Source organism: Brevibacillus borstelensis (assembly GCF_036700025.1).
Classification (GTDB): Bacteria; Bacillota; Bacilli; order Brevibacillales; family Brevibacillaceae; genus Brevibacillus; species Brevibacillus borstelensis.
Window position 1 is genome coordinate 4,110,432 of the sequence record NZ_CP144922.1, and the last position, 57,671, is coordinate 4,168,102.

Annotated in this window: 50 protein-coding genes, 1 pseudogene and 1 riboswitch (2 of these 52 cut by a window edge); of the genes and pseudogenes, 19 read left to right on the forward strand and 32 right to left on the reverse strand. The window is 52.2% G+C overall.

Features of this window, described 5'->3' with window-relative positions:
* The 4 genes from V5G20_RS19800 to istB all read left to right on the forward strand — a co-directional run.
* Positions 1-83: the 3' portion of a hypothetical protein gene (locus V5G20_RS19800; RefSeq protein ID WP_003387731.1), read on the forward strand. It extends 196 nt beyond the left edge of the window; only the last 83 of its 279 coding nucleotides appear in the window; the start codon falls outside the window, past its left edge; its stop codon occupies positions 81-83.
* 175 nt (positions 84-258) lie between these two features.
* A complete protein-coding gene (locus tag V5G20_RS19805; protein ID WP_003387732.1) occupies positions 259-618 on the forward strand; it encodes a hypothetical protein in 360 nt (119 codons plus the stop codon).
* A 185-nt stretch (positions 619-803) separates the two neighbouring features.
* Entirely contained in the window at positions 804-2,312 is a 1,509-nt protein-coding gene (gene istA, locus V5G20_RS19810; RefSeq protein ID WP_251256056.1) for an IS21 family transposase, read from the forward strand.
* Positions 2,309-3,052 carry an IS21-like element helper ATPase IstB gene (istB, locus tag V5G20_RS19815; RefSeq protein ID WP_025846873.1) on the forward strand — a complete coding sequence of 248 codons (744 nt, stop codon included), beginning with the start codon at positions 2,309-2,311 and terminating at the stop codon, positions 3,050-3,052. The genes istA and istB overlap by 4 nt, the downstream gene beginning before the upstream one ends.
* 467 nt (positions 3,053-3,519) lie before the next feature.
* Here istB and V5G20_RS19820 read toward each other — a convergent pair whose 3' ends face one another.
* Complete coding sequence (locus tag V5G20_RS19820; protein ID WP_025845625.1) at positions 3,520-4,740, reverse strand: IS256 family transposase; 1,221 nt, start codon at positions 4,738-4,740, stop codon at positions 3,520-3,522.
* A 45-nt stretch (positions 4,741-4,785) separates the two neighbouring features.
* On the opposite strand from V5G20_RS19820, the gene V5G20_RS19825 reads away from it, so the two are divergent.
* The 3 genes from V5G20_RS19825 (at position 4,786) to V5G20_RS19830 (ending at position 5,685) form a co-directional block, all read left to right on the forward strand.
* Entirely contained in the window at positions 4,786-5,019 is a 234-nt protein-coding gene (locus V5G20_RS19825; RefSeq protein WP_338461899.1) for a hypothetical protein, read from the forward strand.
* Positions 5,020-5,126: 107 nt separating this feature from the next.
* A complete protein-coding gene (locus tag V5G20_RS27160; RefSeq protein ID WP_422388005.1) occupies positions 5,127-5,345 on the forward strand; it encodes a DUF4183 domain-containing protein in 219 nt (72 codons plus the stop codon).
* Positions 5,346-5,400: 55 nt separating this feature from the next.
* Positions 5,401-5,685 carry a DUF4183 domain-containing protein gene (locus tag V5G20_RS19830; protein WP_003387735.1) on the forward strand — a complete coding sequence of 95 codons (285 nt, stop codon included), beginning with the start codon at positions 5,401-5,403 and terminating at the stop codon, positions 5,683-5,685.
* Between the two features lie 907 nt (positions 5,686-6,592).
* On the opposite strand, the gene V5G20_RS19835 is transcribed toward V5G20_RS19830, so the two are convergent.
* The 6 genes from V5G20_RS19835 to V5G20_RS19860 form a co-directional block, all read right to left on the reverse strand.
* Complete coding sequence (locus V5G20_RS19835; RefSeq protein WP_003387736.1) at positions 6,593-6,814, reverse strand: helix-turn-helix domain-containing protein; 222 nt, start codon at positions 6,812-6,814, stop codon at positions 6,593-6,595.
* 176 nt (positions 6,815-6,990) lie between these two features.
* The gene (locus tag V5G20_RS19840) at positions 6,991-7,917 is read right to left on the reverse strand and encodes an ABC transporter permease (RefSeq protein WP_003387737.1); all 927 of its coding nucleotides are present in this window, start codon (positions 7,915-7,917) and stop codon (positions 6,991-6,993) included.
* Between the two features lie 30 nt (positions 7,918-7,947).
* Entirely contained in the window at positions 7,948-8,811 is an 864-nt protein-coding gene (locus V5G20_RS19845; RefSeq protein ID WP_024984218.1) for an ABC transporter permease subunit, read from the reverse strand.
* 165 nt (positions 8,812-8,976) lie between these two features.
* Positions 8,977-9,435 carry a chemotaxis protein CheX gene (locus V5G20_RS19850; RefSeq protein ID WP_003387739.1) on the reverse strand — a complete coding sequence of 153 codons (459 nt, stop codon included), beginning with the start codon at positions 9,433-9,435 and terminating at the stop codon, positions 8,977-8,979.
* Positions 9,436-9,525: 90 nt separating this feature from the next.
* Positions 9,526-9,909, reverse strand: coding sequence for a hypothetical protein (locus V5G20_RS19855; RefSeq protein WP_024984219.1), 384 nt, complete (start codon positions 9,907-9,909; stop codon positions 9,526-9,528).
* Positions 9,910-9,975: 66 nt separating this feature from the next.
* On the reverse strand, positions 9,976-13,740 hold the full coding sequence (locus V5G20_RS19860; protein WP_338461903.1) for a S8 family serine peptidase: 3,765 nt from the start codon (positions 13,738-13,740) through the stop codon (positions 9,976-9,978).
* A gap of 174 nt (positions 13,741-13,914) precedes the next feature.
* Here V5G20_RS19860 and V5G20_RS19865 point away from each other — a divergent pair.
* A pseudogene (locus V5G20_RS19865) lies at positions 13,915-15,518 on the forward strand (MDR family MFS transporter).
* Positions 15,519-15,632: 114 nt separating this feature from the next.
* Here the strand turns inward: V5G20_RS19865 and V5G20_RS19870 are convergent.
* The 4 genes from V5G20_RS19870 to V5G20_RS19885 all read right to left on the reverse strand — a co-directional run bounded on the left by V5G20_RS19870 (position 15,633) and on the right by V5G20_RS19885 (position 20,310).
* On the reverse strand, positions 15,633-17,024 hold the full coding sequence (locus tag V5G20_RS19870; protein WP_122958129.1) for a hypothetical protein: 1,392 nt from the start codon (positions 17,022-17,024) through the stop codon (positions 15,633-15,635).
* Between the two features lie 127 nt (positions 17,025-17,151).
* Positions 17,152-17,901, reverse strand: coding sequence for a succinate dehydrogenase iron-sulfur subunit (sdhB, locus tag V5G20_RS19875; RefSeq protein ID WP_003387745.1), 750 nt, complete (start codon positions 17,899-17,901; stop codon positions 17,152-17,154).
* Positions 17,902-17,919: 18 nt separating this feature from the next.
* Positions 17,920-19,680 carry a succinate dehydrogenase flavoprotein subunit gene (gene sdhA, locus V5G20_RS19880; RefSeq protein ID WP_003387746.1) on the reverse strand — a complete coding sequence of 587 codons (1,761 nt, stop codon included), beginning with the start codon at positions 19,678-19,680 and terminating at the stop codon, positions 17,920-17,922.
* Positions 19,681-19,698: 18 nt separating this feature from the next.
* Positions 19,699-20,310 carry a succinate dehydrogenase cytochrome b558 subunit gene (locus V5G20_RS19885; protein WP_003387747.1) on the reverse strand — a complete coding sequence of 204 codons (612 nt, stop codon included), beginning with the start codon at positions 20,308-20,310 and terminating at the stop codon, positions 19,699-19,701.
* Positions 20,311-20,711: 401 nt separating this feature from the next.
* Between V5G20_RS19885 and V5G20_RS19890 the strand changes: the two genes are divergently transcribed.
* Complete coding sequence (locus tag V5G20_RS19890; protein WP_003387748.1) at positions 20,712-21,158, forward strand: DUF2507 domain-containing protein; 447 nt, start codon at positions 20,712-20,714, stop codon at positions 21,156-21,158.
* Positions 21,159-21,339: 181 nt separating this feature from the next.
* Here V5G20_RS19890 and V5G20_RS19895 read toward each other — a convergent pair whose 3' ends face one another.
* The 12 genes from V5G20_RS19895 to V5G20_RS19950 all read right to left on the reverse strand — a co-directional run bounded on the left by V5G20_RS19895 (position 21,340) and on the right by V5G20_RS19950 (position 34,831).
* Positions 21,340-22,581 carry an aspartate kinase gene (locus V5G20_RS19895; RefSeq protein ID WP_338461907.1) on the reverse strand — a complete coding sequence of 414 codons (1,242 nt, stop codon included), beginning with the start codon at positions 22,579-22,581 and terminating at the stop codon, positions 21,340-21,342.
* A 223-nt stretch (positions 22,582-22,804) separates the two neighbouring features.
* Positions 22,805-22,992: riboswitch (Lysine riboswitch) on the reverse strand.
* Positions 22,993-23,086: 94 nt separating this feature from the next.
* A complete protein-coding gene (uvrC, locus tag V5G20_RS19900; protein WP_003387750.1) occupies positions 23,087-24,862 on the reverse strand; it encodes an excinuclease ABC subunit UvrC in 1,776 nt (591 codons plus the stop codon).
* A 33-nt stretch (positions 24,863-24,895) separates the two neighbouring features.
* Complete coding sequence (locus V5G20_RS19905; protein WP_285844057.1) at positions 24,896-25,156, reverse strand: DUF2164 domain-containing protein; 261 nt, start codon at positions 25,154-25,156, stop codon at positions 24,896-24,898.
* 322 nt (positions 25,157-25,478) lie between these two features.
* On the reverse strand, positions 25,479-25,796 hold the full coding sequence (gene trxA / locus V5G20_RS19910; RefSeq protein WP_003387752.1) for a thioredoxin: 318 nt from the start codon (positions 25,794-25,796) through the stop codon (positions 25,479-25,481).
* A 217-nt stretch (positions 25,797-26,013) separates the two neighbouring features.
* Positions 26,014-26,973, reverse strand: a complete 960-nt coding sequence (locus V5G20_RS19915) for an electron transfer flavoprotein subunit alpha/FixB family protein (RefSeq protein ID WP_031932323.1) — start codon at positions 26,971-26,973, stop codon at positions 26,014-26,016.
* 19 nt (positions 26,974-26,992) lie between these two features.
* Positions 26,993-27,760 (reverse strand): electron transfer flavoprotein subunit beta/FixA family protein, encoded by a 768-nt coding sequence (locus V5G20_RS19920; protein WP_003387754.1) that lies wholly within the window; start codon positions 27,758-27,760, stop codon positions 26,993-26,995.
* 121 nt (positions 27,761-27,881) lie between these two features.
* Entirely contained in the window at positions 27,882-28,655 is a 774-nt protein-coding gene (locus V5G20_RS19925; RefSeq protein ID WP_039069955.1) for an enoyl-CoA hydratase, read from the reverse strand.
* A gap of 116 nt (positions 28,656-28,771) precedes the next feature.
* Complete coding sequence (locus V5G20_RS19930) at positions 28,772-29,359, reverse strand: TetR/AcrR family transcriptional regulator (RefSeq protein WP_024984375.1); 588 nt, start codon at positions 29,357-29,359, stop codon at positions 28,772-28,774.
* A gap of 129 nt (positions 29,360-29,488) precedes the next feature.
* Positions 29,489-31,189: an AMP-binding protein gene (locus tag V5G20_RS19935; RefSeq protein WP_035989340.1), complete on the reverse strand. Its 1,701-nt coding sequence runs from the start codon at positions 31,187-31,189 to the stop codon at positions 29,489-29,491.
* 215 nt (positions 31,190-31,404) lie between these two features.
* On the reverse strand, positions 31,405-32,400 hold the full coding sequence (locus V5G20_RS19940; RefSeq protein ID WP_003387760.1) for an LCP family protein: 996 nt from the start codon (positions 32,398-32,400) through the stop codon (positions 31,405-31,407).
* Positions 32,401-32,628: 228 nt separating this feature from the next.
* The gene (locus V5G20_RS19945) at positions 32,629-33,804 is read right to left on the reverse strand and encodes a thiolase family protein (RefSeq protein WP_024984379.1); all 1,176 of its coding nucleotides are present in this window, start codon (positions 33,802-33,804) and stop codon (positions 32,629-32,631) included.
* Positions 33,805-33,907: 103 nt separating this feature from the next.
* Entirely contained in the window at positions 33,908-34,831 is a 924-nt protein-coding gene (locus V5G20_RS19950) for a 50S ribosomal protein L11 methyltransferase (RefSeq protein WP_003387763.1), read from the reverse strand.
* 321 nt (positions 34,832-35,152) lie between these two features.
* Between V5G20_RS19950 and csaB the strand changes: the two genes are divergently transcribed.
* The 3 genes from csaB (at position 35,153) to V5G20_RS19965 (ending at position 38,257) form a co-directional block, all read left to right on the forward strand.
* Positions 35,153-36,253, forward strand: a complete 1,101-nt coding sequence (gene csaB / locus V5G20_RS19955; protein ID WP_122958126.1) for a polysaccharide pyruvyl transferase CsaB — start codon at positions 35,153-35,155, stop codon at positions 36,251-36,253.
* A 71-nt stretch (positions 36,254-36,324) separates the two neighbouring features.
* Entirely contained in the window at positions 36,325-37,176 is an 852-nt protein-coding gene (locus V5G20_RS19960) for a class I SAM-dependent methyltransferase (RefSeq protein ID WP_024984383.1), read from the forward strand.
* Positions 37,177-37,381: 205 nt separating this feature from the next.
* The gene (locus V5G20_RS19965; protein WP_338461920.1) at positions 37,382-38,257 is read left to right on the forward strand and encodes an AraC family transcriptional regulator; all 876 of its coding nucleotides are present in this window, start codon (positions 37,382-37,384) and stop codon (positions 38,255-38,257) included.
* 123 nt (positions 38,258-38,380) lie between these two features.
* Here V5G20_RS19965 and V5G20_RS19970 read toward each other — a convergent pair whose 3' ends face one another.
* On the reverse strand, positions 38,381-40,009 hold the full coding sequence (locus tag V5G20_RS19970) for a putative polysaccharide biosynthesis protein (protein ID WP_371862570.1): 1,629 nt from the start codon (positions 40,007-40,009) through the stop codon (positions 38,381-38,383).
* Between the two features lie 169 nt (positions 40,010-40,178).
* On the opposite strand from V5G20_RS19970, the gene V5G20_RS19975 reads away from it, so the two are divergent.
* The gene (locus V5G20_RS19975) at positions 40,179-41,561 is read left to right on the forward strand and encodes a phenylacetate--CoA ligase family protein (protein ID WP_311067659.1); all 1,383 of its coding nucleotides are present in this window, start codon (positions 40,179-40,181) and stop codon (positions 41,559-41,561) included.
* Here the strand turns inward: V5G20_RS19975 and murJ are convergent.
* Positions 41,536-43,065, reverse strand: a complete 1,530-nt coding sequence (gene murJ, locus V5G20_RS19980; protein WP_003387770.1) for a murein biosynthesis integral membrane protein MurJ — start codon at positions 43,063-43,065, stop codon at positions 41,536-41,538. The genes V5G20_RS19975 and murJ overlap by 26 nt on opposite strands.
* Positions 43,066-43,238: 173 nt before the next feature.
* On the opposite strand from murJ, the gene V5G20_RS19985 reads away from it, so the two are divergent.
* Genes V5G20_RS19985 through V5G20_RS19995 form a run of 3 tightly spaced genes read left to right on the forward strand, consistent with a single transcriptional unit; the run spans position 43,239 to position 46,948 of the window.
* Positions 43,239-44,504: an O-antigen ligase family protein gene (locus V5G20_RS19985; RefSeq protein WP_003387771.1), complete on the forward strand. Its 1,266-nt coding sequence runs from the start codon at positions 43,239-43,241 to the stop codon at positions 44,502-44,504.
* A 10-nt stretch (positions 44,505-44,514) separates the two neighbouring features.
* Positions 44,515-46,146 (forward strand): hypothetical protein, encoded by a 1,632-nt coding sequence (locus V5G20_RS19990; protein ID WP_003387772.1) that lies wholly within the window; start codon positions 44,515-44,517, stop codon positions 46,144-46,146.
* Complete coding sequence (locus V5G20_RS19995; RefSeq protein ID WP_003387773.1) at positions 46,139-46,948, forward strand: hypothetical protein; 810 nt, start codon at positions 46,139-46,141, stop codon at positions 46,946-46,948. Before V5G20_RS19990 ends, V5G20_RS19995 begins: the two co-directional genes overlap by 8 nt.
* Before the next feature lie 153 nt (positions 46,949-47,101).
* Here the strand turns inward: V5G20_RS19995 and V5G20_RS20000 are convergent, their stop codons facing one another.
* On the reverse strand, positions 47,102-48,268 hold the full coding sequence (locus V5G20_RS20000; protein ID WP_238986203.1) for an MFS transporter: 1,167 nt from the start codon (positions 48,266-48,268) through the stop codon (positions 47,102-47,104).
* A 148-nt stretch (positions 48,269-48,416) separates the two neighbouring features.
* Positions 48,417-49,787 (reverse strand): glycosyltransferase family 4 protein, encoded by a 1,371-nt coding sequence (locus V5G20_RS20005; protein ID WP_338461926.1) that lies wholly within the window; start codon positions 49,785-49,787, stop codon positions 48,417-48,419.
* Positions 49,788-49,982: 195 nt separating this feature from the next.
* Here V5G20_RS20005 and V5G20_RS20010 point away from each other — a divergent pair, with 195 nt between their 5' ends.
* Complete coding sequence (locus V5G20_RS20010) at positions 49,983-51,122, forward strand: glycosyltransferase (RefSeq protein ID WP_003387776.1); 1,140 nt, start codon at positions 49,983-49,985, stop codon at positions 51,120-51,122.
* A 354-nt stretch (positions 51,123-51,476) separates the two neighbouring features.
* Positions 51,477-52,304 carry a M55 family metallopeptidase gene (locus V5G20_RS20015; protein WP_024984389.1) on the forward strand — a complete coding sequence of 276 codons (828 nt, stop codon included), beginning with the start codon at positions 51,477-51,479 and terminating at the stop codon, positions 52,302-52,304.
* A 96-nt stretch (positions 52,305-52,400) separates the two neighbouring features.
* Here V5G20_RS20015 and V5G20_RS20020 read toward each other — a convergent pair whose 3' ends face one another.
* The 4 genes from V5G20_RS20020 to V5G20_RS20035 form a co-directional block, all read right to left on the reverse strand.
* Positions 52,401-53,699: a nucleotide sugar dehydrogenase gene (locus tag V5G20_RS20020; RefSeq protein WP_338461929.1), complete on the reverse strand. Its 1,299-nt coding sequence runs from the start codon at positions 53,697-53,699 to the stop codon at positions 52,401-52,403.
* Positions 53,700-53,910: 211 nt separating this feature from the next.
* Positions 53,911-54,216: a 2Fe-2S iron-sulfur cluster-binding protein gene (locus V5G20_RS20025; protein WP_031932313.1), complete on the reverse strand. Its 306-nt coding sequence runs from the start codon at positions 54,214-54,216 to the stop codon at positions 53,911-53,913.
* Between the two features lie 15 nt (positions 54,217-54,231).
* Entirely contained in the window at positions 54,232-54,642 is a 411-nt protein-coding gene (locus V5G20_RS20030; protein ID WP_003387782.1) for a DUF350 domain-containing protein, read from the reverse strand.
* Between the two features lie 65 nt (positions 54,643-54,707).
* Complete coding sequence (locus V5G20_RS20035) at positions 54,708-57,065, reverse strand: endonuclease MutS2 (protein WP_338461933.1); 2,358 nt, start codon at positions 57,063-57,065, stop codon at positions 54,708-54,710.
* Positions 57,066-57,222: 157 nt separating this feature from the next.
* On the opposite strand from V5G20_RS20035, the gene V5G20_RS20040 reads away from it, so the two are divergent.
* Positions 57,223-57,597 (forward strand): phage holin family protein, encoded by a 375-nt coding sequence (locus tag V5G20_RS20040; RefSeq protein ID WP_003387784.1) that lies wholly within the window; start codon positions 57,223-57,225, stop codon positions 57,595-57,597.
* Positions 57,598-57,645: 48 nt separating this feature from the next.
* Here the strand turns inward: V5G20_RS20040 and larB are convergent, their stop codons facing one another.
* Positions 57,646-57,671 carry the final stretch of a nickel pincer cofactor biosynthesis protein LarB gene (larB, locus tag V5G20_RS20045; RefSeq protein WP_003387785.1) on the reverse strand. Its footprint extends 724 nt past the window's final position, so 26 of the gene's 750 nt are visible here — the last part of the coding sequence; its start codon lies off the right edge, out of view — the gene reads right to left on this strand; the stop codon is at positions 57,646-57,648.

Consider the following 57,671-nt stretch of genomic DNA (forward strand, 5'->3'; position numbering starts at 1 on the left):
CAGGGTTCCCGACAAGAATTTCCATACAAACTCGCGGAGCAGCCAGAGGATCATTTATCTATCAACAAAACCAACAAAAATAACGAAGCGAATGCAGGATCTGCTGAATAAGCAGATTTTTCTTTTTGCCTCTTGTCATGAGTCGTTTTTCGCCCGTCGGTCAAGAGCCAATTATAAGACGTGCGTGAGAACAGTCCACCCCCCTGCTTGCATCCGAGCATAGTTTACAGAAGTTCAAAATTAGGGAGGAATGGAACAATGCCTCAGACCCAACTTCGTCTGCCAAGACTAACACTTTTTGATGATGAAAACTATCGTGGAAGGAGCAGAGTTTTCCGCGGCAACGTAGCAATCCGCAATGTGGAAAGAATCTTTGATGAACCGGAAAGTTTACGATTTCGTTCAAATGGCAGAGGTGCAACTTTAGTTTTATTCTCAAGAAATAATTTTAAAGGTGCTTTTCGAATCATTCGCGTCAGCAGAAGTATAGCTGATGTCGAAAGAATCATCGGATTCGATTTCGAAGCCAACTCCATCATCATGACAAGCAGACGATTGACACTGCAACAAGTATTAAATATTCGGAGAACCGGAAAACTCCCGAGTGGAATTTTTTAATAGTGGATCATGTAAAACGGTCTATTTAGCATAAGGCGATCTATTAATACCGCTCTGTTATGTGTGAATGCTAATCTAATAATTGACCACCTAGTGGTACATCGCTCATAAAAAAGTTGACCACCTGAGCACCTCTTTCCTGTATCTTGTAGTTGTCTAGACAACAAGATATAGGAGGAAAGGAAATGCTTCAGATGGCTAATTATGAGTTTATCAGGAAACAACACTTTCTGCTAGGGAAGTCGATTCGTCAAATTTCTCGCGAAACTGGCTACTCGCGTCAAGTGATACGAAAAGCCTTGACATCAACGGAAATCCCTGTATACCAGCTTTCAAAACCGAAGCCGAAGCCAGTCATTGATTTTGTCAAGCCCATCATCTTGGAATGGCTGCGTCAAGATGAACAGGCTCCCCCGAAGCAGCGTCATACTGCCAAACGTATTTACCAGAGACTCGTTGACGAACATGGATTCACCGGCGGTGAATCTACTGTACGACGCTACGTCAGAGAGTTGCGGGTTTCTCCTCCTAAAGCATTTGTCCCTCTTGATTTCCCGCCAGGGCGATTTGCCCAATTTGACTGGGGTGAGGTTACGGTTCATTTACAAGGGAAACAAGTGAAGGTTCAAGTCTTTTGTATGCGTTGCACATACAGCAGAAAGATTTTCATCAAGACATTTGCTCATCAGAAGCAAGAGGCTCTTCTCCAAGGTCATGTAGATGCTTTTGAATTTTTCGGTGCTGTTCCCCAAGTCATCACATACGACAACCTGACAACAGCCGTTAAGAAGGTATTGGAAGGCAAAAATCGCGAGGAACAAGAGCGATTTATTCAGCTACGTGCCCACTACCTGTTTGAAAGCTATTTCTGTGATCCGGGAAAAGGGCATCAAAAAGGCCAAGTGGAAAACCTCGTACAGTTTGCCCAGAGGCAATTTTTTGCACCTGTTCCTAGTGTTTCTTCTCTGGAGGAGCTAAATCAAATCCTCCTCGAAAAATGTATCTCTTACGAGAATACAACCGTTCCCCGGTCTTCCCTAACGGTTGGAGAAGCATTTGTTCAAGAGTTGCCCATCATGCTTCCATTGCCTCCACGGCCATTGGATTGTTTCCGTGTTGTACCCGTGAAAAGCAATACGCTATCCATGATCCACATTGAAAAAAATGCCTATTCCGTCCCGGTTTCCTATGCATCGACCCAACTTATTTGCCGAGTATTTGCTGAAAAAATTGAGGTGTATCACGGAAAAAGCCTGATTGCGACGCATGAGCGGTGCTTGGAAAAAGGAAAGGAGATTTTGCAATACGATCATTATCTGGATTTACTTCTTATTCGCCCAGGAGCAGTTCTTTATGCTAGACCATTGCATCAGGCAGGATTACCCGCCATTTACCAAAAGTTCTTGGACAAGTGCCGTAACCGACCAGGAGGGATGAAGGAGTTCGTTCGACTCTTGCTTTTGCACCGTGAATTCGATACTTCTCTCGTCGAAGAAGCACTGGGGGAGGCCTGCCAAAAAGGGATGTTCCAGTATGATGCCGTAAGGCAATTATTGTTTCAGCGAACATTGCCGGAACACCGTTTGCCCCAACTCTCGTTGGCGGAGGATAGCTCTGTTCCACGTATTCAGGTAAAGGCCCCAGATCTTAGCCAGTACAATCGTTTGTTACAGAAAAGGAGTGTGGTTCATTGAGTACGAGTTTCCTGCTTGAAACCTACGCGAAACGCCTTCGCTTACCTGCGATTAAACGTGTCTATAAGGAAATCGCCCATGATGCTGCTGAACGGCAAATTCCCTACGAGGAGTTCCTCTTAGCCCTACTAGAGCAAGAAGTTCAGCAAAGGGATGCTAACCAAATCGCGAGTCGCATCAAGCACGCCAAATTCCCTTCTATGAAAACGCTCGATCAATTTGAATTCTCGGCGATTCCGTCCCTCAATAAGCCCAAATTGCTTCAACTGGCTCGTTGTGAGTACATCGAAAAGGCAGAGAACATCATGTTTATCGGAAACTCTGGCACTGGCAAAACTCATCTCTCCATTGCACTCGGGAAGGAAGCTTGCCATCATGGCTATTCCGTTCAGTTTTGGACTGCCGCTAAAATATGTAACGAGCTTATGGAAGCTCAGTCCCAAAAGCGAATCCTCCAGCTAGAGAGGCAATGGTTGAAAACAGATTTGATTATTTTGGATGAAGTCGGGTTTGTCCCTCTGAGTCGGACCGGGGCGGAGTTATTATTCCAATTTTGTGCGGCCCGCTATGAGAAAGGAAGCATGATCATTACCAGTAATCTGGAATTTACGGAATGGACACAGATTTTCAAAGATGAGCAAATGACGTCAGCCCTGGTTGATCGGCTTACCCATCGTGCCCATATCTTTGCAATGAATGGAGACAGCTATCGCTTTAAGCAGAGCATTCAAAGATCGTGATCATGAAAAAGTTACCCACCCGACGGGTGGATTGATTTTTGCCATGGTGGTCAATTTTTTGATGAGCACGGTGGTCAACATTTTGATTGACATTCACAGTTATGAGTGAAGTGACCTATAAGATGGTCACTTTTTTTAAAGTTTCCATCAAGAGGGGCGCAGTCCAGTCTGCTGATGAAGCAGACTTTTCTATTGCCTATTTTTGGTTAAGTTGGTTCTCTTTGGCCCTATAAGTCTAACTACTTACGTTGCAAATTAACGTAGCATAAGTTAAGCCATGATGTGGAGGTGTCTGCATGCTATGCCGACGATCAAAAGGGGCTGAAAAAAGAAACAGGAAAAAAATAAAGTGCTTACGTCCTCGCAAGAAGAAGTGTCCGAAGAAAAAACAAAAAATTGTTTGGGTTAAATGTCCGCGTCCCAAGGGTCTGTCCAGTATTTTGTGTAAACCCTTTTGGAATAAAAAACTAGCGTAAGTATTGGCCGATCCGATCCGGGAAGAAAACGGAGAGCTGGAGGAGCATTTGCCCCCAGTTCTGCACTCGTCCAGTCCACTTCCTGGTGACGTCCATGGTAGCCAAATAGAGCATTTTGAGCAGGGCTTCATCGGTGGGGAAAATGCTCTTGCCCTTCGTCACCTTTCGGAGTTGCCGATGGTAACTCTCAATCATATTGGTCGTATAGATCAATTTACGAATCTCTGGTGGATACTTGAAAAAAGTAGCTAGCTCGTCCCAGTTGGTACGCCAAGAGCGAACGATGAGGGGATATTTGTTACCCCATGTTTCCTCAAAACGATCCAATTCCAGTAAGGCAGCCTCTTCTGTTGCCGCTTTGTAGATTGGCTTTAAATCCGCCGTCACTTTCTTAAGATCCTTGTAAGAAACATAACGGGTCGAGTTGCGGATTTGATGAATGATGCACTTTTGGATCTCCGTATTCGGATAGCAGGCAGAGATGGCCTGAGAGAAGCCCGTTAGGTTATCCACGCAGGTGATGAGAATGTCCTGAACCCCACGGTTCCGTAAGTCGTTCAGTACGCTCAGCCAGAACTTTGAGGATTCATTCTCTCCAATCCACATGCCTAATACGTCCTTGTTGCCGTCCAAATCAATGCCAATGACCATATAAGCCGCTTTGTTCACAATAGCACCGTCTTGCTTGACTTTGTAGTGAATGGCGTCCATAAATACAACCGCATAGATGCTTTGTAGCGGTCGGTTCTGCCATTCTTTGATGAGTGGCACGATCTTATTCGTCACATTGGAGATCATGGTAGGAGAAACGTCAATTCCATACAGATGGTTCAGATGGTCCTGAATATCCCGTGTGCTGACACCTTTGGCATACATGGCGATAATTTGGTCCTCAATGCCGGTAACGGTAGACTGATGCTTTTTCACGATAACGGGCTCAAATTCGCCATTACGGTCACGTGGCACCGCGATCTCCACCTCGCCGTATTCGCTTGTCACCGTCTTCTTTGTCTTCCCGTTACGGCTGTTTGTTGTTTTCTTTCGCTTCACATCGTGCTTTTCATAGCCGAGTTCCGTGTCAAGCTCCGCCTCTAGCATCGACTGCAGCGTTTCTGCAAACAGTTCCTTCAGTGCCGACTGCACATCGTCCATCGTCTTGAGGTTGTTTTCCTTCACAAACGCCTTCACTTGTTCCTTACTAAATCTCGCCATAGGTGTCATCCTCTCAAACCAACCTTTCTCTTATTGTAATAGGTTTTGAGAGTTTACACAGAATATTTTACAGTCCCCGTCCCAAAATTATTGTACGCGCTCCTGCTGGGCCTCCTGGGCCCCAAGGAACACAAGGACCCCAGGGATTCCGTGGACTTCCAGGACCTCAGGGACCTCAAGGACTTCAAGGACTTCCAGGACTTCCAGGACCTCAAGGACCTCAAGGACCTCAGGGACCTCAAGGACCTCAAGGACCTGGTGGATATGAAGGCACCATAACAATCCTTCCAGAAGTATACCGATATTTTTATATTGCACCCGAAGATATTCAATTGACCCGCACAGTTACAATTGCCGCAACCCATTTCACGGACAATCAGAGAAATTTGGCAACAAGTTTTAGAGGACTAAGTCCCAGCAGCTACATCAGCCTCTTCGTAAACGGGATTTTGCAAGAGTCCAGTTTGAGTGAGATCAGTGAAAATGAACTGACACTCCTTGGAACAGGAGACACTATTTATTCAGGAACTCCTATTATTCTTGAGATCGTTAAATTCTCTGCTATAATCACCCCTGAAAATGAGGAATTCAACGGAGTCGATTAGCACTTACAAACTTCCAAAATCTTGCATTTGCTAAAAGCGAAGGAGGTGATACCAGATGCCAATCGTAAAACCCTTTATTGCAGGCAGAAGGTTCTCAGGCACAGCAGGTGCGGGTACAGGAACGGGGGCTACGTTTTCCATTGCAGCAACCACTTTCACAGATGATACAGGTGCGGCGGCCACAGCATTCCCAGCTTCTTATTCCTACTACAATCTGTACATTAATGCCGTGATTCAAACTGCTGATACTTCCACTGCTACTACCACAGCGATAACGATCCCCGGCGGAGACGTATTGGATCCCGCAACACCGATTATTATTGAGTTTGTCGTTACGTAAGCCTTTTGCCAACAACATCGACATTCCATTTTTTTCATGAATGTCGGCATTGTTGTTTTTTTATCCTCAAAGAGCCGAAATGTATTGTTAACGCTCCTTATTCCTCCCCATAGTTTGCAACCATAACCACATTCATTTGAAATCAGACGTAAAAAATGACCGCTAAAGCTTACCTAAGGGTGGTTAATCGATTGTTCAACAGTGTATGTTGAAGCTCCATCAGTCAGGTAACTGCAGAACTAGTTGCCGAGAGCTCCATTGACTTCAGCCCATGAATGCAAAATTGTACGGTAATACCTTGCTTCCCATTTCTTGAGACGGAAACCGATCAGCATAAATAAAAAGAAAAAGGTTCATAAAGTACCCTTAAACTCCTTTACGGAGCATCTATACAGCTTAGAAATAATAAATTTCTTGGCAAACACGTTGTGCATAACAACCTTGTGGTTCAGCCGCAAAGGCAGCACCTGAGACAGACATAACCATCATGATTGCAAAAGAAATAGCCAATCATTATTTCATAGGTATCACCTCCTTAATAGTAGATTATGAAAAACAAGTTTACATACTTGCCATTTGTTTTAAAATTTTTGGTGTACGGGTGGCGAGCGTAACCAGATATGCTTCAGCCTTACTCATGCCTCGCTTCGCAGCGCCGAGAAGGAAGAACTCATTAGAACAAGCGCAATCGTACCAGAGACGGTAAAGTTGGGGCCGGATTTTCCAAAAAAGACCTTGATGTTTGAATGAATTTTGGCACCCCCCGTAACTTCTCTACCCAAAATTGATTCACCGGTCGTAGAGTGGCTAAACTCGGACGATGCAAAGCCTGTTCTCCTGAATTTGGGCAAAAAAAAATCCTCCCTTCCATCGCAAGGGAAGAAAAGGGAGGCTGGGTGGGCTGGGTTCAAATCTCTAACTCACCAAGTCGAACGAGTTCGACTACTGCTTGAGATCGACCTTTGACACCTAATTTTTGCATGACATTGCTGATGTGATTGCGTACGGTTTTTTCACTGATGAAGAGTTGTCCGGCAATCTCTTTTGTTGTCTTATCCTGGACCAAGAGTTCAAATACTTCTCTTTCTCGATTTGTCAACAACGGCTTGGTTTGGTCGCTCCCCTTCAATCGTGCCACCCCTCCTTGTGGGCTCTACAGGAACAAGGTTGAGGGATTACAGAGTCACCTTATCCTATGTAGGGGGGTGGGTGGTGGTGCCGGAATTACGGGGATTTTAGGCTTTTGCCTTACATCCTATTCAAAAAATGGGCGATGGGTTCCGCCGGGAAAGCCCCCTTTCCCAACTAAATAAACGGTGTCCGTTGATACGTTTCCTGAAACCGGTCGCGAAGCCCCTTTGCCAGGAGCGAAAAGGAACCGATGGCAATGATAAAAGCAGCCAGCGGGATCATAAAAATCCAGGCGTTGTTCCCGTAGACAAACCCTCTGTACGAGCCGAGCAGACCAGCCCACTCGTTCGTAACGGAGTGATAAATGACCGGATCGTAGGTGACATAGGTGCCGCCCACAAACAGATCAAACATACCGAGCAGCCCCATCAAGGCCATGATGGAAATCATCTCGGTGACGGCGATCAGGACAAGCTGTTCTTTTAGCTGCGGGAGGACATGACGAAAAATGATCTGCTCGCGTCCGGCCCCGAGAGAGACGGCAGCCAGCACATACTGCGTTTCCTTGATCTGTTCGGTCTTTTGCCGGATCGAAGACGCGACGCTGGGGGCGCCAAGCAGTGCGACGAGGCCGATAAACAACAGCACCAGGGTGCCGATGGCCAGCTCCGAGTTCCGATTCAGCCCAACGAGTAAAAAGTACACCGGCAAAAAGAGAGGCATGTATCCCCAGGCGTTTTCGATCGAGAGCCACCACTTTTGCGGCTTGTCCTGAATGCCGATATAAAGGCCGATGATCGTACCGATCAAGAGGCGTGCGACAGCGGCGAGCATCGTGACGAACACGGTGTACGGCGCTCCGTGAAGCAGCTTTGTCAACAGATCATAGCCCCATTTGTCGGTGCCAAGCCAGTGCTCGCTTGAGGGGGAGAGCGGCGGGGAGATGATGACGGTCTTTCCATTCACTTCGACATTTCTCACTTTTTCTTGATGTTCCAGATCGTAGGGAGCGATATAGGGGCCAATGATCCCGAGAACGATCAGGAGCATCACAAGCACCGCTCCGACCCACAGGGATACATTCACTCGACGCTTCTGCATGGCAAAACCTCACTCTTTTTTACACTCTGCTTATTTGTAGACAGCAATCCGTTCAAACAGATACAAAATAGCCCGAATCAACAGGTACACCAATATGGAAAGCAATATAATGCCCATCAGACCCATTACGGCCGCGTTAAACTGATAAATGCCATTTTTGGAAAAAATGAACCGGGTCAAGCCCACTACATTTAGAAGATATTCCACGATGAACAAGTTGGCCACCGTAATCGCGATGGTCTTCTTCAGATCCGCCAGCAGAAACGGCTTCACATTTTTATACACATGGTGAACGAGAATATGCCAAATGCCCATCCCCTTTGCCAAAGCGGTCTTGATGTAGTCCTCACCGCCGATTTGCCCGTATTTGAGACTGATTACCTTCATCAGGAAAATGGTCGGACCGATCGCCAGCATCGTGAGTGGGAACCACATGTTGCTGGAGTCACTTGTCGGGGAAAGTGTAATAATCCGAATATTCGTCCACTTGTAAAACTGAATCGCCGCCAAAATGGATAAAAATATCAGTACAAAGTCAGGAATCGTGGAGAGCAGATTCAATAGTTTTTGAAAGTAGCGAACAAATGCAAACCGCTGCAGGAACAGCCCGAATAACAAACTTGCCAAAACAGCGATCAATACACTGTAAAACATCAGTTCAAAGGAGTTGATCGCAAAAGGAACGATATCCTCCGCAATGCTCCGTTCATCATTTCCCGAGTAATAAGTACCCAGTGATCCTTCCCCTATCTGCTGAAGCAAATAGACGGTGTATGTGACGACTCTTTCCGGCGCAAAATGCACTTCCTCTTTCTCAACATAAAGCATGTACGGGCCGCCGCAGACAATCACAACGAGGAAAAACATCCCGATTAGCTGCCTAATATATGACAAACATTCATTCCCCCTTACTATCTCAAACAATACACGATCTGGAAAAAAACGGCCAGACAATCAAAAATATTTTATCTTTTTTTATTATTCCAACTCTTGCACAGATTCGTCAACCCTTCGCGAACCGAAAAAAAGGCGTTCTGCCAATGCAGAGCGCCCACCTTCCTACTTTCCTACCAGGACTTGGATTTCCATACGGCCCATGTCGCTTAAGTCAAGCGGGACTGTATATGCGGTCCGAGAACCCCATCTATTCTCCTGTGCCTGAATAAACTGCGGCGGAGTAATATCAATCACTACGCCTTGATTGTAAAGCATTGTGCTGGCGTTGCCGGAGATCATATTCCCGAGTTCCGATATAGCGCTTTTCCCGATTTCATCAAGTTCATTAACGGGGAAGCCCCCCATCATCGCTGATACAAGACGCAAGGCGAGGTCGTTTTGCAAGCCGAAAAACACGTCGCCTTCCAATTGACCGGTCATTCCAATGCGGATCCAGGTATGATCGTCCCGATAGTACCACTCTGTCATCTCCAATTCTCCCCGTTTGATCGTCACGTTGCAAAGCTGTTCAATCACAAAGGAAGCCGAATCCAGAAACGGATTGAGGTACTGGACGTTCATCTTCATTTCCTTCCTTCCCGTACGAATTTCTCCTCATGAGGCCCATTATAATGTCGAAAAATGGCAGAGACAAGTCGTTATCCAAAATATTTAAGGACTTTCGGTGTATAAAACAGGTACATCCGGAAAGAGAACCTGTACATTAGCACTAGTTTCTCTTGTGAAAATGAGACTGCATTTGCGCAAGTCAAGCACCTCGACTCCCACTTCATGACAGCTCAACTGCCACAAAGGGCTGCTTACTTCCTTAAAAGCAAAGACCGTATCTCCAAAAGCCAGACATTCTCTAATGCAGCGCTCTGCCGGAAAATCCGGCCCCTCCTCCAGCAAATGAACGGGCTCCACGCCAAACTGCTGCAACAGATGAACCCTGTCAGCGAGCTGCTCAGGGCGCTTTCGCGACACGTTTCTTCGCGGTGAAAGCAGCGGATATTCCTTTTTTACATATACCCAATCAATTCCATGATAAAACACGTCCACTCCTCCCTGCACAAAACATTTCAGACCCCGAAACAGAGAAAAGGATGCCGGCTGGCACCCTTATCTCTTTTTCCCTACGATGACCATCTCTGCTTTTGTTTCGCGCCCGAGGGCATCGACTGCCACTACGGACAGCTTCTGCTTGCCTTCCTTGACGCTGTTTACAAGCGCACGGAATTCTCCTCTGTCATTCACATCGACGAACACATGTTGGTCTGCATAATCCAGATGCATCCGTACGGTCCCCGGAGCATTCACTCTCCCGGAAATCTGCATGCTTTCTCCCGCATATACCTCTTTGTTCTTCTCTTCTATATGCAGTGCCGGCGCCGGCAAAGGCTTCGCCTGATACGTGTAGCGCTGCTCGGCGTGATGCATCACGAGCGAACCGGCCTGGGCATCCACATAAGCGTATACCGTCATAGAGGACTCATTGCCCGCGGCGTCTTTCCCCTCAAGCAAAATACGGTTTTCGCCGTGCTGAAGGGGGAGCGTCTGGGTGAAGTTTTTCTGCACGGCTTTCTCCAGGTGATCTTCCTCCCAACTGGAGACGATCTGTCCGTTGATGCTTACCTGGCCTTTGTATGTCTGATCGCGATACGCAAACTTTACGGGTACCAGCATTCGTTTGGTCCCTGCATCAAACCAGATTGTCTCGCTGCCGTCGTTGATCAGCTGAAGCTGCGGAGGTGTCGTGTCTACGATGATCCGCTGCGTAAAATGTCTGCTGTTCCCATGCATGTCCTGGGCATGATAGGGAACGTAATTGAGCCCTTCCGGCAGCTTCAGGATGGTTTTAAATGAACCGTCCGTCTCGACCTGGACCGGATTTTTATTGATTTGCAGACGCACTCTGTCCAGCATGTCTTCACCCGCAATCCTGCCGTTGACCGCTACCTCAGGCTGACGGGTGACCAGCACCGAGGTGTACAGGTCATTGGGAAACTGGACAAACGGAGGGGTGACATCGCTCTTTCCATTGATGTTGACAACACTCATATTTCCCGCATAGTCATACGCCACCAGGGAAATCCGTTTGTCCGGCTGACTGACAATGGTGCTGGTTATGCTCGCAGAATAGGGTCCGCCCACTTTTTTCCCGCCTACATACAACAGGTAGCCTTGAATGTCCTTGTCGCGGGAGCTCCAATGTACTTTGTTCCCGGACAGGGAAGCAGTGATGACCGGGGCTTTTGTGTCTACTTTAATCGGAAGAGTCAGCGTGTGCCAATTGGCATGACGGCTGTCGATGCGGGCCCGGACGACGAATCGGTAGGCTCCATCCGGGACGGTTTCATAAACGCCCTTCTCGGGATTGTACTTTTTCCCGTCCCAGCTCCATTCTTCCCGCTCCGTATAGTAATAAGGGGTCCCCAGCTTTGATTGATCAAATTTGCTGATTTTCTCATCGCGTGACAGCGACCGGATGATTGTTCCTCCGCTGTCCACCACATCCACCGTCACTTGGCGGGCATTGCGCAAAAATGTAATCGAAGGAGCTGCAACATCATAGTGTCCGTCTCCATTTGGCGAAAATGCAATCTTGGCCGGATCGACCTGTACATGTCCGTCCTCGCTCACGCCAGTGACACCAAGGTAATCGCGGTATTTCCACTTGTCATTTTCCTTGTCGTGATACCAGGTCGTCTTGACGCCTGTACGGTGCTCCTGGCTCCCCGGGTCCCACATCGGCTGATCCATTACGCGCGGTTCATCCCATTTTCCGTAAAACCCGTAATAAGGCACCCGCAGCACAGGAATTTCGGAGTCGGTCGGCTGAAAAACAACATATCCCTCGGCAAAAATATTGCGGGGAGCGTTTTTCGGAATGTGCAGCGTTACCTTTACTTCTGCCCGCTGTCCGGGCTGAACGGTGACCTGCTGAGCGGAAAATCGCAATGCGGCCCCCTGCAGTGCTGTATCGGTAAGCATGTTAATCCCGTCCTGCCGCTTGTCCGTCAAGACCCCGAACTCATCCTTGACCTGATACGTGACCGGCTTTTTTCCGAACTTGTTCTCGACAAACAGGGAAAACGTCGTCGTTTCTCCAACCTCGCCCAGCGATACGCCAGCTTTCCCCTTGGCATCAGTGATAATGCTCGGGGTTTTAATCGCTTTGGCGATCTGCATCACGCCCGCACCTTGCACGCGCGGACTGTACGGCACTTTACCCGTCGTCCCGCCGCTTGCCGTGCTTGCAGCACTGCGCGGGTCGAGTACCGGCTGCGCCGTATTCATTGCCGCGGCCTTCATCGTTTCAACCAGTTGTCGTCCGGACAACTGGTAGCCCTGTTTTTGGTAGGCCTGCTTCAGAAGAGCCATCCCGCCTGCCACATGAGGGGTAGCCATGGAGGTTCCGCTCTTGACGGCATAATCGGTTTCGCGGACGAGCGACAAAATGCCTCCGCCTGGGGCGGCAATCTCCGGCTTGAATTGCAAATCCGGCGTCGGTCCCCAGGAGGTGAAGGCGGAAACCGTTCCCCCATCCGGATACGGCATCGAATTTTGCGCGAACTGACCGTCAAAGTTGATTTTTACTTTTTTTCCCTTTTTCAACGCCTGCGTCAGCATTTCCCCCGTTTGCTTCAAAATCGAGACAGCCGGCAAGGCAGTGGTGGTCTCGGCGGAAATGATGAGCGGCCCCGGCTGATTGTTGTAGATCACAGCCCCTGCCGCTCCTTTCTCCTTGGCCAAACGCAGCTTCTCGTCAAAGGAAATGTCGCCTCTCTCCAGAAGGACCACTTTCCCTTTTACCGAGACGTTGTAATCCTCTTTTTTCCCTTTGCCCATGTACATCAGTTCGTACTGCTTCATCAGGGCTTGCACGGGATTCAACGCTTGTCCGCTGGCTGCGTGCCCATGGAGATACACGACCCTTTCGAGGCCCGGCACTCCCTCGACGGCGAAGCTGAGACCGGCAAGCGTGGTCGCATTTACAGACGCAACAGAGAAGGCGTCAGGAGCGAGACCCGGAGAGCCGATCATCGAGACATCCGGATTCTGCGCCTTTACCTTGTCACTGCCAAAGTAGGCGTCATTTCCTGCCGCGGCGACGACGATGACTCCGTTGTCGACAGCCCGTTTGACAGCATACTGCTCGGTATTGGTTTCATCTACATATCCTGCTGACGAGCCCAGACTGAGATTGATCACATCCGCTTTTTTGGCGATGGAATCATTGATCGCAAACAAAATAGACTCGCTCAGCCCGGGGACCTCCCCCTGGTAATTGCTGAAAACCTTTTGGCTCAAAAGCTGTGCTTCAGGAGCAACGCCTTTTATTTTTCCGTTGGCAGCCACAATGCCAGCCACATGAATGCCGTGTTGGGACTCGCCTACATCCTCTGTAATTTGATTGCGGTCTGCCCAGTTGTACCCGGGTATTACTTTTTTCGCTACTCCTGATTTTTGCTGTGCGGAACGCTTGTCCCGCGGGGCAGGCAAATCGGGATGCTTTCCGTTAATTCCTGTATCGATCACGGAGATGAGCATGCCTTCTCCCTTGACCCCGATCTCCTCCCAAGCCTTCTTCGCTTCGATCATATCCAGGTTGGAAGTGGGGGGATCCGCTACCTGCTCCCCCATCAGCACATGTTCGGCACGCGTCCATTCATCTGCAGATGCAGACTGGACTGTACCAGCATGAATAGCGCTTTGCATAGCTGGACTTGTCTGTCCGTCGTCAGGACGCAAATCGGACCAGACCTGCTGCTTGGTAATGGCGGCTACGGCTTCAGGAAAGTCGCCCTTTGCGCTCCAGGTGCCCGCCGTCGTTGACGGAAGCAAAACCAACGATAACCCGATGTAAAAGACCTGTTTCTTCATCGTTTGCCCCCTTCCTAAAAAACACCGAATACCATAAGTCTTCCATGGAAAGCAGACACCTATTCTCAAAAGGGAGATTTCACCTGTCTCGAGAATGCGGGATCTGCGGGCATACTACTGGGAAGAAAAAGACCGTGGCATCCGCAGTACGCCTATGGACAGGAGAGATACACAATGGAAACGCAAAAAAATAGAGGATTGTTGATTACTGGCCTGCTCGTCGCGATGTTGTTCGCCTCTCTTGACAATACGATTGTGGGAACAGCAATGCCGCGGATTGTCGGTGAGCTGGGGGGACTGGGGATTATGACCTGGCTGACCACCGCCTACATGCTCAGCTCCACTACGGTTGTCCCTATCGCCGGCAAAATGGCCGATCTGATCGGTCGGAAAACGGTTTATGTAACGGGCCTGATCATTTTCATGCTCGGCTCTGCGCTTTGCGGTATGGCTCAGTCCATGACCCAGCTCATCTTTTTTCGCGCTGTGCAGGGAATTGGCGGCGGCGTTATGATGCCGATGGCGATGATTATTATCGGGGACATTTTTACAGGGGAACAACGGGCCAAATGGCAAGGGGTGTTTGGAGCTGTATTCGGTCTGTCTTCGATCATCGGTCCGCAGGTGGGCGGTTGGATTGTAGACGCATCCAACTGGCGCTGGGTTTTTTACATCAACATGCCGGTCGGAGTACTGGCTACCATCCTGATCGCCATTGCGCTTAAAAACCGCCAGCAAACGGGTCCGGTCACCTTTGATATCTGGGGAATGTTTACGATGGTCGGAGGAGTCGTCAGCCTCCTTCTGGCGCTTACCTTCGGGGGCAAAAATTACCCCTGGCTCTCTTGGCAGATTCTTTCTCTATTCGCCTTGTCCGCCGCCTTCATTACCGGATTCATATGGATCGAAGGCCGAACAAAAGAGCCAATCCTGCCGCTGCGCCTGTTTCAAAACGAACCTTTTCGCTTTTGAGCGGAATTGGCTTTCTGATGTCGGTCGGGATGTTTGGCGCGATTATGTTCGTCCCGCTGTTTATGCAAGGTGTCGTAGGCATCAGTCCCTCGGAATCCGGAACCGTCATGGTGCCGATGATGCTCTCGATGATGGCTGCCAGCATGCTTGGCGGGAGAATCGTCAAGTTTTTGGGAGTGCGGCTCCAGATGATTATTGGCATGGTCGCGATGGGCGCCGGCTTTTGGCTTTTGTCGACGATGGGCATGGAGACAACAAAATATACGACGATGGTGCATATGGTCGTGCTCGGGTTGGGAATCGGGCTGGTCATGCCGATGATTACCATTGCCTTGCAGGAGTCCTTTCCCAAATCTCAGCTTGGCGTAGTGACTTCCTCCAGTCAGTTTTTCCGGCAAATTGGCGGGACGTTCGGGATGACGATCCTCGGTGCTGTAATGAACTATCATTCGACCAATTTGCTTACAGCAAGCTTGGTACCGTATCTGGAGCAGCTGCCGCCTCAGGCCCACGATATGGTCGTCCATTTTGAATCGATGATCAGGACGAATCCACAGGGGATGTATTCGATGCTTCTTAGTCCAGAGGCCCTGTCCCAAATCCCTGCGGCCATCCAGCAAACGCTGCTGCCCATCTTGAAAGTCTCGATGGTCGAATCCCTGCACCATGTGTACCGATACGGGCTGCTCTTCGTCCTGCTGGGAGCGATTTGCACGCTTTTCCTCGGCAACATCAAACTGTCCACCACACAGAAGAGTGAGGAAAAAAAGCCAAACAGACGTCCGGAGCCGGAGACACAACAGTGATAGGGACGATTTACAACAACAAGGCCCCTGTCGCAGAGCCGGTAGCATCCAACTCGCGGCAAGGGCCGTTTATCAATTCCCATCGTATGTACACCGGGTTTCAGCAATACCTCTTTACAGCTCGACAAGCTCGCCGGACTCACCATCGTACATGCAGTCACAGTCAATGACGTAGACAGGAATCGCTTTCTTTCTGCCGCGTCCGCTAGGGTCCGGGTAGTGGGGATCAAACATGTATCTCAGTTTGACAGTTACTCTGCCCTTCAGCGCATCCCAGGCTTCCGCTCTGGTTCGCAGAGCTTTCCGGAAATGGTCGTTTCCTGCTATTCCTTTCTCTTCGGCATGATCGCCTTCTCCCGCTTTGACACTCCGCCAGAAATCCAAAGCGTCCATAATCTGAACGAGTTCCCATGTATCTCGGTCAAAAAAGAAACGGATGCCTCCCCCCATCAAGAGCGGTATGCCGTGAATCATACGATGTACGTGGACGACTACCCGATTTTGGGGGAAGCTCTCGACAGCTTCCTGATCCGGTTTGCGGGTGTAGACGTACTCAAATGGATCGTCAGCATAGGCGGTGGATAAGTACGATCGGACAAGTTCCTTGGCAAGCTCTTTTTCCTCCATCGCAAGATCAGGGAAAAGCGGATGGGGCGCGTCGATCTCTGCTTCTGTCACGTGGTCGGAAAGACGCAGCAGCTCACGGTAGTCCTTGGTCCAAATCGGCTGTTCGTTCCATTTCACTGGCTTTGCGTCCGCTTCGTTCTGATACAATGCAATTCGCTCCAGCACCACGATTTCATCCGAAAACAGAAGTTCCCCCGTTTTGGCGTGAATGACATGCTCATGGCAGACATAGAACGGTTTTTCCAGCGAAAGGACCGGAAGATAGCCCAGGGACAATTGTTCTTCCGTGAGCTTTGCCAAAAGATTGCCGTCCGATATCCGTTCTTCGCCCTCTTCAAACTCGCAGTCATCCCATCTGCAATACAGGTGAAGAAGCTGATTATCATCTGCGTCCAGCCTTATGTCAAATTGCTGGTAGCTTCGGAATGGAATGCCGGCGCGGGCCCGGGAAAAGCTGAGCTCGTACCATTTGTCTCCGCATAACCGCTTTTTCCGGACTACAAGCTCGCCCAGATCAATCGGCAATCCGAGCTTTTCTATCCATTGGATGATGTGCCCCGAGACCTTCCTGTACATCTCATCGTCCATGTCCTCTACATCAAGATTCTCAGCCGTCTGGTCACTGCCATACCGATAGAAGGCAGTCAGCTTTCCCGTGCACGCATCCAGCACGGCGAGTATCGTATTTTTGTTTACCAGGCCTTCCTCATCCAGCTCCGGCTCTCCTCTTTTGTTCCACATCACTTCCATTGTATAGAAGGGCGTCTGGTTCTGTTCGCTATTTCGATAGATGCCGCTCGTTATGACTTCATGCGTACACGGTATGTCTGTCCACTGCTCTATTCTCTTGATCGCTTCTTCAACGGTTATCAGCTTCAAGGGCCATTCCTCCAAAGTACAAAAAATACACCTCTCTTTCAGTACGTGTGAAGAGCCCTGGTGGTTTCCTGAAAAAAAAGCGTACATCCCAGAGCGGATGCACGCTTTTTGAAAGCTGTGTTTCTTCTTACGAGAAGAAGAAGCGTTTCACAGCGTATTTGGTTGTTTCTTTGTTCATGTGAGCGATCGAAGTGGTGAGCGGAATACCTTTCGGGCAAGCCTGCACGCAGTTTTGCGAGTTTCCGCAGTCACCGATACCGCCGTCCTCCATCAATGCTTCCAGACGCTCATGCTTGTTCATTGCACCAGTCGGATGCTGGTTGAACAAGCGCACTTGCGAGATAGCGAAAGGACCGATGAAGTCGGATTTTTGGTTGACGTTCGGGCATGCTTCCAGACAAACCCCGCACGTCATGCACTTGGACAGCTCATAAGCCCATTGGCGCTCTACCTCAGGCATGCGCGGACCTGGTCCCAGATCGTGGGTACCATCGATCGGAATCCATGCTTTGACGCGTTTCAGGGCGTCAAACATGCGGCTTCGGTCGATAGAGAGGTCGCGCTGAACCGGGAAGGTGCTCATCGGCTCAAGACGGATTGGCTGCTCCAGCTTGTCGATCAGAGCGGAACATGCCTGACGCGGCTTGCCGTTAATCACCATCGAACAAGCGCCGCACACTTCCTCCAGACAGTTGGACTCCCAGTTGACCGGGGAAGTCTTTTGTCCTTGTGCGTTTACAGGGTTGCGCTGAATCTCCATCAACGCACCGATCACGTTCATGTTCGGACGGTACGGGATTTTAAATTCTTCCACATACGGAGCGCTGTTAGGGCTGTCTTGACGAGTGATTTTCAGATGAATAAGCTTTTCTGCCATGATCAGTTCCCTCCCCTCTTACTTCTTCTTCTTGTCAGACGTATAGTCACGTTTACGCGGCGGAATCAGGGAAACATCCACGTCTTCGTAGTAAATTTCCGGTGCAGTCGTCTCCGGATTGTACTTGGCCATCGTTGTTTTCATGAAGTTCTCGTCGTCGCGCTCTGGGAATTCAGGCTTGTAGTGAGCGCCGCGGCTCTCGTTGCGGTTCAATGCGCCGAGCGTGATCACGCGGGCGAGCACAAGCATGTTCCACAGGTGACGAGTGAAGGATGCGCCGGAGTTGCTCCATTTGCTCGTATCGTTGATGTTGATCTTCTTGTAGCGCTCCATCAGTTCCTGAATTTTTTCATCCGTTTTTTGCAGACGGTCATTGTAGCGCACTACCGTTACGTTATCGGTCATCCACTCACCCAGTTCCTTGTGGAGGAGGTATGCGTTTTCAGTGCCGTCCATCTTGAGGATGTTGTCGTACTTCTCTTGGTTTTGCTTGGTATAGCTGTCGAAGATCGCAGAAGACAGATCGTCGGCAGACTCATCCAGACCGTTGATGTACTCGATCGCTTTCGGACCAGCCACCATTCCGCCAAAGATCGCGGACAGAAGCGAGTTCGCACCCAAACGGTTTGCACCGTGCTGGGAGTAATCGCACTCACCTGCAGCAAACAGACCAGGAATATTGGTCATTTGGTTGTAGTCTACCCACATGCCGCCCATCGAGTAGTGAACAGCCGGGAAGATTTTCATCGGAACTTTGCGCGGGTCATCCCCGACAAACTTCTCGTAGATCTCAATGATTCCGCCCAGTTTTACGTCGAGCTCTTTCGGGTCTTTGTGAGACAGGTCCAGATATACCATGTTCTCGCCATTGATACCCAGCTTCATGTCTACACAGACGTGGAAGATTTCGCGGGTCGCAATGTCGCGCGGAACGAGGTTTCCGTACGCCGGGTATTTTTCCTCAAGGAAGTACCACGGTTTTCCGTCTTTGTATGTCCAGACGCGGCCACCCTCACCACGAGCGGATTCAGACATCAGGCGCAGCTTGTCGTCGCCAGGAATCGCAGTCGGGTGAATTTGGATCATTTCGCCGTTCGCGTAAATGACGCCCTGCTGATAAGCCGCAGACGCTGCTGTACCCGTATTGATGATGGAGTTGGTGGATTTACCGAAGATGATACCAGGTCCACCGGTAGCCATAATGACGGCATCTGCGCGGAAAGAGCGAATTTCTGCAGAGCGCAGGTTTTGTGCCGTAATCCCCTTACAGGTGCCTTTCTCATCCAACACGACACCGAGGAAATCCCAATATTCGTACTTGGTCACAAGACCTTCCGCTTCAAAACGGCGAACTTGCTCGTCCAGAGCGTACAGGAGCTGCTGACCGGTTGTCGCACCAGCAAAAGCGGTACGGTGATGCTTGGTTCCCCCGAAACGGCGGAAGTCCAGAAGTCCTTCTGGTGTACGGTTGAACATGACGCCCATCCGGTCCAGCATGTAGATGATGCCGGGAGCGGCGTCACACATTGCTTTTACAGGCGGCTGGTTGGCCAGGAAGTCTCCCCCGTATACGGTGTCGTCAAAGTGTTCCCAGGTGGAGTCGCCTTCCCCTTTTGTATTAACGGCACCGTTGATACCGCCCTGCGCACATACGGAGTGGGATCGCTTTACCGGAACCAGGGAGAACAACTCGACGGGAACGCCTTTTTCTGCTGCTTTAATGGTAGCCATCAAGCCGGCCAAGCCACCACCGACAATGATCAGTTTACCTTTTGCCATGTATGAGTCCCCCTATCCCTATTGAATGAACGCTGCCATCGCGCTTAAGCCGATGAACGAAACGATAACGAAAATACCCATGGTTACGTAAGTGGCAATGCGTTGGGAACGCGGGCCGACAGTGATTCCCCAGTGAACGAGGAAAGACCAGATACCGTTGGAAAAGTGGAACACGGTGCTGAGAATCCCGATTGCGTAGAAAATGATCATTACAGGACTGCTCAGGATATTGGCCATCATGTCATAGTTGACTTCGGCACCCATCGCTTTTGGAATACGTGTCTCAAATACGTGCCATGCGATAAAGATGAGCGTGATAATACCTGTCAGGCGCTGCCACAGGAACATCTGGTTCCGGAATTGACTGAAGCTGCCGACGTTGTGCTTTGCTTGGAAAGCAATGTAGATCCCATACACAGCGTGGAACAGGATGGGAATGTAGATAAAGACAAATTCCAAGACAATCAAAAACGGAACATGTTCAATCAATCCTACGACCTCATTGAACGCTTCCGGTCCTCGGGTTGCCTGATAGTTCGCTGTCAAGTGGAACAAGAGAAACAGCCCGACTGGGAACAAACCGAGTAATGAGTGAAGCCTGTGACTCAAAAAGCTATGGCCTTTCGCCATACAGTGGTCCCCCTTTCAATTATATGTCGCGTCCTTTTCATAGAGCTTTTCTCCACTATCCTAACCCATTGCCACCATGGTTACACATAATCGAAGGGCGACTTTCTCCCTGGGCGTGGCAAATTGTGTCGGAATACGGAAAAAAGTTGGGCAAAACGTTGACCAAAACCAATTGTACTCCTGTCTTTATAGAGCGTCAAGACAATGAATAGACTAATTCTATTTTTAGAATGGACTAAAAAAATTTGCTATTTTCTATGAATCTGTCATATCTCGCTTCTCTTTCTCATATTACTATATCAAGTAACAAACCAGACCGCATTCTCTCGCAGGCCTCGGTGCAAAACCTTTGCAAAAAGGGACAAGCACCGGCCGCCTGTGCTAGAAAAGGAGGCATCCCGGTGAAAGAACAGGAACAACTCGGGGCACTGCTCCCCTCCCGTGTCATTACCGACATCGAACGCATTCACATGCCCTACCTGGGCTATCATCTGCTTCGCGAAAAACTGACAAGCACTCTTTTGGGAGAAAGCGAGCAAGCCATTCTCCACTGGCTGGGAAAAGACATTGGCCGTCAGATTCCGATCCAGTCCGCAGCGGGCCTCGTCATGCCTTTTATCAGGCTGGGCCTCGGCAAGCTGGATGTCCTGGAGGAGGGAGAGCGTCATTATCGATATCGATTGACGCACACGATTTTTTCATACATGCCGCCTGAACGAATTTTGCGCTCTCTGGCCCTGGAATGCGGAATCATTGCCGGAGCCGTCAACAGGTGGCAGGGCAGGGAGCCGGAGGTGCGAATGGAGCTGGCCGAGAAGGGGAGCGTCTTGATCTCTTTGGCTGTTTGAATGCGTGATTCTTCTGGTGCCATCACCTGAACAAAAGTCCCGGATCAGCTTCCCTATATTTATATAGAAGAAACAGGAAAATGGAATCAAATGCGCCTCGCTGCAATGAACAGCCAGACGGTCATATTTAACCCCCCTCTTCAACGAAAAGGGGGGAGGCGACTCTTGTATGTGGTTGTGCTTACAAACTGTGCACCACGGCTTCTTCGCTTACGTCCAAGCCGTAGGCCGTATGCAAGCTGCGAACTGCCAGTTCCGTAAGTTCTGCGGGAATCACGCAAGAAACCTTGATGTCGGAGGTGGATACCATTTTGATCGTGATGTCCTGCTCGGCCAAGACGCGGAACATCTCGGCGGCAACCCCCGGATTGTTCACCATGCCGGCACCGACGATCGATACCTTGGTCAGGCCCTCTTCATGATCGACTTTTTCAAAGCCAAGCCCTGCCTGATTGGAGGAGAGGGTTTCCAGCGCTTTTGGCAGGTCGCTGGCAGCCACCGTGAACGAGATGTTCGTCACGTCCGCATCATAGGAGCTTTGGATAATGATGTCTACGTTTACCTGGTTGTCAGCCAGCGTATTGAAGAGGCGGGACAGGGTTCCCACTCGCGCAGGCATGCCCACGACCGTCAGTTTTGCCACATCTTCATCATGTGCCACGCCGCTTACTACTCTTCCTGTTTCCATATTGGCAACCTCCTCTACGTACGTACCTTCTTCAGCCGTAAAACTGGATCGGACGACGAGCCGCACTTTGTATGTTTTGGCCGCTTCCACAGAGCGCGGGTGAAGAACACCGGCCCCCAGATTGGCCAGCTCCAGCATTTCGTCATATGAGATACTGTCCAGCTTTTGCGCGGACGGAACGACCCGCGGATCGGCCGTATACACGCCGGCCACATCCGTAAAGATCTCGCATCTGTCGGCATTCAGGCCGGCTGCAAGCGCTACGGCAGAAGTATCGGAACCGCCTCGTCCCAATGTGGTTATTTCTCCTTCGGCACTGACCCCTTGAAACCCTGCCACAATGACGACACGTCCCCGGGCCAGTTCCTTTTGAATCCGCTCGGTTTTGATTTCCGTGATCCGCGCTTTGCTGTGGATCGCTTCTGTTGTGACACCAGCCTGCCAGCCGGTGAGAGAAATGGCGTCATAGCCGCGCTGATGCAGAGCCATGGACAAAAGTGCGATGGAGACCTGTTCACCTGTCGCCAAGAGCATATCCATCTCGCGCTCCGAAGGGTAGGCGGAAATTTGTTTGGCCATATCCACCAGCACATCTGTCGACTTGCCCATCGCGGATACGACAATGACCATATCATGGCCCGCTTTTTTATATTCAATAATCCGGTCTGCTACTCGAAAAATGCGTTCAATGCTACCAACGGAGGTCCCTCCGTATTTCTGCACGATCAACCCCATGCGGCTTCTCTCCCTTTTCCTTGAATAGACCAATGTCTCTATGGATATTCTCTGTCGAAACGAAACGTTGCATGAGTCTTTTCCTTATCAAAAAAGGCAACGACAAGGAAAATACCTGCCGTTGCCTACGTAATAGACAATATCGGTTCCTCCTTCCCTGGACCACGCAAGCCGCTGGCACAAAGCATGACAGTACAGCCCCTGTCATCTACACGCAGCAGACTCGTGAGATAGCTCTCCATCCGGCAATGGGGTATTGCTCGGATGACAGTCCTGTATTTGTTCAACACAGGCCCAGCACGCAAGGAAGCGGGTCTTCCCTCCGTACTTCGGCGAATCCCCCTTTCCGCTACCCGTCAACGATCCCGATCTCAGGGTGGTACTCATGGTTTTCGCGCCTCTACCTCACTCCAATAAAGGGAAGTGAGGTTACATATTCTGTTTGAAAGGGATTATATCACGCAAAAGGCAACGGTTCAAATATTATTTTGAACAATTTCTCAGCTCACATCTTCCTGAGATGGGCGATAATCTCCCGGGCCAGCTTGTCGCCAATCCCGAGCTGCCTGAAATCCTCGACAGTCGCCTCTTTCATCTTTTTCAGCGAACCAAAATGCTGGAACAGAAGCTTGCGCCGTTTTTCGCCGATGCCGGGAATGTCGTCCAACTGGGAAGAGAGCATCGTCTTTGTCCGGGCCTGCCGGTGAAACGTAATCGCAAATCGGTGGACCTCATCCTGCACGCGCTGGAGCAGGTAAAACTCATAGCTGTCCCGCTTCAGCTCGACCGGCTCGGGCGGATTCCCGTAGAGGAGCTGGGCAGTCTTGTGCTTTTCATCCTTGGCCAGACCGCATACCGGGATGTAGAGCCCCAATTCATTTTCCAGCACATCCATCGCAGCGCTGATCTGTCCTTTGCCTCCGTCAATTACGATCAGGTCGGGCAGCGTCTGGTTTTCCTTCAGCAGGCGCGTGTACCGGCGCCGGACTACCTCGCGCATCGAGCCGTAGTCATCCGGCCCCTCGACGCTTTTGATCTTGAATTTCCGGTACTCTTTTTTGTCCGGGCGTCCATCCGTAAACACGACCATCGCAGAGACCGGCTCTGTCCCCTGAATGTTGGAGTTGTCAAACGCTTCGATCCGGTGCGGGGTTCCGATCCCGAGAATATGGCCCAGATTGTGCACAGCCTGAATCGTCCGGGCATCGTCCTTGGACATGAGCGCAAATTTCTCCTGCAGGGCGATGCGGGCATTCTCGCTGGCCATCTGCACCAGCTCCCGCTTTTTGCCGCGCTTCGGCGCATGCACCTTCACGCCCAGCCACTCGGCGAGCAGCTCCGGATCGCTTTCCTCCGGCAGCAGGATTTCCCGGGGGAGGGCATTCTGCTTGTCAAAGTAAAACTGGCTGACGTAGGACATGAAATCCTCTTTTTCGCCGCCGTAGTAAGGAAAAGAGGTCGTATCCCGCTCAATCATTTTGCCTTGCCTCATATAGAAAACCTGGACGCACATCCAGCCTTTCTCTACAGAAAATCCGATGATGTCGCGGTCGACCGTATCGGTGAAGGTCACCTTTTGCTTCTCCATGACCGCCTCGATGCTGCGGATCTGGTCACGGTACTCCTTGGCCCGTTCAAACTCCATATTCTCCGCCGCCTGCTGCATTTTCTCCGTCAACTGCTTTTTCATTTCCTCGTGGCCGCCGTCGAGAAAACGGGCAATCTCCTCGACCAGCCGCTGATTCTCCGCCGCCTCTACCTCGTACACACAAGGCGCCAGACATTGTCCCAAATGGTAGTAGAGACAGACCTGCTTCGGCATCGTTTTGCACTTGCGCAGCGGGTAGAGTCGATCCAGCAGCTTTTTCACCTCGGAAGCCGCGCCCGCGTTCGCGTACGGACCGAAGTAACGTGCCTTGTCCTTCAGCACTTTGCGGGTAATCTCCAGCCGCGGCTGCGCTTCGTTGGTGATCTTGATGTAGGGGTACGTCTTGTCGTCCATCAGTTTGACATTGTAGCGCGGATTGTGCTTTTTGATCAGATTGCACTCCAGGATGAGCGCTTCGATCGCTGAAGAGACGACGATGTATTCAAAATCGGCAATCTCGCTGACCAACAGCTGCGTCTTGCCGTCATGGCTTCCGGTAAAATAGGAGCGAACGCGGTTTTTCAGCACTTTGGCCTTGCCCACGTAAATAATTTCGCCCTCTTCGTTCTTCATCAGGTAGCAGCCCGGCTTATCCGGCAGGACTGCCAGCTTGTCTTTCAAGGAGCTGTTCACGGCTGCTCCCTCCCTTTCATGTACTCTCTACTCTCATAGACCGCTTCTGCGGTGCTGGGCAAGCGGTTGTTCCAGTGTATAAAAATCATCCTCCAGAGCGCTCATCCGCTCCAGCATCAGCTTGCGGCAATCCTCAACCGCCTGATTGTAAACGACAGGACCCAGGGTTTTCACAAAAAAATCAAGCATCTGCTCTGCGGCCAGACGCCCCAGCTCTTCTCCCCGCTCATCCTGAAAATACAACTGAACCTGGTTGATCACATGCTCTCTCTGTTCACGTGGAAACTTTGTCATTTTCACCTGAGTTCCTCCTCCCGCTCATTTGTCACACGTTTCTTTCATAAAAGATTTTGCAGGAAAACCATGTATGGCAATCTCGGTACATCGAGGTGACTGGCTCAAATTTGAAATGCGCACCGAATTCCCCCGCACACATCTGAAAAAAGCAGATTGAGGGAACATACGTTGTCCTTCCATGTTACCATGTTTTCAGTGAAAACTCGACGGAATCTCTCCCCATCCGTTTGAAAAAGCACCGTATCCATCCTTGGCCAAGCCGAAAAAAGCAGCACCCGCCATTGGCGAATGCTGCTTTTTATAGACCGTATTGCAAGGCTTACAGGTGTTTGCCGACAGTTCCCATGAGGGCTTCCTTCGGTTGGAAACCGATCACTTTATCTACCGGTTGACCGTCTTTGAATACGATCAGGGTAGGGATGGACATGACGCCAAAACGGCCTGCAGACTCCGGATTGTCATCGACGTTTACTTTCACGATTTTGAGCTTGCTGCCTACTTCGCTGTCGATTTGCTCCAATACAGGTGCGATCATTTTGCAAGGGCCGCACCAAGGAGCCCAGAAGTCAACCAGGACAGTTCCGCCTTGCTCTACTTCCTGGGAAAAGGTCTGATCGGTTGCATTAACGATAGCCATGGAATATTACCTCCTTAAATTCGGTACGGAAAAAGGTTCCACACGCCACTCAGTATACCATCCCCCGTAAAAAAAGACTACGTGCGGCGACACTTTCTGACATGTCAAAGTATAGTTTGTCCGAAGCGCCCGTTCCCTATCGCCTTCTTGGGCTGCCTCCGCAAAAAACAGCCTCGCTTCAGAGGAAGCAAGGCTGCAGATGTTCGTAAGCCAAGGGTTACACCAAAACCTTTTTAAATTCTGCAGTCAGCAGCGGAACGACCTCAAACAGGTCTCCCACGATACCGTAATCAGCTACTTGGAAAATTGGCGCTTCCGGATCTTTGTTGATCGCGACAATGACTTTGGAATTGGACATTCCCGCCAAATGCTGAATCGCACCGGAAATGCCGCAGGCGATGTACAGGTCCGGCGTCACCACTTTTCCGGTCTGGCCGATCTGCATGGAGTAATCGCAATAGTCGGCATCGCAGGCCCCGCGGGACGCTCCTACCGCCGCTCCCAGCACGTCAGCCAGCTCATTGAGCGGCTGGAAGCCATCCGCGCTCTTTACGCCGCGGCCGCCGGAGACGATGATCTTCGCTTCTGAAAGGTCGACCTTTCCGCTCGTTTTGCGAACGACTTCGCGCACGATGGAACGAAGGTCTTTGATCTCGACTTCAAATGGCACGACCGTCGCGGTTTTGCCTGTGTCGGCAGTACCTGCGGCGATGTTGTTCGGACGGATCGTAACCATGATTTTTCCGTCTTCAAAACGGCGCTTTTGAAACGCCTTCCCTGCGTAAATCGGCCTGACGAAAACTGGACCCGCTTCGAGCGCGGTAACATCCGAAACCAGTCCCCATCCAAGGCGTGCAGAAACGCGAGGAGCCACGTCACGGCCGATCGCCGTATGTCCGAGGACGACTGCGTCAGGACCGACAAACTCGATCAACTGCTTCAGCGCCTGGCTGTAAGCATCTGATGTGTATTGTGCCAGATCGGCGTGATCAACCACATAGACCGTGCCCGCTCCATGGTGTCCGAGAGCTTCGGCATGTGAAGCCGTATTCGGCCCGAACAGTGCAGCGACCACTTCTCCTCCCTCTGCAAGTATCCCTGCTGCGGCGAGTGCTTCCAGAGAGACATTGCGCAATTGTCCGTCACGTACTTCTGCTACTACCAGTACTTTTTTCATCAGAATCTCTCCCTCTCGCTTAGATTACTTTTGCTTCATTTCGCAGCAATTGCACCAATTCGGACACTTGTGCCGGGATTTCGCCGGCAAGGATGCGGCCTGCTTCCTTCTTCGGCGGCAGTGTCTGATCGACAACCTGTGTCTTCGGCGCAACATCTGCGGCAGAAAGGCCAAGATCGTCAGCAGTCAGGCGCTCCAAAGGCTTTTTCTTGGCCTTCATGATGCCTGGGAGAGAAGGATAGCGAGGCTCGTTCAGCCCTTGCTGTGCCGTGATCAGAACTGGGAGGCTCGTCTCCACCACTTCCGTATCCCCTTCGACGTCGCGCTCCACGCGAACGGAGCTGCCGTTGATCTCCAGCTTGACCGCTGTGGACACATGGTTGATGCCCAGCTCCTCCGCAAGGCGTGGACCGCCTTGTCCGGCTCCCGAGTCGACCGCCATTTGTCCGCCCAGGATCAGGTCGTAGCCGGTTTTGCGAGCTACCGCGGCCAATACCTTCGCCGTCGTATACTCGTCGCCGAACAGCGACTCGTCATCCACCAGAATGGCTTTGTCCGCTCCCATTGCCAATGCGGTACGGAGTTCTTTTTCCACGCGATCCGGACCTACCGAGACGACGGTCACTTCGCCCCCGTGCTCTTCCTTCAGCTTGATCGCTTCTTCAATGGCGTATTCATCGTATGGATTGATGATAAACTCCACGCCGTCATCCTGGATTTTGCCGTCTTGAATCACGATTTTTTCCTCGGTATCAAACGTTTGCTTCATGACAACCAGAATATTCACAAGAATACCTCCCTCATAGTGACGCTGCTGCCTCACGTATGCTGCTGCGGCGAGCTGCATCCTGGTGCCCCCCCGGAAACGCTGGGCAACGAATCCCTTTACCGTGCCTTCCATGTAGGTTCTAGCGATCGGCGAATTGCGGCTTTCGCTTTTCCAGAAAAGCGGCAACTCCTTCTTTTATGTCCTCTGTCCCGAATGCTTGGCCAAACAGCTTTGCCTCCTGTTCGATACCGGCAACGGGACCGTCTGTCATTCCTGTATGAATCGCGTTCAAAGCGAGCTTCATCGTGACGGAGCTCTTTTGGGCGATGACCGCAGCCAGTTCCTTTGCTTTTGCGAGCAGTTCATCGAGCGGGTACACAGCCTCCACCAGTCCGATCCGCAGCGCTTCTTCGCCGCCGATCATCTCCGAGGTGAGGATCATCTGTGTCGCTTTTCCTCGTCCCACCAGCCGGGGCAGTCTTTGCGTGCCGCCGTAGCCCGGGATGAGTCCGAGGTTCAGCTCCGGCAGACCCAGCTTCGCTTCCGGAGCAGCCAGTCTGATGTGGCAAGCCATGGCCAGTTCGAGGCCGCCGCCGAGGCAGGCTCCGTTGATGGCCGCTATAATCGGCTTGGGAAAGCTCTCCAGACGGTCAAACAGCTTCTGGCCGCGCTTCGCCATTTCTTCCGCATCTGCCGGCGAAAGCTCGGTAAACTCTTTAATGTCAGCGCCGGCGATAAAGAAGCGGCCTTCCCCGGTAACGACAATCGCCTTTACGAGCGCGTCATTTTCCAGTTCATCCAGGAGCGCTGCCAATTCCTTCAACGTCTCGTGGCTGAGAGCGTTGGCCGGCGGGCGGTTCACGGAAACGACCGCGATCCGGTCTTCCTTATGGACATTCCAATGAGAATACATCCTCTCTCCCCCTCTTCCTTTTCCCAAAAATGAAGGGCGCTGCTATCTGAGCGAACGCTCAGTCTTGCTATTCCCATTGTAACAAACGGACTGTCTCAACAAAAGCGTTTTCTTTCTCATTTGCCCTTCAAGCCAAATTGGAAGAGGTTATGAATGGGATCGACATGAGAAAGCAGGTCGTACTTGCATTGTTTCATGACCCAGGACGTCGTCACTTCATCCAGCGTGCCAAAAATCATTTTTCGAGCCAACCGGACATCGAGGTCGGAACGGAATACACCCTTTTCGATTCCTTCTCTGATCAACTCTTCGATCAGGTCGAAATACTGCTTCATGACCGCACCGATGCCCTCGCTGATTTCCTGATTGGATTGACGCAATTCGATCTGCGTCACTTTTGCCAGCTCCTGGTCGCGCGATAATTGGCTCAGATGAGTGTGAACAAGGATGTACAATTTTTGTTCGATGGATTCTGCCTGTGCCAGGCGTCCTCGGCCTTCCTCGATAAATGCTCCCATCTTCTCGTTGAAGAGCGAGATGAGGATGTCATCCTTGTTCTCAAAGTAGAGGTAGATCGTTCCGTCCGCTACCTTCGCCTCTTTTGCAATTCTGGATACCTGGGCGTTGTGATAGCCCTGCCGAGCGATGACGCGAACAGCCGCATCAATGATGGCTTGATACTTTTCCCCCGTTTTTTTCGCCATGATTCCCTCCACATTGATAGACAAGTCATTGCAACTGAATGACTATTCATTCATATTTAGTGTATGACAGTTCCCCTATTCTGTCAATCCAAAAGAAATGGCCTTCCTCCACGGAAGACCGCCAATCTGTCAGCTTGTTTTTTCCTGTTCATGCTGCTCTCGCCGAGCTTTGTCCTCCTCCTGGAGTTGACGGCGGAGAACCTTGCCGACGATCGTTTTTGGCAGTTCGGAACGCACCTCGTATTGCCTGGGTATTTTGTAGGCAGCCAAGCGCTGGCGACAGTACTGTTCCAGCTCGCTTTCGGCAACCTGCTGTCCTTCTTTGAATACGACAAAAGCCTTCACCGTTTCCCCGCGGTAAGGATCAGGCACTCCGATGACGGCCGCTTCCTGTATCGCCGGGTGCTCAAACAAAACTTCCTCCACCTCGCGAGGATAAATGTTGAATCCTCCCGCGATGATCATGTCTTTTTTTCGATCGACGATATAAAAATACCCATCCTCGTCCATATAGGCCATATCGCCCGTCAACAGCCAGCCGTCGCGCAGGACAGCCGCTGTTTCCTCCGGTCTGTTCCAATAGCCTGTCATGACTTGCGGTCCTTTGACGGCCAGCTCGCCAATCTCTCCCTGCGGCAGCTCCTCTCCCGTAGCAGGGTCGATAATTCGACAGTCCGTGTCCGGCCACGGCAAACCGATGCTGCCGTTCCTCCTTTTTCCCCAGATCGGATTGGAATGCGTGACAGGGGACGCCTCTGTCAATCCGTAGCCTTCCACCAGCTTTCCTCCGGTCAGCTCTTCGAACCGGGTCTGCACCTCCACCGGCAAAGCCGCGGAGCCGCTGACGCATGCCTCGATCGACTTCAAATCGTATTTGGGCAAATCCGGGTGATTGATCAAGCCGATATACATCGTCGGGGCGCCGGGGAAAAGGGTCGGCTTCTTCTTGTCGATCAGGCTCAGGATCTCCTTGACGTTGAATTTCGGCACGAGAATCAGTTCTGCCGCGATTGAAATTCCTTGATTCATCACGGTTGTCATCCCGTACACGTGAAACAGGGGAAGCGCTCCCAGAATGCGTTCCGTTCCCCGCTTGGTTTTATACAGAACAGCTTGGCACTGAATCGTGTTGGCGATCAAATTTTTGTGGGTCAGCATGACGCCTTTGGCTACTCCTGTCGTTCCCCCGGTGTACTGCAGCAAAGCCAGATCATGCTCCGGGTCGATATCAGGAGAGACAGGCGTGACAGCGCTTTCTTTCAACACAGAAAGAAAAGCCTCAACATCGCTTCCATAGGTGATTTGCGGATTGTGGCCTTGTTTTTTCTGTACGAATGGGTATATCCATCTTTTCACTGTCGGCAAAAAGTCGCCAATACTCGTAATAATCAGACGTTTTAAAGGCGTGGAAGGTCTTACGCCGGCGACGCGCTTGTACAACAGGTCCAATGCAATGATCGTCTCGGCACCTGAATCATGCAGCTGGTGAATCAGCTCCCGCTCGGTGTACAGCGGGTTGGTCATGACGACAGTGGCCCCCGCGAATAAGGCTCCGTAATAGGAAATTACGGCCTGCGGGCAATTGGGAAGCATGATGGCCACCCTGTCTCCTTTTTTGACGCCTCGCTTGATCAAAGCGTTGGCGAACTGGTAGGACATCGTCAACAGCTCACGGTAGGCAATCCGTTTCCCCATAAAAAAAAGGGCATTTCTCTCGGGAAAATCTGCTGCCGCCTGCTCCAGAAAATACGTCAGCGGAACACGGGGGTATTCCAGTGACGGTGCGGTTTCGGGCGGGTAACTAGCAATCCAAGGCTTGGCAATAGACATGGGCATTCCCTCCAGTCCCATATTGACCTTACCTCTCCCGTACGATCCACATTCATAACCTCTTCCACCTCCATTCTATTCCAAAGATAAGTAATTTTCCAACAAAATTTACAGAACGCAACCATATTCTCGGAAAAAATAACAAGAGATGTATCCTCTGTACTGATCAGATACATCTCCTCTCTCCATTTTACAGGCGCCCTTCTAGGCAGTGGTCAGGGAGCGAGCCCGGAGAGGATTGCTTGTTTGACCCGCTGCCGTTCCTGCTTGGGAACGAGGTGGTACCAGCCCAGCACGCCGTTGTGCCAGATCCGCTCATCGGAGCCGGTCAGCGTATCCGATTGGATTGCGTTTGGCGTCGGGTCGCTGTATGAGAGCAGCAGGGAAGCAATCTCTTTCTCCGTCAAATCGGTTTTCACATGCTCGCCGAGTATTTCCATCAGGGTAAATGCCTTGGCAAACGCTTCTGCGGACGTACCCTTTTCCGCCAATGCCTGAACGATCTCCTGCTGCCTGGCGATGCGTTCGTAGTCGCTGTCCTCTTTGCCCAGATCGTTTTTGCGGTAGCGGGCGTAATCCAGCGCCTGATCGCCGTTTAACGTTTGCAGGCCGGGCATAAGGTCGATATGGGTATCATCGCTTGGGTCGGTATACTTCATTCGCTTTTTCACCTGGATCGGCACGCCGCCCAGCTCATCCACCACTTTTCGAAAGCCGTCAAAGTCAATGGTCACGTAGCGGTCGATCTTGACGTCGAGAAACTTTTCCAAAGATTGCACGACCAGCTTGGGGCCTCCGTACGCCATGGCATGGTTCAGCTTGTCGTAGCCTTTTCCCGGCAGCTCCGTGTAGCTGTCTCGCGGGATCGACAATAAATAGACCCGCTGCTTTTCAGGGTGAATCGCAGCCAGCATCATCGTGTCCGACCTTGCCCGTTCACCGTCCCGGCTGTCGATCCCCATCACGAGCAGGACAAATGGCTTCAGCGGCTTCGTCCCGGCTAGCAATTCAAGCGGGGCAACAGCGGAAGCAGGCCGTTCGACGGTTACTCCCGGTTTTGTGTCCAGCGGCGCATACCACCCTCTGGTCATTTGCTTGAACTGATAAGCGCTGTATCCGACGGAAGCGATCAGAAAAACTGCCAGGCTGAACACCGTGTAGCGGAGAAGCTTCTTCCCGTGCTTGCGGATGAAGGAAAAGAAAGTGATCATGTGCGAACCCCCTTTGACGTATCCCGAACGGTCGACAGACGCGTATTGGCAGATGGAAATTGCGTTGCGGCAAAAGCCGCTGCAAACGACGCAAATGGCAAACTGGGCCGTTCATGGCTCCAGCAGGCTGTCGTGTACGAAAAAACCCCATCTTCGCGGTGCTTGGATGGGGTCTTGCTTTCCATTTTTAACAGGGGATTCGTTTTTTAAACCTGCAATCGCTTGTTTTTATGGCCTTTCCACAATCATCGCCATGCCCATGCCGCCACCGACGCAAAGGGTAGCCAATCCGTACCTGGACCCTCGGCGCTTCATCTCGTGGAGGAGGGTGACAACGATTCGGCAGCCTGTGGAGCCGACCGGATGACCGAGGGAAATGCCGCTACCGTTTACGTTGGTGATCGTACGCGGCAGCTCCAACAGCTTTTCCACTGCCAGATACTGTGCTGCAAACGCTTCGTTCACCTCGATCAGCTCGATATCAGCCAGAGTCAGTCCTGCCTTCGCCAATGCTTTTTTGACGGCTGGCACAGGGCCATAACCCATCAGATCCGGCTCCACCCCGGCCCATGCATAGGAAACGATGCGGCCGAGCGGTGCAAGTCCGGCTTCGCTTGCCCTGCGCTCACTCATCAGGATCACGGCGGACGCACCGTCATTCAATCCTGATGCATTCCCCGCTGTCACCGTACCATTCTCACGGAAGCTCGGCTTTAGCTTGGCCAGACCTTCTCTCGTCACCTCTCGTCTCGGATGCTCATCGGTATCCACGAGTACGGTTTCCCCGCGTTTTTTTACCGGGACAGGGATGATCTCCTCCTGAAAAAGTCCCCCGTCGATGGCGCGGATGGCGTTCTGCTGGCTCCTCAGAGCGATTTCGTCCTGCTCTTCCCGGGTGATGCCGTAAAGGTCTACCAGGCGCTCGACTGTTTCACCCATTAAAACGCCATGATGCGGGTCGGTCAGGAGCTCCCACATGGAGTCGGTCATCTCTCCGTGTGTCAGCCGCTTGCCCCAACGGGCGTTTTTCAGCACATACGGGGCGTTGCTCATGCTCTCCACTCCGCCTGCGATGACGACCTCCGCCTCGCCAAGCATGATTTGAGACACTCCACTGGCGATTGCCTGCATCCCGGACGCACATTGGCGCTGTACCGTAAATCCGGTCACTTCTTTTCCCAATCCGGCATCCAGGGCTGCCACGCGGGCGATGTTGGCCTCATCCGAGCGCTGGATACAATTGCCGAAAATGACTTCATTGATCAGTGCCGGGTCGATGCTTGCCTTGTCGATGACACCTCTGACGGCTGTCTCCGCCAACTTGCGAGCGCTTACATCTTTCAGCGCACCGCCAAACGTACCGATAGGTGTACGCCCGGCAGCCACAATGACTACTTGATCCATCCGACATCTCCTCCTCCGCCAACTGCGGTTGATCTGGCCTTCTTTCTCCATTTTGACACAGACCTGTTACAAGCGTGAACGAATATTTGCCGCAGGCGGTTTGTTAACCGATTTTCTCCATCATCACAGTCACCCACTCGTCGCTGGTCGACTCTTCCATGCATCGATAGCCCGCCTGCTCATAGGCGGCAATGACCTTTTCCCTGTTCCATACTACGATCCCGGAGAGGATCACATGCCCTCGAGGCGCGAGATGCCTGTCCACTACAGGAAGGATGGAAACGTCCTCGTCCCCGCCGATATTGAGCAAAATGAGATCTACCTCTTCCGGCAGCTCCGCCTCTACTCCAGGGTCTGCGATATCACCGATCACGATTTTCACGGCGTGTTCTCCAAGCTGATTGTTTGCTGCGTTGACGCGAATCTGATAATCGCTCTGCTGGTTGATATCCACCGCCCAGACCGGCATTTCGGCTCCGTTTTTCACACAGAAAAGGGAAAGGATGCCCGAGCCTGCTCCGATGTCCAGTACCCGTTTGCCGGACGGGGACCATTTTTGCAGCAATCTCAAAATATCCTGTGTCGTCCCGTGATAGCCTGTTCCAAAAGCTGCCCCCGGATCGATCCAAAGGACGCGATCCGCTTTTAGCACCTCTTCAGCCGTATTCCAGGACGGCGCAATCCACCAGTCTCCCACGCGCACCTCGCGGAATTCATCCTTCCACGAATCGTTTTCTTCGGCTACCTGTTCGACCTGCTGAAGTCGCACGGCCTCTCCCCAACGGCTGATATAGGCTTGGAGCTTCTCCACTTGTCCGGCCGCGCTCTCTTGAATCGGTTCAAATAAATAGACGATGACCGGGCCATTGGTGTTTTCCGCGTAATCATACCCGTTTTCCGTGGTCAAGACCTCGATTTGCGGCTCAACCCATCCAAGCGTATACGGACTTTCCAAAACCTCCCCCACAAACAAATCTTCCATTTCTCTGTCTACCAATAGGGTGTACTTATGCCATGTCGATTCCATTTTTTCAAGCTTGCTCCTTCCTCGTTTTTCAGCTTCGCTTGTCTTCTTCAAATAGCCAGAAACGGTAGTTTAATGATATGATACAATAATGGACTCATATCCACTCTGGAGGTATTCAGATGTTTGATGAATTTTTCTACCGCCGTCGGAAAAACAAAACGATGCTTGTCTTGATGATAGGCTTGATTATCCTGGGGATCGGCCTGTTTGCGATGGGTTTTCTGTATATGTTCTAAGGCCGCTTTACTTCCCCTTGTTTACTCGATTATACTTGAGAATGTGTTTTTCCTGTACGTTTGATATAGAAAGAAGGTTCACACCATGTCGCGTATACTCATCTCCGGGTATTACGGTTTCAACAATGCCGGAGACGATGTAGTCCTGTACGGCATCATCAGCGCGCTCAGGCGGGAACAACCGAATATATCGCTGGCCGTGTTGTCCAATCAGCCGGATCGGACAACCTCCCTGTTTGGTATCCCGGCGTACAACCGCTGGAGCCTGCCTGTCATCATGCGCGAGTTGATGAAAAGCGACATGCTGGTGATGGGTGGCGGAACCCTGATGCAGGACGTCACGAGTCCCCGCAGCGTTCTCTACTATCTGGGCATCGTGACGATCGCCAAGATGCTGGGCAAGCCGGTCGTTTTTTACGCCCAGGGGTTTGGCCCGATCCTCAAGAGAATCAGCCGCACCCTGATCAAACGGGTCGTGAATCGCGTCGACGTAATTACGGTTCGCGACTACGAGTCGGGCGACGACTTCAAAGCCTGCGGGGTGACAAAAGCTCCGATATATGTAACGGCCGATCCAGCTATGACAATCTCGCCAAGCGATGTATCCGACGAGCGGGGGCAAGAGCTGCTTCGCGGTTTATTTCCCGATCTGACAAAGCCGCTGGTCGCGATCTCGGTTCGTGACTGGAAGCAGGAGCAAGCCTTTAAACAGGTCATCGCCCGCGCTTCCGACATGTTCGTTGAAAAAGGATGGAACGTGCTGTTTTTGCCCATGCATTTTCCCAGTGATCTCGCCCCTTCGCGCGAAATTATCGGGATGATGCGTAGCGCTGGCGCACAGCTTCTGGACGCGTCTGTCACCTTTCACGATATCATGTCCGTGCTGAAACAGTGTGACTATGTCGTCGGCATGCGCCTGCACTCGTTGATTCTGGCCTGCATGCTGCAAACGCCGTTTACCGGTATTTCCTACGACCCGAAAATCGACCGATTTGTGGAACGCGCAGGCATGCCGAGCGCCGGACACATTACCCAGCTGGATGAATCCTTCCTGCTGCCCCTGCTGGAGGAGCGCATTTCGCAGCTCGACCGGGAAAGGGAAATCATCAAAGAGCATTCCCGGATACTCGCCCAGGAAGCTTCCAAAAGCAGCGAGCTGGTGCTCAAAGCTTTGCGACGTTCATAAATATTCGGGCCCTGCCGGGACGTTCAGTCTTTGCGGGGCTCTTTTCCGAATGCACGAAAGGAGGACTTTCCGTGTCCCTATCCTCTCAGCTGTTGCTTTCACTAAATAAATTATTTCCTCTTCCCGTCCATCCGTTCAATCTCGCCAATGACGGGCAGATGAGCTACACCGAATGGCAGTTTCAAAAAGGGGAGCAGACGATCCAATTTTTTCTCGACTACCATACCCAGGACCAGATGTTCCGCGATAAAACCGTACTGGACATCGGCTGCGGCGGTGGCGGAAAGACCTGCTATTACGGTACCTTTGGACCAAAAGAAATGATCGGTATCGACATCGTGCCCCACTACGCGGAAGAAGGCAATGCCTTTGCCCGCGAAAAAGGGCTGGATGACCGCGTACGCTTCATGACAGCCGACTCCGCCGAGCTGCCTTTTGCAGACAATACCTTTGACACGATTATCATGAACGATGCGATGGAGCACGTAGACCGGCCCGAGCTCACGCTGGAAGAGTGCTTCCGCGTACTCAAGCCCGGCGGCCATCTGTACATCAATTTTCCTCCTTACTATCATCCCTACGGTGCCCATTTGTCCGATGCGATCGGCATTCCCTGGGTCCATGCCTTTTTCTCCGAGCAAGCGCTGATCGACGCATACAAGAAGCTGGTCCGCGATTTGCCGGACGGACAAGACCGGATCTCTTTCCGCTTTGGCAAAAAGCCGGATGGCAGCGATACGATCGCCTACATCAATCAGATGACGATCAAGCGCTTCCGGCGAATCCAGCAAGGCGTCTCCCACCCTGCTGTCTACCAGCGCGAAGTACCGCTGCGGGAAGTGACCGCGGGTCTGGCGAAACTGCCGCTTTTCCGGGAGTTTTTCGTCAAGATGGTCGTCTGTGTGTACAGAAAGCAGGGATAGGTCCCGCGCTGGGCAACATTGTGGAAAAAGCAGGGATTTCCCCCCGTACACGCGAGATATATTCTCGCGTGCTTTTTTTATAAGACGGGGCTTTGCGTTTGTCATCTTGACCCTATTAGTCTCGCCCCCTGCAAACTTGTGCACGAATTGTCGGATGGGTTCCGGCGGCTTTTGCTATCCTCTAAGCCATGGGAGGTCATGAAAGATGGATTGGCTTGATAAAATGAATGCTGCCCTTCGTTATATTGAGGAAAATCTGACGGAGGATATTGATTTCGCTGAAGTCGCCCGGCTGGCCTGCTGCTCCCGGTACCATTTTACGAGGATGTTTGCTTTTATCGCGGGCGTTACACTGTCGGAATATATTCGACGCCGGCGCCTTACCTTGGCAGCTTTTGAGCTCACAGACAAAAACGTCAGGATCATCGATGTGGCGATCAAATACGGGTACAGCTCGCCTGACTCGTTTACCAGAGCCTTTCAAAGCTTGCATGGCGTAACGCCGTCAGAAGCGAGAAACAGCGGCCATTCGCTCAAAGCGTATCCTCCGATGACCTTTCATATTTCAATCAAAGGAGGAAGCAGTATGAATTATCGCATCGTGGAAAAAGAGGCATTTCGTATCGTCGGGTACAAGAAAAGGGTTCCCTTGATTTACAACGGGGTGAATCCGGAAATTGCCTCCATGTGGGAAGCTCTGGATGAAAGCAAGATCCAGCTATTGAAGCAGCTTTCAACTGTCGAGCCAAAGGGCCTGATCAGCGCATCGACGAATTTTTCCGAAGGGCGGCGGGAACACGGGGAGCTCGATCATTACATCGGCGCGGCAACGACGCTGGATGGCCCCGATGACCTGGCTCAGCTTGAGGTACCGGCATCCACATGGGCTGTCTTCGAGTCTGTCGGACCGTTTCCAGACACCCTCCAAAGCATCTGGGGCCGCATTTATTCCGAATGGTTTCCGTCCGCAAGCTATGAACTCGCGGAAGGCCCGGAAATGCTGTGGAATGAAAATAAGGACATTGCCTCTCCCACGTTTAAAAGCGAAATCTGGATTCCGGTCGTCAAAAAGGATCGCTGAGTCTGCGGCCTGAAATGGTTAAAAGACAGGAAAACAGTGCTGGCCCCTCATGTGTTCGTGAAAACGAAACTCATTGTACCAACAAAGGCTCTTATCCCGTGAGGATAAGAGCCTTCTTTTTGACTACCGCGCATCTGAAGAAGAGGACTGTTTCTTGCGCAGAGCGTTCATCAGCATGCGGAGCTTGTTGCCGCCCGGCAGCCATTCCAGTTCCTTCTCGTGAATGAGCGGAATAATGAGCAAAAGTCCGAGGTAGACGATCAGCCCGACGCCGACACCAGCCACGGTCTCTGCTGCCCCCAGAAGACGCGCTTTCCAGTGAAGCAAATACCCGACAGCCTCTGTCGTCCCCCAAGCCAAAAGCAGCATCAGATTGGACACCAAGAGCGGGTACAGCGCATCGATCTTCCAGTTGATCTCCACCCGAACGTAGCGGGCGATGATCCGCATATTCAGCAGGCACACAATCGACGTAGCCACCAGCCAGGAAACGGACAGGCCTTCCATTCCCATGATTGATGTAAACAACAGCGTCGCGGCGATTTTGATCAGCACACCCCAGACGAGGTTCAGCGCGGGCAGCTTTTCTTTGCCCAAGCCTTGCAGGATGCCATTGGTCGCCAATAGGAGCGAGAGCGGGATCGCACTGACCCCGAGAATCGCCATCGCCTTCGTCCCTTCCACATCTCCGTACAGAGCGAGATTGGCGCCTTCGGCAACCGCAGTCAGCCCAAGACCAGCGGGCAAACCGATCAGCCAGGCGAAGCGCATCGACAGCTTGGTTAAGGTTTGCACGCGTTCCTCGTCTCCCTGACGCTTCGCCTCTGCGATGGCAGGAACAATCGAAAGGGCAATGGACGAGCCGAACAGGCTGGCGAGCTGCAGGAGCGGACCGCCCCGGCTGTAAATGCCGAACCAGGTATCAGCCGTCAATCCGTCTACCTGCCAGACGTAGCGAAAAATATTGATCGCCAAAAAGGAGTCTACCAGGCTGAAGATCGGAATGACCAGGGCGCTGATGCAGATCGGCCAGGCGATCCGCCACATGGACAGGAAGAACTTCCGGTCATACCACCAGTCCAGCCGCTTCCAATCGCCGCCGATTGTTCCCGGCTGCTTGCGCTTGTGCAGCCACAAAAGCAACGCCAGAAAAACAAGACTGAGCATTGTACTGATCATCGTGCCGAAATTGACGCCGGTAATCACCGTATCCGTGTCTTCCCCCAGGGAGACCAGATACAAGGACGCGATCAAAATAAACGCCACCCGCAACGACTGCTCCACGATCTGCGACAGGCCTACATACATCATCTTTTGATGACCGTAAAAGAACCCGCGAAGAACCGCAATAAGCGGAACGAACAGCAGGGAGAGGGAAATCGCCCGTATCGGTTCGATCAGATGCGGATTCCCCATCATCCTGGCGATCAGCGGAGAGCTCACGTACAAAATGGCAAACAGGACGAGACCGATACCGCCCATCAGCACCATGCTGCGGGCGAGAATTTGGCTGACCGTCCCCTGCTTTCCCTCGGCCAGCGCTTCGGCGATCACACGGGACAAAGCGACAGGGACGCCGGCGGTGGCTAAGATCAGGAAGGTCAAATAGAGCGGATAAACCTCCTGATAAAGCCCGAGGCCGTTGTCTCCCACGATCTCCTGCAAGGGGATGCGGTAAAACATGCCGATTACTTTTGACAAAATCCCCGCCATCGCCAAAATAAAGGCGCCGGCGAGAAAACTATTTTTCACCATGGGAAGCTCCTTGTACAAACGTGGTAAAGGTTGAAATCCACTCTCTATCGTACTATCAATCGGCTCTAGTGGCAAACAGGTATAGGGTCCCAATTCGGCAGGAATACTGAGGGAATAGAAACCAAGGCACAACTTTGAATTATCTGCCGAAAAAGGAGGATTTCCTATGCCCCTGACCGGTTCTTTGATTCGAAACGTTCAATGGCCGCTAATGGAGCGTTTCAAGCAAAATCGAACACGTGTCTATATGCATGACCTGCGCGAGGCGCAAGCCCTCTCCGTTGAAAACCTAAAGTCTCGCCAGTCGGCCAAGCTGAGCCGGCTTCTGGAACACGCTGTTCATCACGTCCCTGCCTATACCGAGTTTGCCGAGGAATGGCATGCGGCAGGGAATAGCGAGGAGCCAGCCCGATTCCTGCAGCGGCTACCCCAGCTTGAGAAGAGCCGTTTTCGGGAGCAGGCCGACCGTTATTTGACGATAGGGGCCAACCCGGGTGAGCTGATCCCCAACCGGACAGGAGGCTCGACCGGGGAGCCGACCCGTTTTTTCCTCGACCGGCCTACGGTGGAACGCTACGAGGCTGCCCGTTGGCTCGGATTGTCATGGTACGGCATCCGGATCGGCGACCCTTCCGTGATGATCTGGGGCTCGCCGATCGAGCTGAACCGCCAGGACGCCCGCCGCTACCAGCTAAAGGAGCGCTGGCTGAAAAACAGGCTGATGATCCCCGCCTACGATTTGGACCAATCCCGAATCGAAGAGCATGTGAGGACAATCCGCCGCTTTCGTCCCGTCTACCTTTACGGTTACGCTTCCGCTCTTGCCTTGTTCGCCGAACTCATGCAGCAAGCCGGGCTCAGGCTGGGGTTTCCCCTCAAGGCGGTCGTCTCTACCGCAGAAACGCTGCATGATCACCAGCGCGCAGTGATCACAGAAGCATTTGAAGCTCCCGTCGTCAATGAATACGGCGCGAGAGACGGCGGGATCATCGCCTACCAGTGTCCGGCTGGCAGCATGCATGCGTTCAGCGAAAACTGCTATCTGGAAGTCGTCGACCCTGTTGCCGGAGAGCCTTTGCCCGTCGGGGAAGTCGGCGTACTGCTGGTGACCGACCTGCACAATCGCGTAATGCCGCGCCTGCGCTATCAACTGGGCGATATGCTCGCACTCTCGTCACAGAATTGCACATGCGGCATCAATTATCCTGTGCTTCAGGAAATCGACGGCCGGGTCGACGATATGTTCGTTTCCATGCGGGGCTCCTTTGTCCACGGCCATTTTATCAATCACATCATCCGCAATATGGAGAGCTTCCGGACGTTTCAGCTCGTCCAGCACGAGCCTGACCGATTGACGCTCCGTCTGGTCAAGCACCCTGAGCGGTTTCGGGCTGATGACGAAGAAAAAGTTCTCCAAGGCATACGCTCTGCCTTGGGTGACGCCAGTATCCGATTAGAATACGTGAAGCACATCCCTCCAACGCCGTCTGGCAAAACCAGATACGCCATCCGGGAATGCCCGCTTACTGTGTCCCCCCGGCCGGAGTAGACCGCCTTTTCAAGACCTTCTGCAGCAACTCCGAGACGAGCGGCTCCCTCAGGATGGTCAGGACGGCAAAGTACACGACTACAGCGCCGCCAATTCCTGTCAGCATGTAGAGCCAGAGCGGCATAGCTGACAGCCAGGGGTCCACACCGATCAAGACTGCTGCCATGACCACGCAGCCAGCCAGCGTTTTCAAGACCGTCAGCAGGAAGCTTTTCTGTACCAGAACGCCGATCCTGCGCCACAACAAAATAAACAGCAAAATCGCTTGGCTGAATGCGGAAATGGCCGTTCCCAGGGCAATTCCTCCGTGATCCAGCACAGGAATCAGCAAGTAGTTGGCGACAGCGTACACGCCGATCCCGACCACGCCGATGAGCACTGGTGTCCGCGTATTTTCCAAAGCGTAGAACGCCCTCGTGATCAGGTCCCGGGCAGCCAGTCCGTACAGAGCCAATCCGTAGAAAGGGAGCGCCCAGGCCGTCAGCATGACGGAACGCTCGTCAAAAGCGCCTCTCTCAAAGGCCAGCCTGATAATCGGCTCGGCGTAGACAATAAAGCCGACGCTGACGGGCAAAAGCAGGATGAGCAGGTAGGCCAGCCCCTTCTGCAGGGTGCTTTTCATCTGGTCCATCTCCCCCCGCTTCACAAAGCTTGCAAGCAGCGGAAACAGCGGCAGTGTAAAAGCGCCGACGAAAATCGCCATCGGCATTTGGACGAGCTGATTGGCGTTGGCAAGCGCACTGAGCTTGCCCCCTTCCAGGCCGTTGGCAAAGCCTCTTTCCAGGAACGTAGTCGCCTGGGCCACGACGGCCCCGATCAGGATCGGAATGACGCGCTCGCCCATGTCCCGCAAAGCGCGGTCTTCTCTCCAGTGAAAGGCGAGCCGGTGACTGTAATCAAATTGCTTAAGCGTGACGAGCATCGGCAGCATGGCAGCGAGATAACCGAGTGTCGTCGCGATTGCAAGGCCTACCGGGCCGTAATGCGGCACCAGCAAGTACATGCCCACGATCACCACGGCTCCGTTCGCTACGGCGGAAACCGTCGGCGTAAAAAAATGCTGGTGTGCGTTGCTTACGCTGGACCACAATCCCGTCAGCCCGATAAAGATCGCCGACGGCCACATCCAGCGAAGCATTTCCGCCGTGAGCGCCAGGGTGTCGCCTTTTGTTCCCAGCAGCATCGCGATCGGCTCCGCAAACAAAATGCCGAGCACCGCGATCAGCGTGAATACGACGAGTACAATCGTCAGCATTTTGTGGTAAAGCTCACCGGTTCGCTCCTCTTTTTCCAGCATCCCCCGCATCGTCGGGATGAGTACGGCGTTAATCGCGCCAGGTATGACCAGAAACAAGGCAAGCGGAATCGTTGCCGCCGTGTTGAAGGCGTCGGTAAGTTTATCCGTTCCATACAGGCTGTTTACGTAAATGCTGCGAAAGAAGCCCAGAAGCCTGCCGACCAATGTCAGCACGATAATCATCGAGGCTGTTTTTAGCAAACTCATAAAATCGATTCTCCCATCTCTGCGACCAAATACATCTGCAACAGGCAAATACACCTGCTATCATATCGCATTTCTCTCAATCCTACCAATCTCTTTCCCCGCCGCCTTGCGACAACGAACGTCAATTCATTATAATGGATGAGTTAATCCAATGTAGGAGGATTTAAAAACAAATGAGAGAGACTGTGTTGAAGTGGGGGAGCCGCCCTATTACGTGGTTGTCTTTGCTTATGGCCTATCCCCTTATCGATTACGTCTTGCGCAAGTTCTTGCCGATACCTGTCGTATCATCGCTATGGGATGAGGGGCTACTGATTGTCCTCCTGCTGTTTGCGTTTGCCGCCTATTTCAAAGGCGCACGCAAGCTGCCATCCATCAAGCACCCGTTTATCGCGTTCATCGTCTTTGGCATCGCCCTGATGGTAACCGATATGACCAACTGGGATGCGAGTGTCGAGGGCTTTCGCGCCGTCTATCAGTACATGATCGCCTTTTTCATTGGTTTTTATCTGCTGGCGGACAGACAGCAGATGGCCAATATGCTGAAGGTTTTGTCGCTGATCGGTTTTATCACAGGTTTGTACGGGATCGCCCAGGTGATATTGGGTGTGGAAACGCCGATGGGCTGGGTCCAGGAGGGCGAGTCGACCACAACCCGGGCCTTTTCATTCGTCACCAGCCCGAACGTTCTCGGCAGTTACATGGCCTTGATCGCACCTATTTCTGTCGGACTTGCCCTGTATGTAGATAATGGAAAAGAACGGCTGCTCTGGATCGTCGTCGCCCTGTCTTCGCTTTTGGCGCTGGTCCTGACCGGATCGCGGGGTGCGTGGATCGCTCTGGCCGCCGCGCTGTTTGCCTGCTTTTACATTTGGAAGAAGCGCTGGGCTGGCTATCTGGTCCTTGCCGGAATCGTCGGAGTTCTCGCTCTCTATTTCGTGGTGCCTGAATCCGTACCGCTCGTCGGAACGATCAAAAACCGGATTTTCACGCTGTTTACTCCGGAGTACATGGAAGCTAGTGCACAGGCCGGACGACTCAAGCGTTGGGTTGATGCCTACGACAAAATGAGGCTGGAACCATTGTTTGGCGTCGGTCTGGGTCACCATGGCGGTGCCGTCGGGTCACGTCACTTCGGAACGATTTACACGGACAGCTATTTGTTCAAGAGCATTGCGGAGCTTGGCCTGATCGGGGTCGGCATGCTGATCGGCCTGATCGTCATGATCCTCCGCTACGCGGCTCGCGTGGTCCGCTCCCTGGTCAACAAGCCTGAGTTTTTCATGGTCCTGGGACTGTTCGGAGGCCTTGTCGCAGTCGTACTCCACAATACCGTGGAGAATATTTTCGAAGTGCCGTTCATGTCACTCTACTTCTGGCTGTTTGGCGGCTTCCTGGTAGCGCTGTACGCCGATCAAACGAACGAGAAAAGGTGGTGAGCTTACGCCCATGAAACGAAATGGAGCTTTGTCTGCAGTGAACTGGGCCTTGTACGCCATCGCCCTGTTCCTGATCTATCATATTTTGGTGAAGCCGGCGTTCCTCGACTTGTCCTGGATCGCATTGGTTATATTGTTGCCGCTGCTCGCCCTCTGCTACTATTTGCCGCATCCGGACGAGCGCAGGCAGATTGTCGTCTTTTCGCTGGGCTTTCTGCTCCTGGATCGGTCATTGACCCAGCTTGATGTCAAATCGATGGTCGCAGTCATCGTTGGCGGCGCCGTTGCGATCATCGTGGTTGCCGCTTTGGCGAAGTGGTACGGACGCCTGAGCTGGAAAGCCGTCGGCGCACTCGTGCTGATCGCCGTCATTGCAAACACGACGTTTTATCGCGATAACCTGTACGCACTCAGTCACTTTACGGTGAAATACGAGTCTGATCGCCTGTACAACGGAAGCTGGGTCGATTATTTCCCGATCGCCCTTCATGACGTAGACGGCGACGGCAAGCAGGAAATTATTACGTACGGCAATGCCGATGAGCTTCCTCTCCCGGATGAAGAAGCGCCGAAACCGGAGACAGAGGAAGAGAAAAAGGCGCTGGCTGACAAACTGCTTCACCTGCAGGCTGAGCCGCTCTCTCTGTACGTGATGAAGTGGCAGGACGGCAAGCTGGTTCGGATGCCAAATGATCAGATTCCGGCCGAAACATTGACAGCTGTTAAAGAAAAACTGCCATCAGATTTTCCGGGATTCCCGTACTATACGATGAAAGATGACCAGCTGGTGCCAAATGTTCAGCGTCAATCCTTTGCGGAAGGCATGCTGCAGATCGGCACCGCCCCGTATCGTGCCCTCTTGCTGGACCTGCAAAACATCGGGGACAAGCTGGCCGAAAATAACGGCAATATGGATGGCAGACTCTCTTTGGGAACGAAGTTCAAGGATCTCAGCATCCGTGAGGGTTTGCTGAGCGGTACGTACGAAGGCAAGCCTTTTGCCGCTACGACGAAAGCAACGAGAATTCTCGACACGATGAAGCTGCCGGACGGACGCGAGGGTCTCATGATCATGGGCGAACACATGAGTGTATTGGCTGTAGAGCCGGATGGTACGACTGTCGAAGCATACACATTGACTCGCAAGGAGACTGCACTGGCGACTGCCCGATTCATTCCGGCCGATGTGGACAATGACGGTGCGGATGAATTGCTGATCGGCAACAAGCCGTCTTACATCCTGAAAGCGATGCCTGATGGAAAATGGGACGTTTTGTGGTCGAGTCAGGAAGGCGACGAAAGCTTCAGCTTTACCAACTATGCCAAAGTGGGCAATGAAGACCAACCGGAGCTCATCGCTCAAGCGAAAAGCTGGGTCAGCATGAACAAGACCCGCTATCTGTCCGGTTATACCTATACACCGGAAGGATTGGAGCATAACTGGCGCATTTACATGCCTCTGCTCAACATTCAAATCGGCGACATCGACGGTGACCAATCGAACGAGATCGTTGCTTCCATCTATGACCAGCACCGCATTCTCGTATTCAAACGCCACAATGTACCAGTCGTTCCGCTCGTCAGTCTCTTGTTCATCGGATTGATTGGATACGGGATCGTAAGGAGGGTTCGCCATGCGTAAACGGACCACCGCGCTGCTTGCTCTGTCTGCTCTCGTTTCCGCTTCGCTGTTGACAGGCTGCACCTATGAGTCGGGTCCAAAGTCGTTCGCGCTGACCAATTACGGGGCTACGGACAGTACTCCCGCACAGACGGAATCTGCGACTGAATGGCTTCAGACAGCGCTGGAAAAAGGAAAAACCGATCCGAATGCACAGAAATATTGGTACAAGGGACACGTGATCAACTACATCATGGCCCGCACGACAACCAGCATGTTTAACGGCGCTGTCCGCAACCCTGACGGTTACAACGTGGACGCCCGGATCGCCCGTCAGGACTACCAGTACTACCGCATCGGAGACAAGAACTATGTTCGCGTCAAAGACGCCTGGATGACGGCGCGGGAGACGCCTCTCGAGTTTGATGTACTCAAAGGCTTTGACGACTGGCTCCCGTTCCTGGATCAAGCCGTGCAGCTCAATGACGACAAGGTGTACGGAACCGTCTGCGTACCCTTCCAGCTGAAGATAACCGGAGCTGAGTGGCTGGAAAAGAGCAACAGTCCGCTCTTTGAGTCTTTGAAAAAGCAGTTGGGAGATCGGCCCGACCTGGATTATATTTTGAAGGAATCAACCATTAAAACGACGTTCTGGATCGGCAAGGATGACCGCCTGCTCCATCAGTACGAAACCTGGATCATCCTGCCGATGCCCGAAGGCGGCACGATGGACCAGCAAATCTTCTTCCAGATGTTCAAATACAATGACTCTGGAATCGAAATTAAGGATCCAGAAGAAGTCGAGAAGTACTTGCTCTATTAACGCACGGGAAGAAAATCAGCGTTTCATCTTAAAGGAAGAGGCCGCGGCCAGGCAGATATCTGCTCGGGCCACGGCCTCTCTATTTATTTCAGCACCGAAGAGAATGACTGCACTCGCTCTTTCGGATCATCATTTTTGCCCACAGCCCCAGAGCTATTGGGTGCCCTCGCTCGGTTGTCTCTTCCAAAGCATCACGCTATACAAGCAACCCAACACCGAGCAAACCGCCATCACCTGATACAGCGCCGCTCCGCCCCAATGCTGAAAGACCCAGCCGCCTCCAAACGACCCGATGATGCCGGAAATGCCGAAGAAAATAACGGCAAGCACCGTCTGTCCTGTCGCCTTCCATTCCTCCGGGATAATCCGGTACAAGTACTGAATGCTGGCGGTGTAAAAAATGACAAATGTGATCCCTTGCATAAGCTGGAGAAACACCACCAGCATCGGGTCTGAGAAAGCTGCACAAAGAAAATACCGGATGGCGTAGATGGCCGATGCCAGAGTGATCATCTTGATCTCGTTTCCGTTTCGCAGCAGGCGCGGACTCAGCGCGAAGAAGGCCACCTCGCTGATCGCTGCCACAAACCAGGCCAAGCCTACCATGCCCGTATTTCCGCCCAAGCTCTGTACATATACGCCGAGAAAGCTGTCATTCGTACGATGAGGAATGGCCGCAAGCAGGACCAGGAGAAAGAAGCGCAGAGTCGCCGGATAGGTGAGAAACCGGCGAAGATCGGCCACTGAAAGCCGCTTGCCGCTGACAGGTGCATCGGGAACAACGAGACACAGGAGATAGGCAAGCCCTCCATACGCGGCGTATACCCAAAAAAGGTTCTCCATCCCGATTCTGTCCACGGTAAAACCGATGATCAGCGAGGCAGAGGCATACCCGATCGCGCCGAAGGTCCTGACCGATCCAAAGTGGATGCCGTGCTGCTCAGCTACGCGGTAATTCAAGCTCTCCGTCAGCGGATCGGTCGGAAGCATAAAGAAATACATCGCTCCCACCAAAACAAACAGCAGCCACAGCTGTGAAGACTGGAGCAGGGTGAATCCCACGACGAGAGACAAGCCCAGCGTTACGAGGATCACCCTTTTTATCGTCTTGCGCCTGTCGCTGACCATGCCCCAAAATGGTTGCGACAATATTCCGATGAACGATCCCATGCCGATCAATATTCCGATTTGCGCAGGACTTACGCCGCGAAATGCGAGATATACCGGCAGAAACGATATAAATATGGACAACAGCGAAAAATAGAAAAAGTTATAAGCCCTTAATGCTTGAATTGCCATCATATGCTCGTTTTCACTCACTCTCCCGTAACCGCTCCCTGCACAAAGCAAAGGATGCACAACATACATACAACGATTTCCCTGCAACGGTCAATTCTTAAGATGTACAGCCCCGCCAGGTTGTCGGACGGGGCTGTCATTTTATTTTGTCTTATCCTATCCTTGTTTGTCACTTGGCCAGCAGCTCACTCATTAACTGCGCCAGTTGACGTGCTTGCTCGCGTCTCTCGTAAGGCTTGACCCGTTCGGCAAACTCCACGCCACGGTCAGCCGCATCGATCTCACCTTGTTCCTTCCATGCCTGATACAGCTTGAGGTATGCCTGTTTCATCGCATCCTGGTCCTCCGGGTCGGCAACTTGTCCCAAGTGGAACGTTTCGATGATTCCGGTAGCTTCTCCGGCTTTGTTCAGAGCCAGGATCGGCTTGCCGATTCCCATGTATTCATACAGCTTGCCCGGGATGTACGCTCCGGCATCGGGCGAGACATCGCCGATGAGCAAAAGGGCGTCCGCCCCTTTCATGAGACCAAGCGCCTCTTTATGCGGCAGATTCCCCAATACCCGGACAATATCGCCGAGGCCCAACGCTTCCACGCAATCCCGATTTTCCGAATAACCCGGATAGTCGAATACGCCGGCAAAACTGAGCAAAAGGTCTTTTCGGTCAACCTGCCCTTCCTCAATCAGCTCGTGGATCGCTTTCAGCAAAAGGCGCGGATTTCGCTTCTGGTACAAAATGCCCGCATAAACGGCATGAAACTTCCCTGGTACGGTATGCTGTGGAACCAATCCCTCAAAATCGGCCTGGTCAAACCCGTTATAGATGAGCTCCATCCGCCGTATACGGTGTCCATGCTTTGCCTTGAAGTTTTGGGCAAATGTCGCTGTCACAGTTGTAATCGCATCCGCCCTTGCCATAACCTTCTCTTCCATCCGCTCTTCCAGGCGCTCTCTCCAGGCGATTCCCGAGGTATGCATATTTTGTGTCCACGGATCGCGGAAATCGGCGACCCACTTGCATCCAAACTCCTCGGCCAGCCTCTGGGCAATCAAATGATTGGTCACCGGGCCCGACGTCGAAAATATCGCGTCTATTTTTTCCCGGCGCATAATCTCTCGGCCCAGCTTGAGTGCCTGCGGGAGCCACAAAATCTGGTCGTCAGGGATCAACAGGTACGGTTTTACTTGTTTCAACATTTGTACAATGCCTTGCCTTAGTTTGCTCTTCAGACTGGTTCGAACCACCGCCGGTTCCGTGCTCGCAGCCGCCTTTGCTGCACCTTTCTGTCCCGCAGAAGCTCCCCCGCCTCTTCGCGGCAAGATCTGCAACTCCTTCGCCCGATGAATCTTCACATCATCCGGAAGTTGAGCCAGCAGGGACGGGTCCAATGTCGCATGGTAAACGGGATCGACTGTCAGCACATGTACATTCCAGCCGAACTCTCCGAGGTATTTCGCCATTTTTAACGGCCGCGGCACCCCTCCGCCGCCAATGGGCGGAAAATAATAGCATATGAGCAGCACGCTGTGAGTTTTCATCAGCAAACCTTCCTTGTATCGTCGTTTTTCTCCTTCATCAAGATACCACAAGTCCCGTGTTATTGCGAATAAACCAGTCATCTGCTATAGTGAGAATGGTTTTGTTTTTATTGGACGATCGGGATTTTTCCTGTTTTTGATACGAGAGAGCTTCGGTGAGAAGCTTTTTTTTACGAAGGTTCGGGTGGAGTTGTCATGAATAAACTGCGAGTCCTCCATGTTATCGGCGGAGGAGAGTTTGGCGGAGCGGAACAGCATATCCTCAATTTATTGTCTTCTCTTCCTGCGGATGAAGTGGAGACGGCCGTCGTCTGCTTTTACGACTCCCTGTTTGCCAGCGAGTTGCGCAAAGCAGGTGTGCCTGTCATTGCCCTGGACCGATTCGGGCGTTTTGACGTACGGCTTCTACAGGCGTTGCGAGAGGTATTTCGTTCCTTTGGGCCACATCTCATACATACACATGGCGTAAAAGCCAACTTCTTTTCCAGACTGGCCTCCCGGGGAAGCGGAGCGACACTGCTGACGACCGTACACAGCTCGCTTCGCTATGACTACGCCCATCCGCTGGCCTATGCGCTCGTATCCTTGATGGAACGAGGTACACGTCGATGGAACCGTCACTACATCGCGATCAGCGAGGCGATTGCGGAGATTTTGCACAAGGACGGCGTTCCACGAGAGCAAATCAGCGTCATTTACAACGGAACAGACCTTTCTCCATACAGACAGACACATCTGCGTGCGTCAGACCGGGCCTCCCTTCGAGCAGAATGGGGAATTCCAGCCGATGCCTTTTTGTTCGGGACGGTCGCGAGATTTGTGCCTGTGAAAGGACTCCCGCTTCTGGTGGATGCATTTGCTCAATTGGCGAGGGAGATGCAGGAAGGTCCGATCCCTTATCTGGTCCTTGTCGGAGACGGTCCGGAACGTGCCGTCCTGGAGGCGAAAGTCCGTGAGCACGGTCTGGAAGAAAGGGTCCGCTTCGGCGGGTTCCGCCAGGATATCCCGGCGTGTCTGCATGCATGTGACGCCTTTGTCCATTCTTCCTTGTACGAGGGACTGGGGTATACGATCATCGAAGCGATGGCCTCTGAAGTGCCTGTCGTAGCCAGCCACGTCGGCGGAGTCAAAGAATTTGTTACACACAAACAAACCGGTCTTGCCGTATCGCCCGGTGACGTGGCAGGATTGACCGAAGCGATGAAAACCATTTTGCAATCGCCGGATTTGCGGGAGCGGCTCGTCCACAATGCCCTGACTTTAGTGGAGCAGACCTTTACAATCCAGCACATGGCTGAACAAACACTGGCTCTGTACCGTCGTCTGCTTTCATAAACGCTGCTGGCAGCCGAGCAAAGCAACACTGGGATTATGGCAAAAAAACCATGCGATTTACAGATAAAAGCACGGCGTTGGCTTTAGCGGGCCCCGTGCTTTTTTCGTTGACTTCGGTTTTGGGCCTGTGCATTCGCTTTTTGGCCATGTGCATTCGTTCCTTGCATTCGCTTCTTACTTCCGTTCTGCATTCCCTTGCTGTTTTTTGTGTCGAGCATTCCCTTCTTGCTTTTACCATTCGCTTTTGGTCCAACTGTTTGCAACGTTTTTCCATTTTTCTGTTGCCTGTATGGAAACAATCTGTTTTGATAAGAAAGAATGATTCAGAATTGCTAGAAAGGACGGCGAATGGCTATGAAACTGTTTCTTTCCGTAGACATGGAAGGAATCTCCGGTATTGTCGACACATCTTATATCAATCCAGATTCAGGCATGAACTATGCACGAGGCCGTCAATTCATGACCGAAGACGCCAATGCAGTGATCGAAGCAGCGCTGGAGTGGGGAGCTACAGAGATCGTTGTAGCCGACAGCCACAATACGATGAATAACATCCTCTGGGAGTCGCTGCACCCCGAAGCGAAGCTTTTGGCCGGCTCACCACGCGATTACTCCATGATGCAGGGCCTGGACCAGAGCTTTGACGCCGCTTTTTTCATCGGCTACCACACACGTCAGGGCGTCCCGGGCGTACTCAGCCACACGATGTCCGGGGTTGTTCGCAACATGTACATCAACGGACAGGTCGTAGGAGAGTTTGGCTTCAACGCCGTCTATGCCGGTATGTATGGCGTTCCGGTCTGTCTTGTTTCCGGCGATGACTTGATTGCAAAGGAAGCCAAACAGCTCATCCCGGAAATCAGTACGGCTATCGTAAAAACAGCAGTTTCCCGCACCTCTGCTCTCTGCCTCTCCCGTGACGAGGCCACAGCGGAATTAAAACGCCAGACCAAGCGGGCTCTTTCCCGAGTAGCACAAGTAAAGCCCGTGGAATTCGCTCAACCGCTTGAGCTCTCGATTGAATTTTCGCATGCCGGACAAGCCGAAATGGCGGCGATTGTGCCAGGCGCACGCTACGATGCGGAAAAAGGGATCGTTTCCTACACGCCGCAAGATCAGCACGACCTTTACAAAACGATGCGGGCTATGATCAATCTCGCATCTGGCGCAGAATTTTTCTAACCAATTTGGCTTATCAAGTACCTTCGATATGAAAAAGGCTCCTGCCGGCTGGAAACCGGCGGAGCCTTTTTCATGCAAACCCGAACCTTTCTTCGGTTAGATTCGGACTACAGTCACCTGCTCGTCAAGCGAGCGCGGGATGCGGTTTTTGGTATCAAACAAAACAGGAGACGAACTCATCAGACTGATCACTTTGTCCCAATCCAGCTCGGCAAATTCCTTCTGGATAGCCGTCAGCATGATGGCGTCTGCTCCGCGAACAGCTTCTTCGACCGTCTCTTTCTTGTGGTCGTAGCGGTTTGGTACGGCCGGGTCGTAGGAGCGAACGTCGACTCCTTTGGCCTTCAATGCAGCAATCAGATCATGGACCGGACTTACCCGGTCATCGTTGGAAAAGTCCTTCATCGCCAGTCCAAACACAGTCACACGGCTCCCTGCCAATGTTTTGCCGGCATTCTGCAGCGCTTTATCCAGCATGTCCACCAAAACGCCAGGCACACTGTCGTTTGTCGTGCGGGCCAACCGCAAGAGCGGGAGCGGAACACCCAGCTCTCTCGCTTTCGGCTGCAGGTAGTACAGTGCGTTTGGAAGGCAGAAGCCGCCCACTCCAGGTCCCGGTGTCAGCAGGTTCACGCGCTTGTGCGTGTTCGCGATGCGAATCAGCTCAAACGTGTCGATCCCGAAAGACTCGGCAAAACGGGCAAATTCCTGAACCATCGCGATGTTCACGTCACGCTGAATATTTTCAATGACTTTCGCCGTTTCAATCACACGAATATCAGAAATAGTGATTTCCGTTTCACTGATCACGGAAAGCAGCTGTTTCCCCTTCTCTGCACTCTCCGGGTTGATCCCGCCGAGGACCAGAGGCATATGAATGAACTCCTCGAAAGCTCGTCCTTCGGCAATGCGTTCGGAGCAGTATGTCAGGTAAAAATCCGTTCCGGCTTGAAGTCCGCTTGCTTCTTCCAGGATCGGTTTGATCACTTCTTCTGTCGTCCCCGGAACGACCGTGCTTCGGATCATCACCGAATCGCCCTTCTTCAACACTTTCCCGAGCGTTTCCGCACAGTTTTTGAGCGGTCCCAGGTCAGGATCACCATTGAAGACCGGCAGTCCGACCGTCACGATATAATTCGTAACCTCGGCTGCAGCTTCTTCATAGGAAGTGGTCGCACGAAAGCGGCCAGCGGCGATTTGCTCCCGCAGAATCTCCGCCAAAGTTTTGCCTTGGTAGGATTCCAGGTGATGGGAATGCCCTTTGTTAATCTCATCTACTACATGCGGTACGACGTCCACACCGACGACATGTGCCCCTTTCAGGGCGTAAGTGAGCGCAAGCGGCAGTCCGACAAACCCTAATCCGACAACAGCAACGCGTACTGGCTGAGTCATTGAGTATCTCCTCTTTCATATTCTCTGGTTATAGGTTGAGTGCATTGCCTACGACAGATAATAAACCCCTGCCGCAATAAACACTACACATAATGCGATGAGGACCTTGTACAGCGTTTCCAAGGCCATGCCTCCTCTTCCCCTAACTCGTTACATTCTGCCAAAGTCTAATTATACTCTCCATCGGCAAATGGTTCAACGGGAAACGTCCCTAGCCATTCGTGGGCAAATAGACGGTCAGCGGGCCTGTGACATACACTTGACAGCTCAGCCTCAGTCCGGCTGCAAAGTCCGCTCCCAAACGATACCGCTCTGTAGGAGAGGGTTCGCTTGCTGAACCAGGGGGAATTTCCATTCGCAATCGGCAAGTGGCGCACTTTCCCGTAGTACAGGCAAAATCTACCGGAAAACGCTCCCGCACCATGGCCAACAGCAAATTTTCCCCCGTCCTCACTGACAGATGGCTGCGCTCTTCTCCCTGAACGACGGTAACTGTCACACACCCTGACTGATCCATTCTTCTCGCCTCCCGTTATCTCGTCAAACTGGCACCGATAACAAAGGAAAAACCGACAGAAAGCACCATCGCAATAAAACCGATCGCCCGGTTGTCATTGCCGATCTCTTCATCTACATTGAAGCTTGGAGTCATAAATTCAAAAATAAAATAGCTGCCCAGCAAGAGAAAAAAACCGAAAGTTCCCCAAATCAACGCTTGCCCGATGGAGTCATGGTGCTGGATCGAATAGCTGAAAATATTGGCAATCCCGAACATCTTTCCACCAGTAGCCATGGCGACAGCGAGGTTCCCCCGTTTTAATTCCTGCCACACCTGATACCGGGTCACAAGCTCAAACAAGGAAAGAAAAACGATCATCGCAAGCCCGGTAACGGTATAGTAGGCAAACGTCCCCAAATACTGATTGTGTAACAACTGTTCCATCCAGAACCTCCCTGCACAAAAGAAAATCAGGACAGGCTAGAGCCGACGTTCAACCCGTCACCGGGTTATCTCAGCTCGACGATCGTTGCTCCGACGCCGCCCTCACCCTGACCGCCTAAGCGAAACGATTTCACATTGCGGTGCTGGCGCAAATACTCGTGCACCCCTTTTCGCAGCATCCCTGTGCCGTGTCCATGGATAATCGATACAGAGTGGAAGCCGGCCAAGAGCGCTTCGTCCAGAAACTGGTCGATTTCCCGAATCCCGTCCTCGACATTGTATCCACGCAGGTCGAGGTCCAGCTTGGCAGTGCCTTTGCTTCGCTTTACAGCGGTGTACTCCACGGCTTGCTGAGGGGCTTTGATGGAATTGAGGACGTTCATGTCGTCCCGCTTGACCTTCATTTTCATAATGCCGATCTGGACGAGGAACTCGTCTCCCCCGACCTTTTCCAACACAGTTCCCTTTTGCCCAAAGCTTGTTACCATGACTTCGTCGCCGACTTTGACCTGCGTGGCCCGTACCGCTTTTGCCGGTTTTTTCACCTTTTCCTTCTCAAGCTCCATGACGGCGCTGCCCAGCCGTTTTTTCGCCTCGATCAAACGGTGCTCTTTAATTTCGACGCCTTCCTTCATCATGCTCCGCAGCTCGCGGATAACGGCTTCGGCTTCCTCTTTTGCCAGTTGAACGGCGATGCGGGCTTCTTCCTCCGCTTCCTCCAGCCGTTTGTTCTTCTCTTCGGCGAAGCGAGCCCGCTCTTCTTCAAGCTGCTGGCGCAGACGTTCGGCTTCGCGCCGCAGCTCTTCGGCAGTCTCCCTTTCCGCTTCAGCCGTTTTGCGGTTTCGCTCCAGGGAGGCGATCATGCTCTCGACCTGATTGTCCTCTTCGCTGATCGAGCCTTTGGCAATTTCGATGATTTCCTCTGGCAAGCCGAGCCGCTTGGCAATCGCAAACGCGTTCGACCGTCCCGGGACACCGATGAGAAGTCTGTAGGTCGGCCTGAGCGTCTCCACATCAAACTCAACGCTCGCATTGATCACGCCCGGTCTGTCATAGGCGTACGCCTTCAGCTCGCTGTAGTGCGTAGTGGCGATCAGCCGGGCTCCGCGTTGGATGACGTGATCGATAATCGACATCGCCAAAGCTGCACCCTCGGTCGGGTCCGTTCCTGCACCCAGCTCGTCAAATAACACAAGACTCCGCTCATCCATCGAAGCGAGAATGTGAATAATATTCTTCATGTGACTGGAGAAAGTCGAGAGGCTCTGCTCGATTGACTGTTCGTCTCCTATGTCGGCGAAAACAGACGAGAATACGGTAACCTCGCTCTCTTCCTCCGCAGGAATATGCAATCCTGCCATCGCCATGATCGACAAAAGTCCGACTGTCTTTAGCGATACCGTTTTCCCGCCTGTATTGGGACCAGTCACTACAATTGCGCTGTAAGCTCCGCCCAGCTCCACATCAACCGGTACGACGGCATTATGGGGAATCAACGGATGGCGGGCCTTTTTCAGGCGCAGGTACCCACGGTCATTGAGTTTCGGGCATACAGCCTTCATCGCTCCAGCGAGCTGAGCCTTGGCAAACATAAAGTCGAGCTCGGCCAATGCATCAATATTTTCCTTCAGTTCCTCTACGGACTGCGCGACAAGCTCTGTCAGCGTATAGAGGATGCGCTCTACCTCCCGCTCCTCGCGAAGACGAAGCTCGCGAAGCTTGTTGTTCATCGTCACGACTGCTTCCGGCTCGATGAACAAGGTAGCGCCCGATGCCGATTGATCGTGCACAATCCCGCCAAATACATGGCGATATTCCTGTTTGACCGGAATGACAAAACGGTCGCCGCGGATTGTCACGATATTTTCCATCAGCATCTTTTGGTAGGAGCTTGATCTCGTCATCTGGTCCAGCTTTTCTCTGACGCGTGCTTCCAATTGGCGGATTTCCTGCCGAACCTGGCGAAGCTCCGGACTCGCACTGTCAACCACCGCACCGTCGTCATCGATACAGCGCCTGATTTCCGTCTCCATCTCGCGCAGCCCTTCAATCCGTTCTGCCTGGAACTGCAGCATCGGGAGCGGCTCATTTTCACAAAGGTCGAGCAGGAAATGGCGCAAACGGCGTCCAGCGCCGATCGTTCCTGCTATTGCCAACAATTCCATGGGAGCGAGCATGGCATTCAAACGCGCCCGCTGAATTGGTGCGCGAATGTCGCGGATGCCTCCGAGCGGAACACTTCCCTTCAGCCGAAGCGCCGTCACTGCCTCGCTAGTCGCCTGCTGCGCGGACCGGACTTCTTCGATCCGCAAGAACGGCAGCAGCGCTTCCGCTTTTTCTCTCCCGTATATGGACGTCGCCTTTTCCATTAAAAGCGCGACGATCTTTTCGTATTCCAAGGTTTTTAAAACCCGTTGTTCCACAAGTGGTGCCTCCTTTATCGCTTGGAAAAAACCAATCATTCGTATTATATCACGGAGCTTGCGGCAAGAATAATTTAACGCGATTTCCACGGCATAGTTCCCTTTAAAATCAGCCAAAATGAGAAGGAATCAACATCTGCAAAGGAGGATCACACGTATGACGATTTTACGCCACGTTATCCGTTTTGTGGTTGCTGCTGTCGTACTGATGTTCGTCGGGTTTCTCGTACCCGGTTTTTCGGTTAACAACTTCTGGACCGCTCTCATTGCGGCAGTAGTTATCGCACTGCTGGGATGGGTAGTTGAGGCATTCTTTGGTGATCGCATCTCTCCATACAATCGCGGGATTGTTGGTTTCCTTGTAAGCGCAGTCGTGATTTACCTGACCCAATTTGTCGTTACCGGCTTCTATGTGACCATCCTCGGGGCTCTGCTCGCTTCCCTCGTGATCGGAATCATCGACCTGTTTATTCCGATCAAGACACATATGGATTTGCGCAATGGCGACGCCGGAAACAGGCAAGAAACCTGAGTTCGTATAGTGCAAGAGCCAACCATCGGGTTGGCTCTGCTTTCGGTTTTATGAAGACGCCGTTTGTCTGTGGA

Coding starts and splice junctions, on each gene's coding strand:
- V5G20_RS19840 (WP_003387737.1), bottom strand. CDS start 7,917: ATGCAGAAGCGTCGAGTGAATGTATCCCTGTGGGTCGGAGCGGTGCTT.
- V5G20_RS19830 (WP_003387735.1), top strand. CDS start 5,401: ATGCCAATCGTAAAACCCTTTATTGCAGGCAGAAGGTTCTCAGGCACA.
- V5G20_RS20020 (WP_338461929.1), bottom strand. CDS start 53,699: ATGACTCAGCCAGTACGCGTTGCTGTTGTCGGATTAGGGTTTGTCGGA.
- V5G20_RS19950 (WP_003387763.1), bottom strand. CDS start 34,831: ATGGAATCGACATGGCATAAGTACACCCTATTGGTAGACAGAGAAATG.
- V5G20_RS19805 (WP_003387732.1), top strand. CDS start 259: ATGCCTCAGACCCAACTTCGTCTGCCAAGACTAACACTTTTTGATGAT.
- V5G20_RS19945 (WP_024984379.1), bottom strand. CDS start 33,804: ATGGATCAAGTAGTCATTGTGGCTGCCGGGCGTACACCTATCGGTACG.
- V5G20_RS19905 (WP_285844057.1), bottom strand. CDS start 25,156: ATGACAAAGTTTCCACGTGAACAGAGAGAGCATGTGATCAACCAGGTT.
- V5G20_RS19940 (WP_003387760.1), bottom strand. CDS start 32,400: ATGATCACTTTCTTTTCCTTCATCCGCAAGCACGGGAAGAAGCTTCTC.
- V5G20_RS20030 (WP_003387782.1), bottom strand. CDS start 54,642: ATGGAACAGTTGTTACACAATCAGTATTTGGGGACGTTTGCCTACTAT.
- sdhB (WP_003387745.1), bottom strand. CDS start 17,901: ATGGCAGAAAAGCTTATTCATCTGAAAATCACTCGTCAAGACAGCCCT.
- istA (WP_251256056.1), top strand. CDS start 804: ATGCTTCAGATGGCTAATTATGAGTTTATCAGGAAACAACACTTTCTG.
- V5G20_RS19895 (WP_338461907.1), bottom strand. CDS start 22,581: ATGGGGTTGATCGTGCAGAAATACGGAGGGACCTCCGTTGGTAGCATT.
- csaB (WP_122958126.1), top strand. CDS start 35,153: ATGTCGCGTATACTCATCTCCGGGTATTACGGTTTCAACAATGCCGGA.
- V5G20_RS20040 (WP_003387784.1), top strand. CDS start 57,223: ATGACGATTTTACGCCACGTTATCCGTTTTGTGGTTGCTGCTGTCGTA.
- murJ (WP_003387770.1), bottom strand. CDS start 43,065: ATGAGTTTGCTAAAAACAGCCTCGATGATTATCGTGCTGACATTGGTC.
- V5G20_RS19975 (WP_311067659.1), top strand. CDS start 40,179: ATGCCCCTGACCGGTTCTTTGATTCGAAACGTTCAATGGCCGCTAATG.
- V5G20_RS19915 (WP_031932323.1), bottom strand. CDS start 26,973: ATGAAAAAAGTACTGGTAGTAGCAGAAGTACGTGACGGACAATTGCGC.
- V5G20_RS19990 (WP_003387772.1), top strand. CDS start 44,515: ATGAAACGAAATGGAGCTTTGTCTGCAGTGAACTGGGCCTTGTACGCC.
- V5G20_RS20005 (WP_338461926.1), bottom strand. CDS start 49,787: ATGAAAACTCACAGCGTGCTGCTCATATGCTATTATTTTCCGCCCATT.
- V5G20_RS19885 (WP_003387747.1), bottom strand. CDS start 20,310: ATGGCGAAAGGCCATAGCTTTTTGAGTCACAGGCTTCACTCATTACTC.
- V5G20_RS19935 (WP_035989340.1), bottom strand. CDS start 31,189: ATGTCTATTGCCAAGCCTTGGATTGCTAGTTACCCGCCCGAAACCGCA.
- V5G20_RS19860 (WP_338461903.1), bottom strand. CDS start 13,740: ATGAAGAAACAGGTCTTTTACATCGGGTTATCGTTGGTTTTGCTTCCG.
- V5G20_RS19850 (WP_003387739.1), bottom strand. CDS start 9,435: ATGAACGTCCAGTACCTCAATCCGTTTCTGGATTCGGCTTCCTTTGTG.
- V5G20_RS20010 (WP_003387776.1), top strand. CDS start 49,983: ATGAATAAACTGCGAGTCCTCCATGTTATCGGCGGAGGAGAGTTTGGC.
- V5G20_RS19995 (WP_003387773.1), top strand. CDS start 46,139: ATGCGTAAACGGACCACCGCGCTGCTTGCTCTGTCTGCTCTCGTTTCC.
- V5G20_RS19925 (WP_039069955.1), bottom strand. CDS start 28,655: ATGTATTCTCATTGGAATGTCCATAAGGAAGACCGGATCGCGGTCGTT.
- V5G20_RS19985 (WP_003387771.1), top strand. CDS start 43,239: ATGAGAGAGACTGTGTTGAAGTGGGGGAGCCGCCCTATTACGTGGTTG.
- V5G20_RS20015 (WP_024984389.1), top strand. CDS start 51,477: ATGAAACTGTTTCTTTCCGTAGACATGGAAGGAATCTCCGGTATTGTC.
- sdhA (WP_003387746.1), bottom strand. CDS start 19,680: ATGGCAAAAGGTAAACTGATCATTGTCGGTGGTGGCTTGGCCGGCTTG.
- V5G20_RS19820 (WP_025845625.1), bottom strand. CDS start 4,740: ATGGCGAGATTTAGTAAGGAACAAGTGAAGGCGTTTGTGAAGGAAAAC.
- trxA (WP_003387752.1), bottom strand. CDS start 25,796: ATGGCTATCGTTAATGCAACCGATCAGACCTTTTCCCAGGAAGTAGAG.
- V5G20_RS19930 (WP_024984375.1), bottom strand. CDS start 29,359: ATGGCGAAAAAAACGGGGGAAAAGTATCAAGCCATCATTGATGCGGCT.
- V5G20_RS20025 (WP_031932313.1), bottom strand. CDS start 54,216: ATGGATCAGTCAGGGTGTGTGACAGTTACCGTCGTTCAGGGAGAAGAG.
- V5G20_RS19965 (WP_338461920.1), top strand. CDS start 37,382: ATGGATTGGCTTGATAAAATGAATGCTGCCCTTCGTTATATTGAGGAA.